The 42,522-nt window shown below is 40.5% G+C and carries 33 protein-coding genes; 21 read left to right on the forward strand and 12 right to left on the reverse strand.

Annotated elements, in window-relative coordinates; genetic code table 11:
• The first annotated feature begins 159 nt into the window (after positions 1-159).
• From folK to PL9631_RS03850, 4 genes are all read left to right on the forward strand, one after another.
• Positions 160-642 carry a 2-amino-4-hydroxy-6-hydroxymethyldihydropteridine diphosphokinase gene (gene folK, locus PL9631_RS03835; RefSeq protein ID WP_083617187.1) on the forward strand — a complete coding sequence of 161 codons (483 nt, stop codon included), beginning with the start codon at positions 160-162 and terminating at the stop codon, positions 640-642.
• Between the two features lie 30 nt (positions 643-672).
• A complete protein-coding gene (locus tag PL9631_RS03840; protein ID WP_083617192.1) occupies positions 673-1,227 on the forward strand; it encodes an NUDIX hydrolase in 555 nt (184 codons plus the stop codon).
• A gap of 79 nt (positions 1,228-1,306) precedes the next feature.
• The gene (locus PL9631_RS03845) at positions 1,307-2,737 is read left to right on the forward strand and encodes an FAD-binding domain-containing protein (RefSeq protein WP_083617195.1); all 1,431 of its coding nucleotides are present in this window, start codon (positions 1,307-1,309) and stop codon (positions 2,735-2,737) included.
• A 159-nt stretch (positions 2,738-2,896) separates the two neighbouring features.
• Complete coding sequence (locus PL9631_RS03850) at positions 2,897-3,118, forward strand: hypothetical protein (protein ID WP_083617198.1); 222 nt, start codon at positions 2,897-2,899, stop codon at positions 3,116-3,118.
• Here PL9631_RS03850 and nadB read toward each other — a convergent pair.
• From nadB to hetZ, 5 genes are all read right to left on the reverse strand, one after another.
• Positions 3,115-4,827, reverse strand: a complete 1,713-nt coding sequence (nadB, locus tag PL9631_RS03855) for an L-aspartate oxidase (protein WP_083617201.1) — start codon at positions 4,825-4,827, stop codon at positions 3,115-3,117. The genes PL9631_RS03850 and nadB overlap by 4 nt on opposite strands.
• A gap of 154 nt (positions 4,828-4,981) precedes the next feature.
• The gene (psbU, locus tag PL9631_RS03860) at positions 4,982-5,437 is read right to left on the reverse strand and encodes a photosystem II complex extrinsic protein PsbU (protein WP_407947572.1); all 456 of its coding nucleotides are present in this window, start codon (positions 5,435-5,437) and stop codon (positions 4,982-4,984) included.
• Positions 5,438-6,023: 586 nt separating this feature from the next.
• Positions 6,024-8,369 carry a transglutaminase TgpA family protein gene (locus PL9631_RS03865; RefSeq protein WP_083617288.1) on the reverse strand — a complete coding sequence of 782 codons (2,346 nt, stop codon included), beginning with the start codon at positions 8,367-8,369 and terminating at the stop codon, positions 6,024-6,026.
• Positions 8,370-8,428: 59 nt separating this feature from the next.
• Positions 8,429-9,475 (reverse strand): hypothetical protein, encoded by a 1,047-nt coding sequence (locus PL9631_RS03870; protein WP_083617206.1) that lies wholly within the window; start codon positions 9,473-9,475, stop codon positions 8,429-8,431.
• Positions 9,468-10,628 (reverse strand): heterocyst differentiation protein HetZ, encoded by a 1,161-nt coding sequence (gene hetZ, locus PL9631_RS03875; protein WP_083617209.1) that lies wholly within the window; start codon positions 10,626-10,628, stop codon positions 9,468-9,470. The genes PL9631_RS03870 and hetZ overlap by 8 nt, the downstream gene beginning before the upstream one ends.
• Before the next feature lie 170 nt (positions 10,629-10,798).
• Here hetZ and PL9631_RS03880 point away from each other — a divergent pair, with 170 nt between their 5' ends.
• Positions 10,799-11,287 carry a hypothetical protein gene (locus tag PL9631_RS03880; RefSeq protein WP_083617212.1) on the forward strand — a complete coding sequence of 163 codons (489 nt, stop codon included), beginning with the start codon at positions 10,799-10,801 and terminating at the stop codon, positions 11,285-11,287.
• 144 nt (positions 11,288-11,431) lie between these two features.
• Here PL9631_RS03880 and PL9631_RS03885 read toward each other — a convergent pair whose 3' ends face one another.
• Positions 11,432-13,357, reverse strand: a complete 1,926-nt coding sequence (locus PL9631_RS03885; RefSeq protein WP_083617214.1) for a PP2C family protein-serine/threonine phosphatase — start codon at positions 13,355-13,357, stop codon at positions 11,432-11,434.
• Positions 13,358-13,507: 150 nt separating this feature from the next.
• Between PL9631_RS03885 and PL9631_RS03890 the strand changes: the two genes are divergently transcribed.
• The gene (locus PL9631_RS03890) at positions 13,508-14,185 is read left to right on the forward strand and encodes an SDR family oxidoreductase (RefSeq protein WP_083617218.1); all 678 of its coding nucleotides are present in this window, start codon (positions 13,508-13,510) and stop codon (positions 14,183-14,185) included.
• A 20-nt stretch (positions 14,186-14,205) separates the two neighbouring features.
• Here PL9631_RS03890 and PL9631_RS03895 read toward each other — a convergent pair whose 3' ends face one another.
• Positions 14,206-14,628: a hypothetical protein gene (locus tag PL9631_RS03895; RefSeq protein ID WP_083617220.1), complete on the reverse strand. Its 423-nt coding sequence runs from the start codon at positions 14,626-14,628 to the stop codon at positions 14,206-14,208.
• Positions 14,629-14,688: 60 nt separating this feature from the next.
• Between PL9631_RS03895 and petN the strand changes: the two genes are divergently transcribed.
• From petN to PL9631_RS03910, 3 genes are all read left to right on the forward strand, one after another.
• A complete protein-coding gene (gene petN, locus PL9631_RS03900; protein WP_071782645.1) occupies positions 14,689-14,778 on the forward strand; it encodes a cytochrome b6-f complex subunit PetN in 90 nt (29 codons plus the stop codon).
• Positions 14,779-15,007: 229 nt separating this feature from the next.
• Positions 15,008-18,781: a hypothetical protein gene (locus PL9631_RS03905; protein WP_083617223.1), complete on the forward strand. Its 3,774-nt coding sequence runs from the start codon at positions 15,008-15,010 to the stop codon at positions 18,779-18,781.
• Between the two features lie 167 nt (positions 18,782-18,948).
• Positions 18,949-21,195 (forward strand): glycosyltransferase family 2 protein, encoded by a 2,247-nt coding sequence (locus PL9631_RS03910; RefSeq protein WP_083617226.1) that lies wholly within the window; start codon positions 18,949-18,951, stop codon positions 21,193-21,195.
• Between the two features lie 26 nt (positions 21,196-21,221).
• Here the strand turns inward: PL9631_RS03910 and PL9631_RS03915 are convergent, their stop codons facing one another.
• Positions 21,222-22,529 (reverse strand): hypothetical protein, encoded by a 1,308-nt coding sequence (locus PL9631_RS03915; protein ID WP_083617229.1) that lies wholly within the window; start codon positions 22,527-22,529, stop codon positions 21,222-21,224.
• A gap of 96 nt (positions 22,530-22,625) precedes the next feature.
• Here PL9631_RS03915 and PL9631_RS03920 point away from each other — a divergent pair, with 96 nt between their 5' ends.
• On the forward strand, positions 22,626-23,384 hold the full coding sequence (locus tag PL9631_RS03920) for an ABC transporter ATP-binding protein (protein WP_083617231.1): 759 nt from the start codon (positions 22,626-22,628) through the stop codon (positions 23,382-23,384).
• Positions 23,385-23,577: 193 nt separating this feature from the next.
• On the opposite strand, the gene PL9631_RS03925 is transcribed toward PL9631_RS03920, so the two are convergent.
• Both PL9631_RS03925 and PL9631_RS03930 read right to left on the reverse strand, forming a co-directional pair.
• Positions 23,578-24,585, reverse strand: coding sequence for an SGNH/GDSL hydrolase family protein (locus PL9631_RS03925; RefSeq protein ID WP_083617291.1), 1,008 nt, complete (start codon positions 24,583-24,585; stop codon positions 23,578-23,580).
• A 165-nt stretch (positions 24,586-24,750) separates the two neighbouring features.
• Positions 24,751-26,340 carry a phenylacetate--CoA ligase family protein gene (locus PL9631_RS03930; protein WP_231516635.1) on the reverse strand — a complete coding sequence of 530 codons (1,590 nt, stop codon included), beginning with the start codon at positions 26,338-26,340 and terminating at the stop codon, positions 24,751-24,753.
• A 23-nt stretch (positions 26,341-26,363) separates the two neighbouring features.
• On the opposite strand from PL9631_RS03930, the gene PL9631_RS03935 reads away from it, so the two are divergent.
• Both PL9631_RS03935 and PL9631_RS03940 read left to right on the forward strand, forming a co-directional pair.
• Entirely contained in the window at positions 26,364-28,172 is a 1,809-nt protein-coding gene (locus PL9631_RS03935) for a serine/threonine-protein kinase (RefSeq protein WP_083617236.1), read from the forward strand.
• 129 nt (positions 28,173-28,301) lie between these two features.
• A complete protein-coding gene (locus tag PL9631_RS03940) occupies positions 28,302-30,092 on the forward strand; it encodes a transporter substrate-binding protein (RefSeq protein WP_083617239.1) in 1,791 nt (596 codons plus the stop codon).
• Between the two features lie 159 nt (positions 30,093-30,251).
• Here the strand turns inward: PL9631_RS03940 and PL9631_RS03945 are convergent, their stop codons facing one another.
• Positions 30,252-30,983 (reverse strand): glutamine amidotransferase-related protein, encoded by a 732-nt coding sequence (locus PL9631_RS03945; RefSeq protein ID WP_083617243.1) that lies wholly within the window; start codon positions 30,981-30,983, stop codon positions 30,252-30,254.
• Positions 30,984-31,154: 171 nt separating this feature from the next.
• Positions 31,155-32,705 carry a gamma-glutamyltransferase gene (gene ggt / locus PL9631_RS03950; protein ID WP_083617246.1) on the reverse strand — a complete coding sequence of 517 codons (1,551 nt, stop codon included), beginning with the start codon at positions 32,703-32,705 and terminating at the stop codon, positions 31,155-31,157.
• Positions 32,706-32,974: 269 nt separating this feature from the next.
• Here ggt and PL9631_RS03955 point away from each other — a divergent pair, with 269 nt between their 5' ends.
• The 9 genes from PL9631_RS03955 to cobD all read left to right on the forward strand — a co-directional run bounded on the left by PL9631_RS03955 (position 32,975) and on the right by cobD (position 42,472).
• On the forward strand, positions 32,975-33,466 hold the full coding sequence (locus tag PL9631_RS03955; RefSeq protein ID WP_156090447.1) for a DUF4168 domain-containing protein: 492 nt from the start codon (positions 32,975-32,977) through the stop codon (positions 33,464-33,466).
• Positions 33,467-33,510: 44 nt separating this feature from the next.
• Positions 33,511-33,993, forward strand: a complete 483-nt coding sequence (locus tag PL9631_RS03960; RefSeq protein ID WP_083617249.1) for a DUF4168 domain-containing protein — start codon at positions 33,511-33,513, stop codon at positions 33,991-33,993.
• A gap of 239 nt (positions 33,994-34,232) precedes the next feature.
• Complete coding sequence (locus PL9631_RS03965; RefSeq protein WP_083617252.1) at positions 34,233-34,703, forward strand: KGK domain-containing protein; 471 nt, start codon at positions 34,233-34,235, stop codon at positions 34,701-34,703.
• A 232-nt stretch (positions 34,704-34,935) separates the two neighbouring features.
• Positions 34,936-35,760: a cobyrinic acid a,c-diamide synthase gene (locus PL9631_RS03970; protein WP_083617255.1), complete on the forward strand. Its 825-nt coding sequence runs from the start codon at positions 34,936-34,938 to the stop codon at positions 35,758-35,760.
• A 181-nt stretch (positions 35,761-35,941) separates the two neighbouring features.
• Positions 35,942-37,093, forward strand: a complete 1,152-nt coding sequence (gene gshA, locus PL9631_RS03975) for a glutamate--cysteine ligase (RefSeq protein ID WP_083617258.1) — start codon at positions 35,942-35,944, stop codon at positions 37,091-37,093.
• Between the two features lie 135 nt (positions 37,094-37,228).
• On the forward strand, positions 37,229-37,690 hold the full coding sequence (locus tag PL9631_RS03980) for a tRNA (cytidine(34)-2'-O)-methyltransferase (RefSeq protein ID WP_083617261.1): 462 nt from the start codon (positions 37,229-37,231) through the stop codon (positions 37,688-37,690).
• 545 nt (positions 37,691-38,235) lie between these two features.
• Entirely contained in the window at positions 38,236-40,386 is a 2,151-nt protein-coding gene (locus PL9631_RS03985) for a peptidoglycan DD-metalloendopeptidase family protein (RefSeq protein WP_083617264.1), read from the forward strand.
• A 673-nt stretch (positions 40,387-41,059) separates the two neighbouring features.
• Positions 41,060-41,365, forward strand: coding sequence for an HU family DNA-binding protein (locus PL9631_RS03990; protein ID WP_083617267.1), 306 nt, complete (start codon positions 41,060-41,062; stop codon positions 41,363-41,365).
• A gap of 9 nt (positions 41,366-41,374) precedes the next feature.
• Entirely contained in the window at positions 41,375-42,472 is a 1,098-nt protein-coding gene (gene cobD, locus PL9631_RS03995; protein ID WP_083617269.1) for a threonine-phosphate decarboxylase CobD, read from the forward strand.
• Positions 42,473-42,522 lie beyond the last annotated feature (50 nt).

Here is a 42,522-nt window from a genome sequence, read left to right on the forward strand (position 1 = left end):
TCATTAAGATTTAAGTGATTAACAAAGATCTAAAAGAACCCGCCCGTACCAGTTGTCAGTCTATTACCCATTACCCTGTTACTGAGCGAAGTCGAAGTATTACCCATTACCCATTACCCATTACCCATTACCCATCCCTGATTTCCTATATCTAAAACCATGAAATCTAGGCTCGTTGCGATCGCATTGGGAAGTAATTTAGGAGACTCTAAAACAACAGTTAAAACCGCATTAGATCTCCTAAATCAGCATCCCCAGATCCAGGTTAAATCCTGTTCGAGTTGGTATCAAACTCCTCCTATTGGCCCTCCCCAGCCGGATTATATTAATGGTTGTGCTATTCTGGAAGTTCAACTACAACCGCAGCATCTATTAGAAATACTATTAGCGGTTGAAAGTCAGCTAGGACGAGTCAGACGAGAACCTTGGGGGCCAAGAACCCTTGACCTGGATTTGCTTTTGTTTGATAATTTAGTCTGGGAAACTCCGACGTTAAAAATTCCCCATCCCCGGATGAGAGAACGAGCGTTTGTATTAGTTCCTCTAGCAGAAATCGCCCCGAATTGGGTTGATCCTGTGACCCAAAAAACCATGATTCAACTTTTGAAAACTGTTGATTGTTCAGAGATTCAAAAACTTTAATTTTTTTAGCCCTAGTTGCTCTTTAATATTATGACAAAACCCGGATCAGAACCCCCAACTATTTTACAAAATCGTCTGTTTTATCAAGGACGAAAATTTAGTTTTGATGTCAATACTTTACGTCTTCCTAATGGGGTAGAAGGAGACTGGGAATGTATTCGTCACCCAGGGGGGGCGTTAGTAATTCCCGTGACTTCAGAAGGAAAATTAGTCTTAGTTAAACAATATCGGTTTGCAGTCTCAGGACGAACTTTAGAGTTTCCCGCCGGAACAATTGAACCCAATGAAGATCCCGCCGAAACTGTTAAGCGAGAAATCGAAGAAGAAACCGGATATCGCGCCCATCGCTGGCAAAAATTAGGACAATTTATATTAGCACCCGGTTATTGTGATGAAATTATTTATGCGTTTTTAGCCCAAGATTTAGAAAAATTAGAAACACCCCCCGCCCAGGATGATGACGAAGATATTGAGACGGTTTTAATGACCCAAAAAGAACTAGAACAAGCCATTTTAGATGGTGAACCCGTAGATGCTAAAACGATTTCTAGTTTTTTATTAGCTAAACCTTTTTTAAATATTTAATCTGAAATATTATATTATTAATTTGGGTTAAAATATGATAAAATAAATACAGTTTATATACATAATAAAATCCAATCCTATGTCTGAAGATTTAATTTTATTTTGGCATCGACGGGATCTCAGAATTGACGATAATTTAGGATTGATCAATGCTTGTCAATCGAGTTCTAAAGTGATCGGTTTATTTTGCTTAGATCCTAATATTTTAAACCGAGATGATATCGCGCCTGTGCGAGTTCACTATATGATCGGTTGTTTGGAATATCTCCAAGCACAATATAAAAAACTAGGCAGTCAATTATTAATATTAGAGGGAAGACCTGAAGAATTAATTCCTAAATTAGCCAGGGAATTAAATGCTAAAGCGGTTTACTTTAATTTAGATATTGAACCCTTTGCTAGAGAACGCGATCACACGGTTTCAGCAGCATTAAATTCCATAGGAATTATTACAAAAACAACTTGGGATCAGTTATTCCATCCCCCTGAGCAAATTTTTACCCAATCTCAAGAACCCTATAAAGTTTATACTCCCTTTTGGCGGAATTTTAGTCTGAAACCCAAAGCCAAACCCAAACCTCCCCTCTCTCCCACCTTCATCGGTTTAACCGAAACAGAACAGGAATTAGCCCAAAAAATCGGTGTTATTCCCCTACCTTCGGCGCAAAAATTAGGCTTTATTTGGGAAAACTCCTTAATTTTAGAACCTGGGGAAATAGCCGCCCAAGAACGCCTAGAGGAATTTTGCGATCGCGCTTTATATGAATACGACGAACAACGAAACTTTCCGGCAATTGATGGCACATCTCAACTGAGTGCAGCCTTAAAATTTGGGGTGATTAGTATTAGAAAAATCTGGGAAAAAACCCTCGAAGCCATGGCAACTTGTCGCAGTGATGAAGCCCGAAACCAGATTCAATCTTGGCAACAGGAACTTGCCTGGCGGGAATTTTATCAACACGCTTTATATCATTTTCCCGAATTAGAATTAGGCCCCTATCGGGAACCTTTTAAAACCTTTCCTTGGCATAATAATAAACGACATTTTCAAGATTGGTGTGCAGGAAAAACCGGTTATCCGATTGTTGATGCGGCTATGCGACAATTAAATGAAAGCGGCTGGATGCACAACCGATGTCGGATGATTGTGGCTAATTTTTTAACCAAAGATTTAATTATTAATTGGCAATGGGGAGAAAAATATTTTATGCAAACCCTCATGGATGGGGACTTAGCCGCTAATAATGGGGGATGGCAATGGAGTGCTTCTAGTGGAATGGATACCAAACCATTAAGGATTTTTAACCCCGCCAGTCAAGCCCAAAAATTCGATTCAGAAGCCGAATATATTCGTCAATGGTTGCCCGAATTAAGGAGTTTAGATCCAGAATTATTAGTCACAGGAAAGATATCAACTCGTGATCGCCAATCCTGCGGTTATCCCGAACCCATTGTCGATCACAATCAACAGCAACGTCTATTTAAACAACTTTATCAAGCCCAAAAATAACAGTCGCGCCTGGTAATTAGGAAATGTGCCAACAATTTTTCCTGATAACTCAGTGTAATTACGGAATATAATTGATATACTTGAACTACAAAGGCAGTTTTGTTATCGTTGGCTGCCCTGGTTGAAGAACTTGAGGTTTAATTAGGGGGTAAAACGATTATGGTTTCAAGCCTAAGATTAAAAAAAACAATTGCACTGATTAGCTGTTTGCCCTTGAGTGGGGCTTTAATTTTCGCCTTTGGGATGAAATTAGGGGAAACTACCCAGGTCAGTTTCACGCAGTTGTATCAACATCTGAACACTTCGCAGTTAATCTGTCAATACGTTCCTCCTGATACGGGAAAACCCCCGGAAGGTGACGGTTCAGGTTCTCGAACCTAATCCAGTACGGGCGGAGATTTCCAGATTCGGTTTTCTTGAATTAAGGTATGAACTTGCCAGTTTGGGTCTGACTGTGGGTAGTCTTGTCGAAAATGACCCCCACGACTCTCAAAACGAAACGCTGCACTCTTCAAAATCAACTCCCCAATACTCAGTAAGTTATGGGTTTCTCCCCACTGTTTCAAGTCGCTGTGGGCGATTTTTTGTATTTCCAGTTCAGCCGAAGAATTCGGATGTAGAGTCGATAGAAATTGGCTGATAGGTAGGGCTAAAAATTCTTCAGACCATGCTCTTACCTGCATTAATCCCTCCTGCAAATAATCGGACTGGCGACAAATCCCGGCACTACGCCACAGGATATCTGGCAAGTTAGATCTAATTGTTTTAATGGTAGCATATTGTTCTTCCCATTGGGCGGTGGGTGACACCAACTGGGATACGGGCTCAGCCCCCCCGCCACCCGATTCCGTTTCCGCAAAACCGAGATCTTCAATCGATGCCATTTGAGCGCCGAATACTAAACATTCTAACAGAGAATTACTAGCTAAACGGTTTGCCCCGTGAACTCCCGTACTTGCGGTTTCACCTACGGCATAAAGTCCCGGGATGGACGTTTGACTTTGGGTATTGGTGACAATACCTCCCATCCAATAATGGGCGGCGGGAGTCACAGGAATGGGTTCATGGAGAATATCAACCCCCCATTGTTGGCAAACCTGAATAATATTCGGAAACCGATACTGGATTTTCTCGGACGGAATTGACCGTAAATCTAACCAAACCCGGTCAGCATTGGCTCCTGGCACTTGACGTAATTTTTGTAAATGGCTAAAAATCGCCCGACTCACAATATCTCTGGGGGCTAATTCTCCCCGCTCGTCATAATCAAATACAAATCTGTGTCCCTGGGAGTCAATCAGGTGGGCTCCTTCCCCTCGCACCGCCTCACTAATCAAAAATCGAGGAGCCCCGGGTTGGGTTAGGGCCGTGGGGTGAAATTGGAAAAACTCTAAATCTCGGAGTAATGCTCCCGCTCTCCAAGCCATCGCCACCCCGTCCCCCGTACTCACACCGGGGTTGGTGGTATGAGCAAAGACTTGACCTCCTCCCCCCGTTGCTAAGACAACAGCCTTGGCCTTCACCCAATAAATATGGCTATTATGAATTAAGCTAACTCCCTGACACCGTTGACCCGAGGCATCCATCCATAAATCCAGGGCAAAGGCGGGGGAAATAATTTTAATATTCGGTCTTTCTAAAACTCTTTCTGTTAAGGTCGTAATCACTGCCCGTCCGGTTGTATCGGCGGCGTGTAGGACGCGGTGACGGGAGTGGGCGGCTTCTAGGGTCAGGGCTAACTGACTTTGATGGCGGTCAAAAGCCACACCTAAATCGACTAAACGGTGAATACATTCAGGGGCGTGATTAACCAGAAACTCCACCGCCGACCGTTCACATAATCCGGCTCCAGCTTTTAAGGTATCTTCTAAATGCAGACTGGGAGAGTCATCGGTTGAAATTGCTGCGGCAATGCCTCCTTGAGCCCAATCACTAGCGGACAGGGGTAAAACATCTTTGCTGACTACACCAATGCTCAAATGTTCGGGTAAACACAGGGCGGTATATAATCCGGCTGCCCCGGTTCCCACCACCAATACATCAAAGGTGAGGGGAAACTCGGACGGGAGGGAAAGATCAAGTAGGGTCATGGGTCAGTGCCAGGATAGGTTATTGGAAGTCACAGATCTGGACACTCTCCGTGACGAATTGAAGCCGAGTGAACTGACTTTAAAGATTATGTTAACTTTTTGTAAGTCCGTCAACATAATCTCAATATTCTGACACTGATTCCCACAGAATGGCTTAGTCGTAAGCTCCAACATTTAACCGTTGGTCGCCTTCGATAAATACGGATTCTGGAGGCGTTACGGTAAAGTTACCCAAATTCTGTTGCAGAATTTCTTTTTGTTTTTCTGTCAAACCAGAAATTTTTAATACATCTTCGACGGAATCATAGGGAGCATTCTTAATGATCAATGACCCTAAGTTCGGAAACATTCCTTTATATTGACGAAAATCTCGCAGATCGCTATTATTTAAGTCCAATTTATTGCGAACGGTGGCCATTTTCTCGTCAACCCGATTTTTCCGAGGGGCTTCCGTTGCTAAGATCGGGGAAATCACCCCATACTGCATTACATTGACGTTTGCAGCTAAAACATTTTGATGTCCAGTCCATGCGAAGCAACCGACTATCAAAACCAACAAAGCCAACAGGCGACTTAATCGTTTCATCAACGCTTTTCTCCCAACTGACATAAACAGCATTTACAAGAATTTGATATTTTTAGGCGAATCGAGTAGCAGAGTGTATTTTACCATCTTAAGAACTTCTACTTCAGTCCCCTAGTTCAATGGAAAAACGGGCTGCTCCCCTAGCCAAAAACCCCAGATTCGCAAGTCATTTGCAATCACAGTTAAGTTTATGCTGTTGTCAACCTTTTCCGATTTTATGTAAATTTTCTTAAAATTTGTTAACAGTTGGGGGGCGAAATTAAAATTCAGCCGTCCATCTCTACAAAATAGCTAATTATAAGTTTAAGTTATCTTTAACTGGCTATAGTTTTAAATTTTAAAATTAAAATTATTTTTTTCGGCTAATTTTGTCAAGAGGTTATTGAATGCCATTCGCAACTATTGACGAAATTCCGGGGTTTGGTGCTATAATACAAAAAAAATAATCTGGGGAAGTTTTGCTTATTGAAAAAATAGGGGTAAAAAACCCCTATGCTTGGTGTAATCATAATACTACAGCCCTGAATTTTACCCAATCTATTGTACAAATTTTTCAGAGGTTAGATTCAGAATATTGGAGTCGAGCTTGACAAAAATACAGTTTTGTGTATTAAGTCCATTTTCGCTGTTTCAAGCGTTTCCAATGGGATGATTTTAAATTGATTAATAATTGTCGCATTTGTTTGAGATTCACCGACTTTCCGCCATAGCGCCAACCGATATAAGCCTGAGAGATTTCATCAATCACTTCAACTTCGGAAATCGAATGATATTGGTGTAACCAGGACACATATTCTAAAGGGGTTTGGGTAGGAGATTTGGGGTATCCTTTACTTGCTAAAACCTGTAAAAGTTGTTGATAGAGACTTTCTTCCGGGGGTAACTTTGCTAACCAGCGACGATAGCGCCAACCTCGCCACAAATCCCAACCTAACCAGCCAAAAAATGCCATAATTGTTGTGAGGATTAATCCGCTAAAAATCCCTAACCATCCTTGGGTAAACAGACTAAAAAACCAACGAATTAATTGGAATAGTCCTAAAATTAAACTGCCTAAAATTGCTTGTAATCCATTAGCAACCGGAGAAGGCAGCCAACCTGCTACCCACTCCCAAAAAGCTTTTAAGGCACTAAAAGTTTGATCTTCTTCCACCGAAGGCGGAATTAAATCCATCCCCGGAATGGGGTTAAAGGCAAACCAGCCATATTCGGGAAAATATACGTCGGTCATGGCAAAAGCATCGGTATTCTTAACGATATATAATCCTGTAAAGGGATTAAATTCTCCGGGGTTAAACCCAGCCACCAGACGCGCCGGAATTCCAATTGAACGTAACATCATAGTTAAAACCGTGGAGAAATGATCGGGGTAGCCTCCGGTAATTTTTTGTCCGGCGGGACTATCTTGATACCCAAATAGAAAGGCTTCTACTAAGTCTTCATTTTTTCTTAAAAACGGCGGTTCTTCTTGTAATTTATAATTAGGGTTTTGTTTGAGATACTGGGCTAAATATAAGGCTTTTTCATAATCGGAATCTAAGGGTTTTTTGTTCTGGGCTACTTGATTCACACTAGCCAAAATTTCTTCGGTTTTTTTTCTGACTCTTTCTTGAATTTGATCGGGAACTTGTAAATAGTATTTTTTAATCCCTTCAGGATAGTTTTTAGAAGTGGCTTGTAACTGCGCCCGATCGCGCAGGGGAACTTGAGAAACCACCGTGTAAGTCATGCCCTCTCGTAATTCTAAAGGCGATCGCAAATTCCCATCAGGATCAATGGCAATTTCCTCCGTCGGGAAATAGACTGCTTTCGGTTTATTCATCGCCGGAATTAAACTGGGAAGCTGTTGAAGTACGGTATAACTTTGAATGACTTCCTGAGTTTTTGCCTGAGTTAATGCTGGAAATAGATTAAATTCATACGACCAACGGGGACGTTTTAAAGTGATAGTTCTATTATTTCGAGAAATTTCCCATCCCTGTCCAGTATATTGATCAAAAGCCACCACTCGCCAAAATCCCCGGGCTTGTGATCGCACTCTTAATACTTCTTGGGGCTTTAAATTTCCCCGTAAATTCTGATTAATTTTGGTATTAAATCCATAATAGAACGTATCATTGAGAGTTCCTGCGCCCGTTTCCTGATTTAATCCCGTGCCACTCCCACCGGGGTTATTCGGATCACTATTTCCCGAAGACACATAACCGGGATTTAAAATTCGTTGTCCATCAAATTGTCCGGGCGGCATATCAACGGGAGAACTGACCGGAAAAGTTCTTAACTGATAGCTGGGAAACCGAGGAAGAACGGTAAAAATAGTTAATCCCAATCCAACAACCACTAAAAAAATAATTCCTAAAGACTTAAAATTTACCCCGCTTCCGGGTTCCTGGGGTGTTTTTTTCGAGTTAAATTGAATATCCCCCAATCCTAAACGAGAGCGATAATCCAAAATTAATGTCGGTAAAGCTAAAGCCAAAAATACTAAAACCACAGGCCCAAAAGCCAGGGTTTGACTGAGAGTACCCGCTACTCCCATTAAAATTAATCCAATTACCATCGAATAGCCTAAATCTTTCCGCCGGGGTAAATCAAAACTGTGTAAAACCTGTAATTCTATTAATAATCTCGCTAACGCTAATCGCGTATCATTCATTTCGCCAAACAGTCGCCCAAAAAATGCAGCGAGGGCAATTAACATCCCAATAGCAATACAAAATTTAACAGGCACATTGCGATGGTAACGACGAAACCAACTCCAAGTTGCTCCGACAATGCTGACCGGAATTGCCCATAAATTCAGAGGCTCCTCAATAGCAACGTCCGTGGCAATAATCCCGGCAATCACTAATAACTGTACCAAGATCCGCAGCCAAAGGGAATCTTCAGGGATTGGCTTTGGCATGGCTTCAATCCGTCGCCATAATTGACTAATCAGAGGGATTGAATTTGTCATCGTTTCGGCTTGCTGGGCTAGGGGGTTCAAAGTTCCACCCTACTCTAACTCAATCTGACCTAAACTTCCAGTCCAACCCTCGGTTGAGGACAAATGGCAAAACAGAGGGGATTTTGATCCTCGCTATCCAATAAAACATGAAGTCGATAAATCTGATTCGGTTCAGGGTTGATCAATTCCAGGGGTAAACATCCGGGGGAATTGCGTTTTCTCGTTACTGATCTGTCATTTCCTAAGAGTTGTAACCGTCCGCCATCAGGAAGTTTACCCCGGATTTTTAATATTGTTCCCGACTCAGTTTCAACATAGTCAACATCAACGGTAAATAGCCCTAAACTTGTTAACCATTCCTGATGAACTGTCGATTGATTCAAGTGACAATTCAGGGTTAAAGTATTCAGAAGTTCCTGAGTGGCTAACAATAACAACACCATTTGTTGTTCCGGGGTGGCGGTTTCATAACGGGGTTGGGACTCCCTTAAATCTAAAGATCCCCGTAAAGACCCTCGAATCACTAAACCCGCTAATTCATTTAAGGGTTGGGACTCGTTGGGAAATAAAGTTTCCACCGCCTGAACTAATTTGGCTCCTTCTCGGAGGCCAGATTGTAGCAGAGTAAACACAGGAGCCAGTAACTGAGCAAAAACCTGATCGGGTAGGGGCATAGACCATCTCAATTGTTGTCGATGAGCCATCCACAAATGAGTAGGGGGAACCTGTTCTTCTCTAAATACGTCGGGGTACTCATTAAGCAAGTCAGTGCCGATCGGTTCCCACGGAAACAGGGGTGGGTTCAGTTGGATTCTGGCTTTGAGTTTTTCTCTTAACACGGACTCAAATCGGTTTTTCACAATTCCTATTTCTCCTATGGGTGAACATTGACTGCGGGCGTGGAAAACCTCATCTTCAGAGTCGAGGGGATCTAATTCATCCCCCTCTAGGTTTTCCCCATGAGAATTCCCATCAAGTTGTATATGGGGGGTTAATCCCGCCTCCGCCTCAACACCTGTAGGGGTGTAATTTTCCCCATACAAGTGTTGTTGTAACAACCAGTCCAAGAATTGGCGTTCAAACGCTTGCTCCTCTTGGTTTGTTTCGTTATTCATCAGTAGATGCCCCTGCTCCGGATACCGAATGATTCCTGATTTCCCAAGCCAATTCTAACAACTTGAACCAACGTTTTTGAATCTGAGCGGTTTTACAATTTAAAACCTTCGCAATTTCAACCTCGGATAATCCCTCCTGTTTTAAACTTAATAAACGCTGCTCATTTGCACCGATTTGATTTAAGAATTCTTGCCATTGATGGGGTAATAATCCTAAATCCCGTTCTAAATCTGCTTCTAACCATTGGTGAACTAATTCCCAACGGTGGCTTAAAGCAAATCGCAGTAAATGGTACTTAAATCGTTGCTGTAAATAATCACGCTGACGAGGGGTTAGTCCGAGAATTTCCTCAATTTCACGGGTTGGTAAATCCTGTAACCGCAAGACAAAATAGTCAGCACAATCTTTTTGTTTGTGTTCTTCTAAATAAGCAATCAGTTCCTCTACGACGGTTTGACGCAAAGAGTCGGACTCGGATTCGTTGGACTCAATGACCATAGCAGCCCGAACTTGTCCGAGGGAAGAATCATGATTACTCGCCTCTGATTCACTCCCTCCGCCCTGGGCAGCTAATTCTAAATCAACAAAACTTTCCTTGGGCTGTTGTTGAGAGAAGGTTTGCGCTCTTAAAATAATCAATTGTTGACTCCGACCTCGGGCTAAAGGAATTCGCCGTTTACCGTAGCGTTCCGTAAATGCCATATATTCCGCTAGTTCTAACAAGGTTCGAGCCCGGTAAGTCGGCGGTAACTGTGCTTCTTTGCGAAAGGCATTCAGGGTTTCTAAATAAAAGGCTTGTAAAAAATCCTTGATTAATTCCAATCGAGCTTGATAACTGGATTGGACTTGAGGAGGAGTGATATATCGATAAACAATCGCGCTCAAGGTACTATGTAATTCCAAAGGCCCTTGTTTTGACCCTAGCTGATAATATTGAATACATTGCTGTAAACGATGTTGTGCTAGTGTCATTGCCCAGGTTTCTACATCCCCGGAATCTTGAATCCGTTTGCTTTCTGTACAAATGCGGTTGGCTTCTTCGGTAATTCGTTCGGCCACATCCCGACAGTTTTGTTCAGAAGCACGGGTGGATTGACTCAGTTCTCTCAATAGCCTTTGGAAAATGGTTTCGGTTTGGCAGATTTCCCCCATGATGTCTAATTACTACAATGACCCTAACACAATGATTCTGTGAGTTAGCTTGGATTTCCGGATCGTTTTTTGTAGGGGCGGGTTCATCGAGATTGAGGTGATTCACAAAGATCTAAAAGAACCAGCCCGTACCAGTGTTAATATTCTTGATCTTTATTTTTTTTAATCCTATGAATTTAGACCCACAAATTCAGTCTTTAATTGATCACGCGCCTCAAGATGGAACAACTCCTCAAATTGTGGAAGCGATCGCTCCTGCGTTAAAATTATTAGCAGCACAATTAGAACATCCTGAATATTATGTTTTGCAAACTTTAGACCAAAGTTGGGTGGTTCAACCGTTTATTAATGTAGATCAACCGCAGATTAAAAAACGGGTGATTTATGCTTTTTCTACCTTAGAAGATGCTTTGAGTTATACGAATCCTGATGCGGATTCTCACGTTTTAGCGATTCCTTTACCCGTGACTCATATTTTATTTCAAATGGTTGTTTTAGAAATGCCGGATAGTTTATGCTTTTTTGAAACGCCGAATAATTTTCAGTCGGCTACGGAAATTAAACGCAGTGAAATCCAAGAGTTAATTCAGGTTTATTTACAGGACTATCAACAACGGCGTCAGTCAAAATCCCGTAAAATTCCGCCGAATATTGCTTAAGAAGGGAACAGGGAACAGGGAATAGGGAATAGGGAATAGGGAATAGGGAATAGGGGTATTTCAATCCCTAATAGATAAACTGTTTAGACCGCCAAAACCCCCTTCTATTTTGAACAGCTATAGGTTATGGGAAATTCAGTCCCATCAGCGCGTCTGAGTGGGTTGACCCGAAGGAATAGATTTAATTTGAGTCTGACGAATTTGCCACCAAATTGCAAAACCTCCGGCAATAAAAATCGCAAATAAAATTAGGATAAAAACTACCTCTTTCCACTTGTAACTTGATTTAGATGGAGGTTTAACCTCGGACTCAGGTATGGATTCATCATATAACAAAACCTTAGAGGCTGCCGTGGGTTCGGATTCCAAAGATTCAGTTTTTGTGGCTAGAGGTGTGGTTTCTACTAATACTAACTTTTGTGGAGATACCCCACAATAGGTGAGTACAACCGAGATATTATCATGACCATTCTTATCATTAGCAATTTCAATCCATCCCTGTACCGCCGATTCTAAAGATTGTTCTCCATTTAATACCGAAGCCGAAAAATCTTGCCAACACTGTTCCACCCGTTGATTATCACTTAATCCGTCGGAACATAATAATAATAATCCATCTTCCTCAATAATAAATCGTTGTACCGTTGGCCGTAAAAACTCCGCTTCTCGGGTTCCCAAAGCCTGGGTTAAAGCTCCCGAACCCGACCGTTGAGCAGCATCCCAATATAAACTTCGACCATGACCAACCTCCCGATTTGCCACATCATCATCGACAGTTAATTGTTGACAGGAATTCTGAGTAATCCAATAGGCGCGACTATCTCCCACATTCACTAGATATAATTCATGGCAATTGGTTAACTCAATACCTTCGGGGGTTTTCACCTTTTGAGGTAACTGTAAAGCCATGACTAAGGTTGTTCCCATTCGTTGCCTAAATTCTCGGCCTTGCTCATTATTTTGGGCGGCAATCACGTTATTAACAACTCGGGTAATTTCTTGCAGTTGTTCGATAATTAATTCCGGTGGGGCTAACTCCTCTTGCTGGGAAATTTCCGCCATCAAACTATAAATCAAAGGCTTTAAAGACTGTACCGCCAATTGACTGGCTACCTCGCCGCCCTCATGACCGCCCACCCCATCACAAACAATGCTTAAATGGGGAATTAATTGATCATTCGGATAAAGTTCAAAATTCCGCACATCGTGAAGACGGGGATAACAACTATCCTCATTATCGGAACGTTTGATTCCCACATCGGTTAATCCGGTTACGGCTAAATGTAAGGGGAGTTGGGCCGCCTGTTCCATTAATAATTGATTGAGTTGACTCAATACCTCCTTTAACGAGTCTTCGGTGACACGCATTAATTGGTGAATGGTTTGTAAACGATACTGTAGGCTGGGATGGGCCGTTTCTATCAAGGCTACCCAAGATTCTGCTAAATCGCGTTGGGTTGGTTGTAACGCGCCGTGATGCAGTTCTCGTAACCGCACCCGCCAACCGTCCACCCGCAGGTTCTCTTTGACAAATAAACTATAGGCCGCCCCCTGTTCGGTTAAAGGTGTCCACAGTTGCAGCATTTGCCATAACCAATAGACCTGACGCACGGCGGAGGTTTTGGGCCAGACTTCTACCAAGGTCGGGAATAGTTGACCGCGACTATCGACGGGAATGTTATCTAATAATAGGGTTTCGGTTGCTTCGGGAGAAATACCCAAGGGATAGACCCCAAACACCCCAGGAATATGCAAATGATGGGGAGAGAGATACAAATAGGATAATATCGATTCCGAGAGGGTATCGGGCAAAATGGGTGGGGCACCGGGTTTAGTATCTAACCAAACTTGGGGGAAGGTTACATAATAGCGATTTCCCACTAACTGACCGGGTTGAATTTGTCCCGCGCCCGAACCCGTCGCCCACAAATATCGATAGGTGAGGGGGGTTTGGCAAGTCTGACAAATGTGATGCCCCAAGGAGTTACGGGGTTGGGGACAGGCGGGGTTGGTACAATGAATTGGCGGCGGCGCCGAGGTGCTGATTTGGAATAATTTTTCTAAGGACACGGCTAGAACTGTTAATAGGGGAGTTAATTTTAGAAAGGTTATAATATAAAACGATTGTAGCTTTTATTGATTTATCAGAGATTTTCGATGAACCTAAGCATCTAGTACATTAAGACACCGAACCTACCAATTAGTGAAACCTTAACATCAATGAACACAGAATCTTATATTTTTGTTGCGGGTGCAAGTCGTGGTGTGGGCGCAGAGGTGGTTAAATTCCTGCGAAACCAGCAAATCAATGTCAAAGTCCTATTAAGAACACCGGATAGTCGTCCAGAATTGGAAGCCCTGGGGGTGCGGGTGGTGATGGGGGATGCTTTGGATATGGGGGCCGTTGAACAGGCGATATTAGGCCCAGAAACGATTTCGGCGGTGATTAGTACCATTGGCGGTTTACCCAAGGATGGAGAGCGGGCGGACTATTTAGGCAATAAAAATTTAACTGATGCGGCCGTGAAAGCGGGCGTCGGGAAGTTTATTTTAGTATCTTCGATTGGGAGTGGGGAGAGTGTGGTGGCCTTACCCCCCCAGGCGTTTGAAACCTTAAAATCGGTTTTGGTGGAAAAGGAAAAAGCCGAACAGCATTTAATTGATAGTGGACTGAATTATACGATTATTCGTCCGGGGGGGTTGAAGTCTGAACCTGCCACTGGCAACGGGGTATTAACGGAAAATTATCGGGTAGCCGGAACGATTCATCGGGCGGATGTGGCTCAATTGGTCTGTGATTGTTTATGTTTGGAGGCTGCTAATTATAAGATTCTCTCAGCCGTTGACCGAAATATGACCTATGGACAGCCGGATTTTGAAGTTTTGAATTTGAGTTAATCTCCTTTGTCTATTGCCTTCTATTTAAAGGGTTTAACCCATCCTTTTTGTAAGGCTATATCTAAAATAAATCCGGCTATTGCAAATAACAATAAACTTTCTCCCCCTAAAAGTATTATCTGTTCTAGGGGGGTTGGGGCATTGAGTAAAACTTCAATTTCTGCGAGGGCGCGCACCAGTCCAAAGGCAAAAATCCCCCCTAATTTTAATTGAGGATTATCGTCCCCGCGAATAATATAACGATAGGTGACTCCAAACAAAAACCCACTAACTCCTGCTAGGGGAGTTGAAAATAGAACATTAACAGATGTGTCCCCCAGCCAGAGGTTAACCCAACTCAGGATAAAATGGCTCAGTCCTACACAAAAACCGGCTATAATCCCTGCCTTGAGAGATTCTAAGCGTTCAGATGCCGTAAAATTTGAGCCCGATTGAGAGTTCATGCGATCGCTCCTGGTATGATCTACGGTAGAGTCATTCTGCAACGTTTTTTATATATCACTATGGATATTGTGTCATTGGGCTGGGTTTCGCTGTTAGTGTTATTTACGTTTTCAATTTCCATGGTTGTTTGGGCGCGTAACGGATTCTAATATTAATTCTGTTAAACCCAACAAACACCTTAGAGACGTGCCCCGGCCCGTCTCTATTTTAATTATGGGGGCAAATCCCTATCTTGCTATAATTTTTTGATACAATCCCTGCCATTTGTAATATAGTGCTAGGGAACAGGGAATACTGATAGACAGCCAGATTTTTGATTAATACCAACAAGAGGGAACGCCCCCGCCGCTTTCTGAAAAACCTATAACCGGTTTGCCCATGTCTGTTTCAAAACCTTTAGTTCGTATTTTAATTCAGGCGGATAGTACCAATCCAAGGTTATTAGAAGGGTTAGAAGTTTGGTTGAATTTGGGTTTATTATCCGATGCACAAGTTCGTCAAATTGGTGAACTATATTTGAGTGACCCACTGCCTAAAAAGACGGTTACTGCTGGAAACAATCAACGGGTTTTGACCGAAAAAACAACTCCAAAGCCTGTTGTTTCCCCATCCCCTCAACCTGCTTTTCAATTTCCTACTTTTGCCACCCATTTAGTTGAATCCTTGAAAGCTGAGTTGAGTGTGCGTTGGCTATTGTTTTTAGGATTATTTTTAGTTATTGTTTCCTCTGGAGTTTTAGCCGCAAGTCAGTGGGAAAAATTTCCCGCCACTGGACAATATTTGATTTTATTAGCCTATACCTTTGGGTTTTGGGGCGCGAGTTTATGGGGTTCTCAGCAGTCCCGTTTGCCCGTCACCTCGGAAGCCTTAAGATTAGTCACTTTATTATTAATTCCTCTGAATTTCTGGGCTATGGATGGGTTAAAGTTATGGTCAAATTCCTTGGGGTTATTGACCATTGCCATTGCTGCCCTAGCCCTAACTGCTTTAAGTGTACTTTTATATCGAAACCAAGGAGAATTCCAAAGCCGTTCTTTCTTCAATCATTTAGGATTAAGTTATTTAAACTGGGGATGGCAAATTCCGGGTTTTCCCATAATTGCGGTTTATTTGGGAATTATTATTACAGGATTTTTAACCATTGCTAACCCTCCGCCGACTCCCTCTACTCCTAGCCCAAAGATTGATTTTAAAATTGTTGTTATTTATCTTTTAACTGTACTTTTGGGTCGGGCAATTTTTGTGGTTAATGTTGATATTACTCAACTGGGATTAGCTTTGGGCATTTTTGCCGGATTTCTCTATATTTCTTCCTCATTAATTTTACATCGTTCTAGCTATTTTATTTTATTCTTCGGTTGGTTAGTCACTGTTTTTACCCAACCTTGGCAGGGGTTTTTAGTCAGTGGAATTGGGGTTGTAATTTTCCGTCACCATTTATTAAAATATTGGCGAGAGCGAGATTTGGCGGCAATATTTGGTTTCGGGTTATCAATGGTGGCTTTAGTCGGTCGTTTAATTCCCCCAGAATTAAGGAAAAGTGCCATTGGTGTAGGGGTAGAAATAACCAGTTCTCAGGATTCACCTTGGGCGTTACTGAGTTTAACCTGGTTTCCCTATTTAATTTTTATGGTGGTTGTAACCGATTGGATTTATCGCCGTCCGCAACAAAAGGTAGCGCATTTTGGAGATTTTCTGAGTTTAATATTTGGTGCGTTTTTAACCTGTTTATCTCTATCAAATCCGGCATTGCGATCGCTAAATCTGTTAGCCTCAACTATTACTTTAGCAATTGTTATCAGTCGTCGTCAACCCCTAAAACCTATTGTCGTTTTGGGAACTCATCTTTTAGGATTAGTCACCTTTGCTAATCTGGTTTACTGGCAATTTCCCAACTTAGCCGCAGACGATTGGGCAATTATTTTATTAGTCTTAATGGTCGGTGAATTTCTATTATTTACGGTCAATAGTCCCGTGGGAAATATTATCCGTAGAGATGCCTTAGACCTAGGAATATTATTGTCTGGAATTAGTTATATTTTATTTTTTACTAACTTTAATCTTTTTACCCCCCAGACCATAACCATTGCTTGGTTAATCACACCCCTAGGATTAACCTATGTAGCGACACAAACTACAGAATCTCAACAAAAAAAAGCTGCTATCTTTAGTATTATCGCCTGTGGTTTAGTTAATATTTTAACCCTAACTCACCCTCAAATCCGGTTAGTGAGTTTAGGTTTAACAACAATATTCATGGTTGTTAATACGGGAATTATTAAAAACCTATTATCATCGGTTTTTACCGTTGGTTTGGGATTAGGCTTTTTGTTTCTATCTGTCCAAAATTTTATTACCACAGAAGGGTGGTTAATACTTTTAGGTTTAACTATTACAGGATTATGGGGATTACGTTTTCTGTTATTCCGTTATGATGTAACTCAATCCAATATTGTTAGAATTTATCAACAATCCTTTGATGCTTGGGCTAGGACGTTGTTAGGATTTGAACTATCAATAATAACCCTTAATTCATTTGGGGTTTTATTGAATGAAATTCCCAGAAATGTTAGCCTAATTTCTACCCTAATTATTTTAATTACAGCCGTAAGTTTTCGAGGATTAGATTGGGGAAACCCTCGGAAAATAGCTGGGTCTGGATTCTCTCCTTGGATACTATATAGTTTGGCTTTGCTTGTAGAATTACTAATTATTGAAATTCTGATTTATGTTAACCAATCTTTTGTGAGTTTCGCGGTTGCTAATATTATTTTAGGACTAACAACTCAACTATTTGGGGATTGGTGGCAACGGCATTATCAAATTGAAAAGTTGCCTAATCCTTGGCAAATTATTCCAATTATTTATGGTATTTTAGCCATTATTTTCCGAGTTCAAACCTTCGATAACTGGACGGGATTAATCTCTTTAGGATTTGCCTTGATGTTAATTGGGATTGGCAGAAGAAATATTACAACTAAACCTCTAGTTTATTTAGGATTAGTCGGGGTTTCTGTTTCTACCTACGAAATATTATTCTATCAAATTAATGCCCAAACTTTAACAGAACAATTGATTGCTTTTGCCACATTAGGAACCAGTTTAATGTATGGCTACCGAATTCTTAGTCCTTGGTTAATAGATTATTTACGGATTCCTGAACCTGAAATTAAAATTATTGCCCATTTGCATTGGTTTATCAGTAGTATATTATTAGGTTTAGTGGCTTTAAGTCCCATTAATCCCCAGCTTTTATTAACGATTGGAACCAGTGTACTATTAATTCGTTATGCTCTATTCCAAGGTCGCCATAATTCCGATTTAGACACCGCAGAAACTTGGATTTATGTTAGTTTAATCCAAGCAACAGGTTTAGTTATTTATCTACAGCACTTAATCGATTTAAGCGACTTTTTGATTCCCTGGTCAGGGTCATTAGTCTCGATTCTCTCCTATTTCTTTTATATTCTTCCTTGGAATGTTTGGGGATGGCCCGTTAGACCTTGGAAAAGAGCAGCTATTATTCTCCCTGTAATTACCCTTATCGGTTCCCATTCTATTCTGCAACCCGAACAAGAGTTAACCTGGTATTTTTCATTGATTTTTGGAACTTTATTCTATATTATTTTAGCAAAATTAACTCAAAATATTCGCCTAACCTACCTCAGTTTAATCTTAATTAGTTTTACCTTTTATGATTGGCTAGGCTCAACAGATGATATATTTATTTTTACCCTCCCCATATCTTGCTCATTGCTCTATTTTTCCCAGGTTGAACCGAGTTTAAAATTAGAAAAAAATCGAGATTTACGTCATGGATTAAGGGTTTTGGGAACGGCTGTTTTATCTGGAACTTCCATGACGACCTCTGAAGGAAACGGAATTGTGCCTGGAATTTTAAATTTAATCATAATTTTTGCTGGATTAGGACTAAGAATTAGAGCTTTTCTCTATATTGGAACCGCAGTATTTTTAATTAATATTGTAAATCAACTTATTATTTTAAATTCGATTTATTCCTTTATTAAGTGGATAATTGTGTTTATTTTAGGAGTGGTTTTAATCTGGATTGCAGCTAATTTTGAAACCCGTCGAGAACAGTTAATCACCCTTTGGAATAACTGGATGGCAGAATTAACAACCTGGGAATAAGTTAGACCTTATTTCCTACTAGAAACCAAAAATCAGTCCCAGGAGAGATAGCAGAACCCGGTCATTTCCCCAACAATGTTAAATAATGTAAAGAAGTCCTTCTGCTAGTTAGGGATGACCCCTGACTCAATCGGGAGCAGGTGGGTTTTAACGGGAGTTTCCACATTATGACGTCAAATTTAAGTCGTCAACGCCTGAAACGCTGGGTTTTATTGGGATATCCTCTCCCACAAACCGCCACTTTAGTATTTTTGGGACTCATCACATTGATGAGTATTATTATTATTGCTGCGTTGACGGGCGAACCCAATATCACAGAATTTTTTAATACTCTATCTCAATGGCAAGATAATCCTCCTTGGTGGTCGGAAGTTCCTGAAATTTCTACTCAATATTTATTCCTCCCTACCCTCGTGTTTGCGATGATAGCAGGAATAATTATTAAACTCTCTCCCCAACCTAAAACGGGGACAAGAACTCTAATTGTTGGGATTAATTTAGCGATTATTATTAGATATGTATTATGGCGTAGTGTTTCTACTTTAAATTTAACTCATCCCGTCGCTGCAATATTAAGTTTAAGTTTATTTTTAGTAGAATTGATGATTTTTTCAGCTACCAGTTTACAACTCTATTTGTCCCTGAAAATCAAAGATAGGGTGAGGGAATCCCATCAAATGTCCCAGGGAATTTTAGAGAAAACCTTTACTCCTAGCGTGGATATTCTGATTCCCAGTTATGATGAACCAGAATTTATTATCAAACGCACAATTATCGGTTGTCAGGCGTTAGATTATCCCCATAAAACTATTTATCTGCTGGATGATACCCGCCGCCCTGAAATTAAAAAATTAGCCCAAACTTTAGGATGTGAGTATATTACGCGGGTTGATAATCTTCATGCAAAAGGTGGAAATTTGAATCATGGGTTAACTAAAACTAAAGGAGAATTAATTGTGGTTTTTGATGCGGATTTTATTCCAACTAAAAACTTTTTAACTCGCACTTTAGGTTTTTTCCAAGACCCTGAAATTGCTGTAGTTCAAACACCCCAAAGTTATTATAATTTTGACCCCATTGCTCGAAATTTAGGCTTAGAAAACTATTTGCTTCCCGATGAAGAACAATTTTATCGTCAATTAGAATTAATTAAAGATTCTGTTGGCAGTTTGGTTTGTGCCGGAACTTCTTTTGTGATGCGTCGCAGTGCATTAGAACAAATTGGAGGGTTTGTTACTGAATCTATTTGTGAAGATTATTTTACCGGAATTCGTTTATCTGCCTATGGGTATCGTCTAGTTTATTTGAATGAAAAACTCAGTGCGGGTTTAGCCGCAGAAAATATTAATGCTCATTTAACCCAACGAGAAAGATGGGGACAGGGAACATTACAAGCCTTTTTTATTGAGTCTAACCCCTTAACAATTCCCGGGTTAGATTTATTACAACGGTTATCTCATTTGGAAGGATTAGTTAATTGGTTTATGTTTGGGTTGAGAATTTATCTATTGACAATGCCATTAATTTATGCTTTCTTTAATATCCTTCCGATTCAAGCTTCTTTGCAGGAATGGTTATATTTTTTTGCTCCCATATACTTATTTCAATTAATCGTTTTTTCCTGGTTAAATTATCGAAGTCGTTCATTTATTTTTAATGAAATCTGCTCACTTCAACATTGCTTTCATTTATGTTTGATGGTATTTATGACTTTGTTAAGTCCTTTTAAAAAAGGTTTTAATGTTACCCAAAAAGGCATTCAACAAAATCAATTTGTTTTGCATAAACCCTTAGCTTTTCCCCTAATTGTGTTATGGATATTAACGGCTTCAGCCGTGGTTAAACTCCTAATAGGTGGGACACCAGAATTAGAAAATATTAACCCAGAAAGTGGCATTAATTTAGGCATAATTTGGGGTGTTTACAATTTAGTTATTATCACTCTATCAATTTTAATAACTATTGACGCGCCCAAAGCCGATAATTATGATTGGTTTGAATTGCGTCGAGTCGTAAAACTTGAGATTCAAAATCAAACCGTCTGGGGAATTACCACCAAACTATCAGAAGCTGGGGCAGAAATTAATATTATGACTGAATATCCTCTGCTTTTTAAACCCCATGAAAAACTTCAATTAAATTGTATTGAGGAAAATTTAAGCCTTCAAGGATTTATCAAAACCTCTGAATTTCAAGGAGAAAAATTAACAATTCAGGTAGAATTTGAAGCGGTGAGTTTATCTCAATACCGTCAATTAGTGGAATTGTTGTTTTGTCGCCCAGGTCAATGGAAAAATCACAAATCTCCCGGGGAATTGCGATCACTTTTTTTGGTTTTAAAAACCTTATTTAAACCTCGATTTTTATTTGATAAAAAACCTAAAATCCAAGGAATGAAAGTCGGACAATTTTAGATTTGGTACTCGGGGTATGATTAAGGTTAATTATCTTGATTATTCTCCTCTAAGCGTTTTTGCCATTCCGTATCGGTTTTATCCGAATTGTTGATTTCTTGTTCTAATAAATCCGTTTCAGTTGTATAAGCTAAATTATCGGAATTAATCACAGTTTTTTTGGCAAATTGACGAGCATAATTGAGTTTGTTACTTAAAATTGAACCTCCCTCAGCTAAAATATTAGCTCTTTCTTTTCGGATAGTATTGCGCCCATTAATATTTTTATTTTTCCATTGAACCCAATAATATCGAATCAAGGGAATTGTTAAAAATCCTACGCCATAAATTAATAACACTGGATAGATAACATTCATAAACCCTAAAAATCCAGTTAAATATCCAGCAATTTCCGGGGTTTTTAATAAACTTCCTAACATTAAAGCTCCAATCACATTCGCCCCCCCTAAACCAATTGCCCCCATAATTTGGCCGGAACTTGCCAAACTGAATCGCCAATTTTTTTCTTTTAAATAAGTAGGGACGGATTGAGATGGGGATGATGTAGCCGTGGTTTGTAATTCGGGAAAATGATAGATTAACTGTCCCTCTGGACTGACCTCTGGTCTGCCATCAAATCGAGTTAAAATCGGTAACATATAACCTTCATAGTCCTGGGCGACTGAACTCCCAATTTCATCTAAATAAGGCGTAATTTGTTCGGCGATAATCGCGCCTTCTTGGTTTTGAATCAGCTTTCCTATGGTTTGCCATCGGCGTTCTTCTAAATTATAATTGGGGTTGCCATCTCCAAAAATAAACGAAAAAACAGATTCTAAAAAATTCATCTGTTTCTTTTTACTACTCTTGGCTTTCTGCTGTTGATAATTACTGTGATTATCAGGATAAAACCACCGAAAATCAGGCATTAACCAACCTATCCAAAACCAACTCCCACCCCGATTTCCTCCTGAACTATTATTATTTTGACTGCTATTAATCACGACTAAAATAGTAATAATAGCCACGGCAATCATTAGAATCGAGGCAATCAAAATAATTCCAAAGGAAATTCTAATCAGATAAAATAAAACTTTCCAAATTTTATTCCATCCGTCTTTTAACTTTAATTGCCAATATTTATTCCGCAAAATTGCCCGAAAATTCCCGGGAAAGGCAAAAGCAATCTCTCCCGACTCAGCCACTTGCAAATGACCTCCGGCTTCCGAGGCTAGGACTAAAAGCTCCCGTTGGGCAATATTAATATCAATTCCCGCTTGAGTCGCCACATCCCCACTGGTCACCCGATGTCCCAGTTTTTCAACCGCATTGATAATACTAGGATTTAGAACCATAGGTTTCTCCGATTGGGTCTTCAAAAAATAAGTAGTAAACCCGATTATAATAAATTGTATAGCAAGTAATGCGTCACATCCTATCCTATTAAAGCGATGAAAACATCAATTTATACCCCAACAGAAAATCAAGATTATCAGCCCAATCCTGTGATTATTCATTTGGAAAATGTGGCTAAAGTTTATGGGATGGGTGATATTCAAGTTCAGGCTTTAAAAGGAGTAACCTTAACCGTAGAACAAGGAGAATACTGTTCGATTATGGGGGCGTCAGGTTCGGGAAAATCAACGGCGATGAATATTATCGGATGTTTGGATCGTCCGTCCGCAGGGGCTTATTATTTGGATGGGGTGAATGTGGCGCAAATGTCGGAAAATAATTTAGCCCGAATTCGTAATATTAAATTAGGGTTTGTGTTTCAACAATTCCATCTTTTACCCCAATTAAGTGCTTTAGAAAATGTAGTTTTACCCATGATGTATGCCGGGATTCCTTCGGCTGAACGTAAAGAAAGGGCAAAACAAGCATTAATTCGAGTCGGGTTAGAAAATCGATTAAATAATAAACCGAATCAACTTTCTGGAGGTCAACAACAACGGGTGGCGATCGCTCGTGCTATTGTTAATCGTCCCGTATTATTATTAGCAGATGAACCTACCGGAGCATTAGATTCTCAAACGACTCAAGAAGTGATGGATATTTTTACGGAATTAAATGCGGGGGGAATGACCGTCGTAATGGTGACTCATGAAGCCGATGTTGCCCGCCAAACTCGTCGGATTGTTTGGTTTAAAGATGGTGAAGTTATTCATTCCCATCTCACCCCAAATGATTTACACAGTGCTATTTTTTAAGATGAAATTCTATTTTTGTTGTTGGGCGTTGTTGGGCGTTGTTGGGCTTTAGCCCATCTTCTCAAGGTCTAAAACCTCACAACAGGGGACTTTTTTTAGCTGAGACTCTATTAAGAATGGGCTAAAGCCCAACAACTAAGAGGCGGCTAAAGCCCAACAACAGCCCAACAACGGGAAGTTTTTTCAGCTTCGTTTATGCTAGTTTCTTATTTTTCTTTAACAAAAGTAATCCTAAACCTATTCCTGTTAAAGCAAATATTGTACTAGGTTCGGGAGTAGACTTAAATTCCTTTTCAATAGTTGCATAAGCAGCATCTGCTATTAATTTATGACCCTTGGTTGTTGGGTGGAAATCATCCCAGAATAAATATTCATCGGGGTTAGTACAAGCGACTAATAAACAGCCATCGCTTACATTGGCTAATCCATAGTCACCCGGGTTTTTAAGGGCATCCTCAAACAAATTATTGGCATCAAAAAGGGCAATTTTAGAATTGAATAAGGATTGATTTAAGTCTGTAATTTTTTGGTTTAGTAAAGTGTTATGAGCTTGAACTGTTTCTTGTAAATTGCCTGGATTACTACTTCCTAAAGGAGTTTTGCTTAAATCGGGTAAATTGCCAATTAAGAAATTTCTAGCACCGATCTTATGTAATTCTTCGATAGCCCAGGATAAATTATTAACAACTCCCGCAGTATCTTTACTACCTGCATAGGTATAATCATTGGCGCCCGCCCAAAGCACATACAAAGAATTCGGGTCAGCCGTTTGACCTGCTTTTAATAAAGGTTGAGTCAAGGCATTTACTTGAGTCTTGACACCCGGTAGTCCAGCAAGTCCCGGGTCAAAGAGATAAGCAATATTTTCTGTCCCCGAAGTTGCACCCGCAAAGGCATAATTAACACCTTTAGCCGAGGGTATGCCATTCGTGTCCATGTAGGGAATAGGATTGAGTCCTAAATCATCGGCTAAATAGTCTGTCCAAACGGGGCCATTAGAAAAGCGTCCTTGGTCATAGGGGGCTGGAGGAAATAAACCACCAGAAGCTTTAAAGACATTCCCAGGATCACTCAGACTATCTCCGAAAATGTTAATACTGCTAAATTTTGCGGCTTGTGCTGCATTTATTCCTGTAATTGTAAATGCAATTGTTCCAATGGAAGCCGCTAGGAAACGACCCGTAGTATAAATATTGAGCATAGGAAGTTACACCTTGATGGCTGAAATTGACTCCATGGCCTAATTTAGCATTTTATTCTGTGGGTCGTCCGTAGAATTACGGGGATATTGTAAAGTTTGGGGAGAGTTTTTGTAAAACTTCCGTAAATATACAGGGAGTTAATAGTTAACTTTAGGGTGATGCTTCTAATTTTTTCGGGTATAGCGATGTTTTACTCCCAGGGGAAAATATTCGGCATCTCCGGTTAATTTGAGGGTGATTTTAGGGGTTTGATATTCCGGGGGAACATAATTAGCAAATTCACTATTCAGACGTTTTAATTGGAATAAAATAGAAGTGGCGATCGCCTCTTTTTTATCCGCCGTTTTTTGAATCCCCGGTGCTAATTCTACCACCACCGATAACCAGCGATTTTGATCCGAATCTTCCAAAATAGACATCACAAATTTACCCGTCACCCAATCTTTAATTAAGGGTTGTTCTAAACCTACGGTAACATTTTCAGGATAAATATTAGCTCCGAAATAGGAAAGAATAAATTGCGATCGCCCAAACACAAAAACAAAAGGTAATTGATAAATTCCGCGATCGCCTATTTTTTGTAATTCTAAAATCGGATCAAAATCCCATTGTTTCAAAAAGTCTAACATTTGCTCAAATCCAATAATTCCTCCTTGATCAGCAATATGATATCTAATTAAGGGAATCCCATTATCACCCGAAAATAATAGGGTTCCCATGATAGAATCATCGGTTTTTTGTACTTCAAAAAATCGACTTTGGGGGTCATATTGAACCAAAGTAGGAAGTCGAGATTCTCCAAATAATTGTTTAGCAATATCGGGATTTTTAGCTAAAAACCGCCGGATACAAATACTTAAAGGCGTTTCATTCCCTAAAACTCCCGCATCTGCCGTACCATATAGACTAGCTGAATCATAATTGGGTTGAGTTGATCCCAGCCTTTCCCCGACTAAACTCCGCCATTCCTCACTAAAAACCTCTCCCGCAAATACTAATTTAACTTGATATTTTGCCCATTCTATGCCTTGATTAATTCCCGTATCAATGACATCTTTAATAAACGGAGGATAGCCTAATAAAACCACCTGATCAAACTGTTCTCCCAATTCTCGAATTACGCGAAAAATTTCCGGTTTTTGATTCCCTGGGGTAATGACTGTAAGTGGATAACCTTTGGTGGCTAAATGACGACAACAGGCCGTTGTATACATTCCTCCAACCCAAGTTCCCAAGGTAAAACAAATTACTGCTAAAGTTCGACGTTGATCCGCTTGAAAGCTATCATAAAAAATCTGTTCAAAGCGAGTGGCAATTTGCAATTCATCACTAATAAAACGGGGCCAAAATGTCGGATTTCCAGTGGAACCGGAAGAAACCGCAATCAAATCACAGGTTTCTAATTGACCGTGACGACACAATTGGGATAAGGAATATTGACGTAAATAATTGTCTTTAGTCATTAAGGGCAAAGTTTGGAAATCTTCCCCGGTTTGAATCTGATCAATAGACCGATGATGGGAGGCTAAAAACTGTTGATAGGCAGGAACTTTTGTGACAACATCTTGAAATAGTTGTAAAACAGAAGTAACCCCTCTATCTTTAGAGGGTTGAACTAAATCTGATAGGGGTGTGAATAAAAAGCCGTTTAAGGCGGAAATTGCCCGTTGGCGTTGTTCGTCTCGCAGTTGGCCCATGCTACAGTCCTCATAAATTGCTACTCTCAATTTAGACAGATCGGAACCATTCAGCATTTATTTTTTCACCCTAACACCCCATGAGTCAATTAATTTATCCGGGTCTTGTTTTGAGAAACCATTACGCCATCGTCCGTGAGTTAGGACATGGGGGTTTTGGACGGACTTATTTAGCCCAAGACCAACATCGGTTTGATGAACTTTGCGTTTTAAAAGAATTTTCTCCCCAGGTGCAGGGCAGTTTTGCTTTAAAAAAATCCCAGGAATTATTTGAGAGAGAAGCGGAGATTCTCTATAAATTAAAACATCCCCAAATCCCTCGATTTCGTGAATTATTTCGAGAAACAATTGATAATAAAGGTTATTTATTTTTTGTACAGGATTATGTTGAGGGGTTCAACTATCGGAGTTTACTGAATCAACACACTTTTACAGAAGCCGAAGTCATACAATTATTATTTCAAATTTTACCTATATTAGACTATATTCATAGTTATGGCGTGATTCATCGAGATATTTCTCCTGATAATATGATTCAACGTCAAGCTGATGGTTTACCGATGTTAATTGATTTCGGCGGCGTTAAATTAATTCAAGCCAAAGTAGAATCGGAATTAGCAGTACAAGGGGGTCAAAATCCCTCACCTACGAGATTAGGAAAAGTGGGGTATGCTCCCGATGAACAAATGCGTTTGGGTATGGTTTATCCCAATAGTGATTTGTATGCTTTAGCGGCAACTATGTTAGTTTTATTAACCCGAAAGGAACCCCAACAATTAATTGATCCACAAACTTTAAGTTGGAATTGGAGAAAATACACCCAATTAAATCCTAAATTTGGGGAAATATTAGATAAAATGTTAGCCTATCGTCACAGCGATCGCTTTTCATCGGTTCAGGATGTTCTAGTCGCTCTTTCCGCCATAAATCCACCCCCAAAAACCTCTATAAATCCCACTCAACCCATCCTAAATCAGAGCTTATTCCCCCAACCTTTTTCCCCTCAAGCCGCAAAATCTTCTCAGATCAAAATGCCTTTATTGGTATTTATTGCTATTTTAACTTTGGGGATTTTTGGATGGTTGGGAGGACGTTATGGGTTAAATCATTATGCAAATCAAGATTTAAACCAACTCTCAAAAACGGAGGAAAAACGACAAAAAGCATTACAAGAACAACGGCGTTTATTAAATATTGATTTCAACTTTTTTGTGAATTTAGTTAACGAAGAATTTTATACTCGCTATCCCGAACAACGGGGAAGAACCTTAACAGATACACCCTCCGATGCAATTTGGCGAGAAAAATGGGATCAAATTGCAGATCAGTTTTTACAACATTTAGCGAAACTTAGTGATCAATCTCGGATAAAATTAGGAACCTATAGTAATGATCTATATCGCTTAAAAGCACAAGCGAATCAGTTAAATTTAAGCAGTAAATCCTTATCTGATTTAGCAGACGCTAAATTTTTTAATTTATTTCCAGAACAATCGAGAAATTCTGATTTATTAGGATTACCAATAGGACAAGTTTGGCAAGCTGTTACCGATGATATAGTTAAAAATTTAGAAGCGGGAACGGCTTGGGAACGGGTAGAGTTTGCTTCTAAAAAAACTCGAAAAACCTTAAAAGATCGGTTAAAACCTGGAGAGGGAAAAATCTATATTGCTCGCTTTAATAAAAATCAAGATTTACGGGTGCGTCTCAAATCCCCAGAATCCTCAACTTTACTTTCCATTTATACACAAAAAGCTCAATCCTTGCTGGGAGATTCTGCTAAAAACCGTTGGTCAGGTCGTTTACCCGATTCTGGTGATTATCAAGTCGTTGTGGTGTCTAAATATTCCCGACCGTTTGACTATGAGTTAACCCTAGAAACTCGTTAAGAAGTTTATCATTGTTGATAAGTATTCAAACGAACCGAAAAGTTATCGGCTATCTGTGATAATTGAATATTTCTAATTGTCTAGGTTCAGGTTCTCATCCATGCCAGACTCTCAAGGATATTAAATTTTATGGAAAAAATAAAAGTTGGGATTTTATATTCATTAAGCGGAACTATGGCGATGAGCGCGACGCCATTGTTAGAAGCAACCTTGATGGCGATCGCAGAAATTAATGCTCAAGGCGGGATTTTAGGGTATGAAATTGAACCGGTGATTGAAGACGGTGCTTCCAATATTTCTGTCTTTGAAGACAAAGCCAGAAAATTATTAGAAATTGATCAAGTGGCTACGGTATTTGGCTGTTGGACATCGATGGCCCGTAAAGCTGTTAAACCGATATTTGAACAGTTTAATATTTTACTCTGGTATCCCCTTCAATACGAAGGTTTAGAATCTTCTCCTAATATTTTTTATAGCGGCTCCTGTTTGAATCAACAAATTCAACCAGTGATTAGTTGGTCACTCGAAAACTTAGGCAAACGATTTTATTTATTGGGTTCGGATTATGTATTTCCCCGCACGGCTAATAAATTAGTCAAATCCCTTCTTAAACACGAGGGAGGAACGGTCGTGGGAGAACATTATTTTCCCTGTGGAGATAAAAACTTTACTGATATTATTCACGAAATCCAAGATCTAAAGCCAGATATTATTTTTAATACATTAAATGGAGATAGCAATTTTTATTTTTATAACAGCTATTATCATGCGGGAATTAAACCATCGGATCTGCCGATTATGGCCATGAGTATTTCCGAGTCGGAAGTTCAGAGTATCGGTAAAGCCAGTATCGGTCACTATGCTGGCTGGAGTTATTTTCAAAGTTTAAATACTCCCAATAATCAAGAATTTGTTAATAACTTTAAAGCCTTATATGGTCAAGAAAGAGTCACTTCTGATCCCATTGAAGCCGCTTATTTTCAAGTTTATCTCTGGAAACAATCCGTAGAAAATGCAAAAAGTTTTGAAACCGATGCAGTCCGACAAGCTGCTTATCATCAAATCTTTCATGCCCCAGGGGGATTAGTTAAAATTGAACCAAATCATCATTTATGTAAACACTGTTATATTGGTCGCGTCACCGAAGTTAAACAGTTTGAGATTATTTGGAAAAGTCCTAATTTAATTAAACCTTTACCCTGGTTAGGAGTAGAAGAATTAAAAAATTTTCCTCAAGCTGATTTAGTTATTGATATGTTAGCCGAGTTATCCCAAGGGATTCAATACAGTTGTTTATTAGAGCAAAATAGCCTCAGTTTACAAATAACTATGGCAAAATTACAACTTGAAATTGAAGAACGCCAACGGATTGAAATTGCCTTACAAGAGGTCAATAAAGAATTAAAATATATGGCAATTACCGATAGTTTAACTAAACTCTCTAATCGATATTGGTTTAATGAATGTTTGAAATCTCTATGGCATCAAAATCTACAGAATAAAACCCCCTTAGCATTAATTTTATGTGATATTGATTATTTTAAAAATTATAATGATACCTACGGTCATCAAATGGGGGATTACTGTTTGCAACAGGTTGCTCAAGCGATTAAAAAAGCCGTCAGAAATACTTGTGATATTGTCGCTCGTTATGGCGGAGAAGAATTTGCGGTAATCCTACCCCGCACCGCCTTATTTGATGCCTCACAAGTGGCTACTCGGATTAATCTGGAAGTCCAACAACTTGAGATTCCTCATTTAAACTCTTTAGTTGAGAAGTATGTGACACTCAGTTTAGGAGTTGCTAGTCAAATTCCCCGATTGAATTCTTCTCCTGAATTGTTAATTTCTGAAGCTGATAAAGCCCTTTATCAAGCGAAACATAATGGTAAAAATCAATGGTGTTTACACTATGTTTAAGATGAAGGGAACAGGGAATAGGTAATGGGTAATGGGTAATGGGTAATGGGTAATAGGGAATATTTACTAGCCATAAAATCTTGTGATAATAACCGAAAAATAAATCACTTTCGAGCTATTTGTATAACTGATTTAGACTTGCTATATTCCCTATTTTATTTAGGCAGAGCGTCTTTCTAGCTGTAAGCGTTGTTCCGATTGAATTGAATTAATCCAAAGCGGAATAAATGTTTTCAACCATTTTTCTCCTTGAATTCCATACAAACGGTGTCTTCTTAATTGTTCTATAATAGATTGGCTTCCGGGTAAAGTTAATTGTTCCATGTCGCGCTCAATCCACCGTTGCATTAATGCCCCAGTTATTTCAGGATGAAACTGAAAACCATAGGCGGTTTTTCCATAGCAAAATGCTTGGTTTGCAAAGGTTTTTCCCGTGGCTAATAATACGGCTCCAGAGGGTAATTCAAAGCCTTCTCGATGCCAGTGGTAAACATATTCCAGAGAATTAAAATAATCCTGTCCTTCTATCGTTGGAGTAATGGGAAAATAGCCAATTTCTCGAATTTCCTGGGGATGAACAGATACTTTTGCTCCTAAAACTTTGGCTAAAAGTTGCGCCCCTAAACAAATGCCTAAATAGGGTTTTTTAGACTCCAAAACTAGAGGAATCCAGTTTAGTTCGGTGCGAATATGGGGTAAACTATTCTCATCATTGGCGCTCATTGACCCCCCAAAAACAATCACCCCATCATGTTTGTCTAAATGTCCCGGTAAACTGTCCCCATGACTAGGAAGGCGAATATCGAGTTTATAACCATAGGATGTTAGAATTTGTCCCACCCGTCCCGTCTCGGAAGTAGGTTGGTGAATAATAACGAGAATATGTTTCATGCGTCTGATGATTCCAATAAACTATTCAAACAAACCACAAGTTAGTCTATTATTAAACAATAAAACACTATGGGTATTCTAGTATAGTTTTCCCAGATAATTGTTGTATTTTTTAATACATTTTAGTAAAGAAATATTAATTAATTCCTGCAAAAACTGAGAAAACCTTGATTAACTCTTTAAACTGACACCACTCCGACGTTCATCTCCAGCCCCAAATAACTCTCCATCTGCGGTTCTAACTAAAGTATGAACACCGCCAAAAAACATATTTTTTTCCGGCCATAATCTGATTATATCCTGTTCAGATAAATCAAGACTATTAATAATTTCAGTATCAAAACCGGGTTCTATATCCAAGCGATGATTTTCCCAATGAAACCGAGGGTTACTAACCGCATCTTCCACGGAAAAATTAAAATCAATTAAATTTAATAGGACTTGTAAAATAGCTGTCCTAATCCGATTTGAACCTCCAGAACCCATGACAAATTCTGGTTTACCCTGATTTAATACTAAAGTTGGAGACATCATTGAGGAGATTCTGACATTTTCCGGCCAGAGATGAAATCCCAGGGGGTTTAGGTCTTCTTCTCCTAACATATTATTAACCATAATTCCCGTTCCCGGAATCATATATCCCGAACCTTCTCCATTAGAAGTTGTAACACTCGCGGCATTTCCTTCTTGATCTAAAACACTAATATGGGTGGTACTTCCCCATTTATTCACCGCATGAATTAACGGTTGTTGATAACTAGAGGCAGAAGATAAAAAAGTATCTGTAATATTATCTTGATATAAATTACCATCTAACCGATCTGTCCTGGCAATATTAGTTAATTGCATGACGGTTTTTACAAGCTCTAAATATTGGCGACTCCCAAACTCAATTCCACTCAAATCAACGGCTGATAACAACTCTAAGGCAAAAGCAATTAAGGTTCCGCCCGCACTCGGTGGTGGATTAGTTAATATGGTTTTTCCTCGATAGTTAATTGTTAAAGGTTCCCGTTCAATTACCCTATAATTATTCAGATCTTCTAAAGTTAAATGTCCGCCACTATTTTGACAATCTCTCACCAAATTTTGAGCGATTTCTCCTTGATAAAATTCTGCCCTTCCTCCCGAGATTAAAGCCTCTAAAGTCTGGGCAAAGTTATTCATAATTAAGCGATCGCCCGTCTTTAAAATATCACCTTCAGGAGCATAAATTTCCCGTCCTTCCGCCGTTGTTAATAGAATAGGTTGTAACAAATTAGAGAAGGTATAAGCCTGAAAAGAATTAACTTCTACCCCCTGTTTTGCTAAACCGATCGCGGGTTCCGCCACTACAGAAAAAGGCAAACGTCCCAGGGTTTCATGAACCCGAATTACCCCTGCCCAAACCCCCGGAACTGCCATCGAACCTAAACCAATATGAAATTCCTGAATTATCCTACCAAAATTAACCCCAACTGGATAAAAATTTAACTCCGATATCGGACATTTATATCGGGGAGTTTGAGTAAAAAAATCAAATAAAATATTCTGATTTGTATGGGTATGAGCCAATAAAAATCCCCCACCAGCGAGGGAAGTTAAACCCGGTTCGGTAACACAAGCCGTCAAAATACAAGCCACCGCCGCATCAAAAGCATTACCACCCGCCTCAAACATTGCCAAACCTGCGGCAACGGTTTCTGGATGTCCTGCGGCTATTACCCCGTTTGTTTTCTTCATACTTTTTTAAATTTTCGAGGTCAACGTTTCAGGATACAATAGATTTTCCATCTAAAAAGTTTCACTTCCTGCGATTAAGCCTTTTCAGTATCAAGTTTTTCTCTGCGTACAAGTCAAACCCTCAGTTTTTTTGAAGTCAAACTTGTGACTGGACATAGAATTCTTAGCTAAAGCGTTTTTAAATTTTGGATGAGGAACTTCTTACCCATAAAATAATTCAAGATAACTAAGCACTTTCACCAGCTACTGTGGCGTCAAAACCTTTGAATATGATGGATTCTTTGCGTACCTTACGATTCATGCCTCAACACCCCCTTACCCGTGCTCTGCTACTGGGACTATTTTCTTCGGGCGCGGTTTTGTTGGGAGTTGTCCCAGATGGGTTAGTATCAACGGCTTCTGGTTTCAATACCGTTGTTCTGGCCCAACAGTCCCCAGAATTTAGTGAAGCTGAAATTCGGAATTATGCCCGTGCTGTCCTAGGAATTGAACCCAGACGCCAGACCGCCTATAACGAAATTCAAGCGATATTTGGAGCCGGGAAGTCTCTCCCGAATGTGGTTTGCAGTGAAACCCAAGCTATTAATAGCCTTGATAAAGGTGTTCGAGATATTGCGGTGAATTACTGCACCCAAGCAAAATCTATCATTGAAACTAACGAGTTAACCATTACTCGTTTCAATCAAATTACCCAAAGTCAACAGGCTGACCCCGCGTTACAAAAACGGATTCAAGGGGAACTCCAGCGCCTACAAAACTGATCTGAGATTTTCTCAAATTTAACTCTATATATGATGAACCTGCTATGAAAACTACATTACTATTTCGTCAAATTCTATCGAAATCCTTAACCGTTGCGATTCTATCCGGTTGTGGTGGTTTTATTGGATGGAGTCAAACACCCTCCCAAGCTTTTCCGTCCTTAAGTTGGGGTTCGCCCGCCCAGGCTCAAGATAGTTTTAACTATAGTGAAGAAACGATTAAAAATTATGCCCGGGCAGCCTTGGCCCTAGAATCCCGACGTCATGAAGTAGCCAATGAAATTAAAAAAATTGTTGGAGATGTTCCCCGAATTATTTGTGACCAACCCACCAGTTTTAATGCCTTACCCGGAAATGCGCCTCAATTAGCAGTGAGTTACTGTGACCAAGCAAAACGAATTATTGAATCAAAGGGATTAACAATTTCTCAGTTCAATGATATGACCCGTCATCAACAAAATGATCCGCGTTTTAGACAACGAATTCAAGCGGAAATTTTAAAATTATTACAATCAGGCGCAAACTAACCGTTGTTGCGCTTGGGCGCATCAAGAGGGGCTAGAGCAACGATAACGAAACCTTTTATGTTGTTGCGCTTCAGCGCACTAAGAGGGGGCTAAAGCCCAACAACGAAACCTTTTATGTTGTTGCGCTTCAGCGCATCCAGAAGGGCTAGAGCAACGACAACGATTTTTTTAAGATTAATTATAGATACCTAATCACATTAAAATATAGGATATCTATAATAATTTCAAGGATTAAATCAATGACGGAATCGTTTATTAAGTTAGAACAGGATAACGATATTGTAATGTTGGGTAAGGATACATTTACGGTATCAAGGTTGAAAGAGTTGATGACTGAGAATATGAGGACTAGACTTTTTTACAGCCAAAAACTCTACAGTAACTCTGATGTCACTGCGATTGTGTCCGAAATCTTATGCAAAGATTTAACAATAACAGATAAATCAATACAACTGAAATTAAATCAATTTAGATTAGTATTTCCTCCTAACGGAATAGATGGTCAGTTACTCCAATTAAAGTCTGGAAAGTGGATTTCAGGTAAAATCAGATTTCAAGTTGATGTAAATAAGCAAGGAAATACCGTGAATACTGAATTACAATTTGCTGCTGATGAAATAATATCTAACGAAGAAGAACAGAACAACATTAATTATGATAACAGTTTAGATAAAATTAGAGCAGAATTAAACGAAATGAAAGCTATTTAATGATCGGGTTTGGATATTCTGACACTATTTAAAGTTAAGGTTAGGTTTGAAGACCAAACCCCTAGGGTAAATATTAAACGTTTTCAAGATTATAGACAGGTTTTGGGCTAGGATACCCCCACCGTATAAACTCTTGAGTATGTCAATGAAATTCAGTCACAGACAAACAAAAACCTCTCAAATCCTTTAAAATCAGGTAAAATTTATTCAGTGTGCCGAAGGGGATGAGATCATGAATATTGAATTCAACGATGAAGCAGAAATAGATGTTTTTGGGTTGATGAAACATAACGTGATGTTTGATAAACTCCCCCCAGAAGTGCAACAGTGGGCAGAAAGTTTACCTTGGAATGAACGTCGTTATGTTCTCTCTTTATGTTATATTTTATGTGCATCTTCCCCGGAAAAACAAGCGGAATTTTTAGATGAATATACCGCCGATGGTTTAATGGCGAAGATGTTAGAAGATATTGATACCCTGCAAAGAGTCAAACAATATCTCAGTGGTTTTCAAATAAAAGCCCCCTTAAATGAATTGGTTTTGCGAGAGTATATTAGACAATTCTATATTCATTCTGCCCAGGATGCTCGATGCCAACCCAGTCAATATTTAGAATCTGCTTTAAAATTAGCATTAAGCCCAAAAGACAAAGATAATGTTTTTAATTATATTATCGGATTTGAAATGATCAAACTCCTATTTCAAATGAGTTGGGTACAACATGAACGACTCTCTCGCCTACAAACTAATCAAGATTATTTTATTAAAAATTATCTCAAACCGATTCAACACGCCCATAAAGTTAATGGAATTATTGTTCCTAAAGATGAGCGGGTATTTTTCGCCAAACGGGATTTTTATGTACAGAAACCCGAAATAAAATCAAGGAAATTAATTGAGTTAGTTATGGCAACCTTTACCACTAGCCAAGTGATTGCTTGTGGATTCTCCCTCACCCGTCATAGTCGAGCCTTCGATTTTGATTATGACTATATTTTTAACTCTAATGAACCCGATAGCATTTTTCCTTGGGGTTCAGAATCCATGATAGGATAGAGAATAGGAATTATTTTCTAATAACCCAGATCCAATTATTAGCAAACAGTTGATCAACTCTTTTCTAATAACTCTGACACTGATAACTTGTACGGGCAGGTTGGTGTGAGATATTTGTTAATCACCTAAATCTCGATGAACCCGCCCCTACAACTGATAACAGATTACTGATAACTGTACTATGCTTTTATCCAAAGGTTTTGAAGTGGAAATGTATACCGGAACTCCCCAAGGTGACGTGGTGGGACTGTCCGATAAAATTGTAGCGGATTTAGAGGGATTTGTCCGCGAACCCGATAGTCGCAATGTTGAGTACACCACCGCCCCCCTGTGTAATTATGATCGGTTGTTGTGTGCCTTAGTTCGACCGCGGCGGGAACTCCGAAAATATTTACAAAAGTTGGGCGACTATACCATTATCCCCGGAAGCACCCTACCCCTCGGCGGTACGGAGAATTTTTATCGCTCCGATCCCCAGAATCCCTATCATGATTATATTGAACAAACCTATGGTACGGATGTAGTCACGGCTAGTATTCATATTAATGTGGGTATCCCTGACCTCGAACAGTTAATGCGGGCTATTCGTTTAGTGCGGGTGGAAGCTCCTTTATATTTAGCGATGAGTGCTTCTTCTCCGTTTTTGGGCGGCAAAGTGACCGGATATCATTCCACCCGTTGGCATTTATTCCCCAAAACCCCGGCTTTTGTCCCCTTGTTTGAAAGCCATCGCCATTTTATCGACTGGACAGAAACCCAACTCCAACAAAAAACCATGCAGAATGTTCGTCACCTGTGGTCATCGGTACGACCCAATGGCGATCGCCGTCCCTATAATTTAAACCGTCTGGAACTGAGAATTTGTGATTTGATGGTCAACCCCATCGCCCTGTTAGCGATCACAGCGTTATTAGAAGCTCGGATCTGGCAAATGTTAGAGAATCCTGACCTTGATCCGTTGCAACAGAGTCAATTACCAGAAAATAGCCGGGCTCAGGATTTAGTCGAAATCGCTGATCAGAATGAGATTCTAGTGGCTCACCAGAGTTTAGACGCCCAACTGCGGCATTGGAAAGACGGTAGCACGATTTCCGCTAGAGATTGGATTGAACAAATTTATGCCGAAGTTTGGCCAACTGCCAAAAAACACGGGTTTAGTTGCTTTCTGTCTCCGGTGAAAAAGCTGCTGCGAGAGGGGTCTACCGCCCAACAGTGGTTACGGCTATCGGAACAGGGCCATGATCCTCGCTTTATTATTCAACAGGCGATTCAGGAGATGGCAACCCAGGAACAAGAGTTTGAAGATCAAATTTGTCAACCCCTGATAGCCTGAAAAAAGGCCCATTTTTAGATGAGAATATCTTATCGATAAATTTCTTTACAAAGTATAAAGAAAAACTATAGATTTATTACTCATCAACCGGGTTGATCCGACCCAAAAGCCCTTGTTTCCTGGTCTAATTACCTCATGCCCCACGTTGTCTTAGTTCAGCCACAAATCCCTCCCAATACCGGAAATATCGCCCGTACCTGTGCAGCAACCTGTACTGAATTACATTTAGTCGGGCCACTGGGTTTTGAAATTAGCGATCGCTACCTCAAACGAGCCGGATTAGATTATTGGCCCTACGTTAAACTCACCCAGCACTCAGATTTCTCCAGCTTTCAAACCCATCAACAACAATGCGGCGGCCGTTTGCTGGGGTTTAGTACAAAAGGGGCTTCTAACTATATCCAGTTCCAGTTTCAAGATTCCGACTGGCTACTTTTTGGCAGTGAAACCACCGGACTTTCTGCCGATGTGTTGGAGACTTGCACCGCAACGGTTTATATTCCGATGAATCAGCCCGGGGTGAGAAGTTTAAATCTTTCCGTGAGTGTTGCGGTCAGTTTATTTGAGGCACGCCGCCAACTCGGTTATTTGGGGTAAAGTCCATCCCTCAAAGGCTGATATTGTGTTAATCCCAGAATCCACCCTAATCTGATAACTTTTTTTTATAAATGACCGGATTCAATTCTCCCCCGACAGTGATAGATTTTATTCATCTAAACGGGGGCTTTTTTTCCGTTAAAAAAACAGCTAGAATCCTTGACTAGCCTTAGCTAAAGGGTCTTATCTGTTAAATTTAATCCCGGTTGCTCCTTGATCCCCAGAAATTCACATCCCCAGATCCGGTGTTGTATTTCTGGTAGGAACTGGTGTAAATTCTCATCTGAACTCTATTATTAGGGTTCACTCACGTTTAAAGATCCTCGACCCTCAAGGTTTATTGTTTATCTATCCTTAATTTTCAGGGTTCGCATTTTGATCTAAGTTTGGCTTTGGTTGCCGAAATTGAAAAATCAAGGTAATCTGACGTAATCAAGATTATCACCAGTGATTTAATTCAATAATTAATGTGATTAATTTCACTGATATTAGGTTCTTGAGCGGTTCGAGGACAGTCAGCACGCTTCTCCATAGGAGGTCGTTCTTTGAAAGGAACAGTTCCAAATCATGATCAACCTGTTGCTATGCCTAATTTAGATTCCAATTTAGATCAGACTGCAACAGGCCAGACCAAACAACAGGTCGCATACTCTGGCAGTCACAAGGTTTATACCTCTGTTGCATTTCTCGGTTTAGCCATGGCTTCTGGCATCCTTATGCCCAAAGCCAATGATCACGCCATGGCTACAGAGTTATCCAATTCTGAGTCAAGTCCCACGATGCAATCCCCTGGGCCGATGGCTGCATCTTCTCCGGTCGCAGGAAATTCAACCTCCGGCGCACAAGCATCCAAATCGGATTGGCAGCCGTCTCTGTTGCGAAGCCTTTCTAGTCTGAATACAGATCAGAAGGCGACGAATAACCAGAGTCAGTCTAGGGATTTAGGGTTAAAAAAACTGGATAAGACTAGCGTAGAAGCCCTGGGTATACCAGAGTCTCGGCCGAGTGTTACCTCGGAATCGTTACCTGAATCATCTGCGCTGACCGAATCTCAGTCGGAATTCAATCATCAGATTCCTTCTGCTTCTGGGGTTGAAACCTCGGCAACTCAGGATACTGTATATCCATCGATGGAGGTTTCGGGATCTCCAACTGCCCCTGATCAGCAAGGGGAGCAAACCAATAGGGCCGCTACCTCGCCTGATCCTAATTCTTTAGATACTCTCTCCCAAGAGATTTCTGGAGCGTTTGTGATTCCGAATGATGCCAGCGCCCAAACGGTCTCGGAAGTTTATCAGGTCGGTTCGGGTGATACCTTAGCTCGAATTGCTAAACTGCATAATGTTTCCGTAGATGCCATTATCAGAGCGAATCAGCTAACTGATCCTAATATTCTGAGTGTCAATCAGAATCTAAAAATCCCTAAGCAACTGGCGAGTAGTTTCCCTAGTAATCCGTCCTCTGTAACGCCAAATCCATGGCAAGACCTTCAGGTTCGTCCAGATGCTGACCCCTCTCCACAACAAGCCTCTGCCCCAACAGACTTGGGCCTTTTAGGGGGGAGATTGCCTCAAGCCGTGCTTCCGGCAGTCCTTCCCTCAGAACTCAGAAGTAGTAATACAGTCGTTGCTAATCTTCCAGAGGGAGATATGACTGATCTGAGTTCGATTCCCACCAATAGCACTTTAAATCAACTCTCGCTGAATCAACTGGCGAACCGGGCGATGGATACGGTCGAGTATTCTACTCCTGTAGCAACCGCAGCCGTGGCGATTCCCGTTGATGCCAAGTTTTCTTCCTTATCTGAACAGGTGGCAGTTCAAGCGGTTTCTGTTCGCAAATCAGAAGCCGTCAACAAATTGTATACTGATCGCCTCAGATCCGAAGTCGAACGCTTACGGGAAGAATATAAGGTTCAGAGCGACTATCAGGTGCTTAACGTATCTGTGGAACCAGCCGAACAGCCCAAGGTTGAAGCCTTGGCGACCCACGGAAAGAATCGGCAAAAACGGATTAATCCTGAGTTCAATCCCCAAGCCTATTCCTCGGAAAAGGTGGCCCCATCCGAACAGAACTTGGCTGCGGAACAGTTAGCTCAGTTGTCTCCCCATGGCATGACGTCTCCGGTTGCTCAACGGCAACCCGCATCCAGACGTTCTGTGGTAGCCACTGCCCCCGTCGGTTCTAAGCCTTACGATCCTTTAAGCAACGCGGCTTTGGGTCAGATGGTTTCGCCGCAGTTACCCCCTCTCTCTGGGCCAGATGTTTATTTGCCCAGTGGGTCTATGCGCTTTAATGGCTATATTTGGCCATCATCGGGTATTCTAACCTCCGGTTACGGTTGGCGCTGGGGACGAATGCACCGGGGAATTGATATTGCGGGGCCCATCGGAACTCCGATTGTGGCGGCTGCCCCTGGGGTGGTTTCCTATGCCGGATGGAATGATGGAGGCTATGGCAACTTAGTCGAAATTGAACATCCCGACGGCAGTTTAACGGTTTACGCCCATAACGATCGCATCCTGGTCAGCGAAGGCCAAAAAGTGGCTCAAGGTGATCAAATTTCCGAAATGGGAACCACCGGTCGCAGTACAGGGCCCCATTTGCACTTTGAAATTCATCCCAATGACCAAGGTGCAATTAACCCGATGGCCGTCCTACCTCCAGAAAGTTCTGCGGTGTCGCAAAATTATTAGGATGTTGGGCTTGAGGTATTGCAGTATTACTGGGTAGAAGGTCAGATCTTAAACAAGATCTGATTACGCCCTTTGTCTCTCATCTGCCTCCTTTGCTCCGGCTGTTTCATGTTTGAGAATTGTAGCCTGCTTTTTATAGCAGTCGCGTGCATCACTTTAGGCGCGACTGCTATAGTATTAATTATAGGAAATATATCTCCTATTCCCTACGGAGTAAGACTTATATCCCTATCCGGTTTCTCAACTAAATAGAGATACTATTAATCTCCTATTTTACTGGTTATCTCCTGAATTTTTTAGGGTACTTATTAAAGTTTTTCAATCAATTGCTCATCCATTATCACTGCTAATAATATTGACCGGATTGGATATCTTTTTCCTTGAGAGCCTCGGAAATTCTTGACTTTTTTCGGATATTCTATTAGAATATTTATCATTGTTTTTTGACAAAAAAATTGCGATTGATTAATGATTTTATCAAGTAGCGATCACTCTTTCTGACCCGACTTTAAAACAGCCGTGGGCTGGGGGGATAAAACCTAGTTTCGACTCAAATTTCTAGCTTACCGATCGCTTTAAGTTGAAACAGATCAGTCACTTCGCTCTTACCAGTCAACAGCCAACAGCTATACTATTGATTGCTTCATGCGAATTATAAGGAGTAAAAACTCAAATGAACAAAGGTGAATTAGTGGACGCCGTCGCAGAACGGGCCAGTGTGACCAAAAAACAAGCTGATGCGGTGTTAACGGCAGCATTAGAAACCATTATGGAAGCAGTTTCTAATGACGACAAAGTAACACTGGTTGGCTTTGGTTCCTTTGAGTCCCGCGAACGGAAAGCCCGTGAGGGTCGTAACCCGAAAACTGGCGAAAAAATGGAAATTCCGGCCACCAAAGTCCCTGCTTTTTCATCCGGCAAACTATTCAAGGAAAAAGTTGCCCAGACTAAAGCCGAACCCGACAGTGATGAGGACTAATTTCTAGGCGTGGAAGCAACCCATTCACCCCGTCATGGCGGAAACTTGATTTGGGCTGCGACCGTGGCCGACTGCTCTCCCTCGGATATTCTGGATTTTTCCGCCAGTATTAATCCTTGGGGGCCGCCCTTGTCGGCTTTGGATGCAATTCAAAGCCATCTGAGGGATTTAAAAGCCTATCCCAACCCCGACTATGGGGAATTGAGGGAAGCGATCGCAACTCAGATCAACCGCGAAACAGGATCGGACTTGCTTGGGGCGGATTGGATTTTACCCGGAAATGGGGCAGCAGAGTTACTGACCTGGGCAGGACGGGAACTAGCCGCACTAGATGCGACCTATTTACTGACTCCTGCCTTTGGCGACTATGGCCGGGCACTCAAGGCTTTTGAGGGGAATGTGATTGAGTGTCCGCTTTGGATGGCTTCTGTTGAGTTGGATTTTTCTATGCCTCAACCCTTGAATCTTAACTCGGGGTTATTGTTCAATAATCCCCATAACCCCACCGGAAAACTATTTGCTGCTGAGATATTATTAGAATCCTTAAAACAGTTTGCTTTGGTGGTGGTGGATGAGGCATTTATGGATTTTCTCCGTCCCACCAAACAGCAAAGTTTAGTGTCTTGGGTGAAGGACTATGAAAATTTAGTGATTTTGCGATCGCTGACCAAATTCTATAGTTTGCCTGGACTGCGTTTAGGATATGCGATCGCCCATCCCCAACGCTTAGAAAAATGGCAACACTGGCGCGATCCGTGGCCTGTGAATAGTTTGGCGGTGGCGGCCGGAATTGCTGTTTTAAAAGATAAGGAATTTCAACAACAAACCTGGAATTGGTTAGAAAATTCCCGACCTCAATTATATCATAATTTAGCCAATATATCAGGATTAAAACCCTATGCGGGTGTCGCTAATTTTATTTTAGTAAAATCTGATGTTTCGGTTTCTAAATTGCAATTAAATCTATTAAAAAAATATCGCATTCTAATTAGAGATTGTTTAAGTTTTCCCAGTTTAGGCGATCGCTATTTCCGAGTTGCCGTTAGAACAGAAGCCGAAAATCAAAGGTTAATTGAGGGGTTAAAGTGGGTAATGGGTAATGGGTAATGGGTAATGGGTAATGGGTAATGGGTAATGGGTAATGGGTAATGGGTAAT

This window comes from Planktothrix paucivesiculata PCC 9631, assembly GCF_900009265.2.
GTDB lineage: Bacteria > Cyanobacteriota > Cyanobacteriia > Cyanobacteriales > Microcoleaceae > Planktothrix > Planktothrix paucivesiculata.

Coding starts and splice junctions, on each gene's coding strand:
- PL9631_RS03895 (WP_083617220.1), bottom strand. CDS start 14,628: ATGAACTCTCAATCGGGCTCAAATTTTACGGCATCTGAACGCTTAGAA.
- PL9631_RS03930 (WP_231516635.1), bottom strand. CDS start 26,340: ATGCTGAATGGTTCCGATCTGTCTAAATTGAGAGTAGCAATTTATGAG.
- PL9631_RS03890 (WP_083617218.1), top strand. CDS start 13,508: ATGAACACAGAATCTTATATTTTTGTTGCGGGTGCAAGTCGTGGTGTG.
- PL9631_RS03920 (WP_083617231.1), top strand. CDS start 22,626: ATGAAAACATCAATTTATACCCCAACAGAAAATCAAGATTATCAGCCC.
- gshA (WP_083617258.1), top strand. CDS start 35,942: ATGCTTTTATCCAAAGGTTTTGAAGTGGAAATGTATACCGGAACTCCC.
- PL9631_RS03880 (WP_083617212.1), top strand. CDS start 10,799: ATGAATTTAGACCCACAAATTCAGTCTTTAATTGATCACGCGCCTCAA.
- PL9631_RS03980 (WP_083617261.1), top strand. CDS start 37,229: ATGCCCCACGTTGTCTTAGTTCAGCCACAAATCCCTCCCAATACCGGA.
- PL9631_RS03960 (WP_083617249.1), top strand. CDS start 33,511: ATGAAAACTACATTACTATTTCGTCAAATTCTATCGAAATCCTTAACC.
- PL9631_RS03850 (WP_083617198.1), top strand. CDS start 2,897: ATGGTTTCAAGCCTAAGATTAAAAAAAACAATTGCACTGATTAGCTGT.
- folK (WP_083617187.1), top strand. CDS start 160: ATGAAATCTAGGCTCGTTGCGATCGCATTGGGAAGTAATTTAGGAGAC.
- PL9631_RS03940 (WP_083617239.1), top strand. CDS start 28,302: ATGGAAAAAATAAAAGTTGGGATTTTATATTCATTAAGCGGAACTATG.
- PL9631_RS03865 (WP_083617288.1), bottom strand. CDS start 8,369: ATGACAAATTCAATCCCTCTGATTAGTCAATTATGGCGACGGATTGAA.
- PL9631_RS03905 (WP_083617223.1), top strand. CDS start 15,008: ATGTCTGTTTCAAAACCTTTAGTTCGTATTTTAATTCAGGCGGATAGT.
- PL9631_RS03990 (WP_083617267.1), top strand. CDS start 41,060: ATGAACAAAGGTGAATTAGTGGACGCCGTCGCAGAACGGGCCAGTGTG.
- PL9631_RS03935 (WP_083617236.1), top strand. CDS start 26,364: ATGAGTCAATTAATTTATCCGGGTCTTGTTTTGAGAAACCATTACGCC.
- PL9631_RS03945 (WP_083617243.1), bottom strand. CDS start 30,983: ATGAAACATATTCTCGTTATTATTCACCAACCTACTTCCGAGACGGGA.
- psbU (WP_407947572.1), bottom strand. CDS start 5,437: ATGTCAGTTGGGAGAAAAGCGTTGATGAAACGATTAAGTCGCCTGTTG.
- PL9631_RS03845 (WP_083617195.1), top strand. CDS start 1,307: ATGTCTGAAGATTTAATTTTATTTTGGCATCGACGGGATCTCAGAATT.
- hetZ (WP_083617209.1), bottom strand. CDS start 10,628: ATGGGGGAAATCTGCCAAACCGAAACCATTTTCCAAAGGCTATTGAGA.
- PL9631_RS03910 (WP_083617226.1), top strand. CDS start 18,949: ATGACGTCAAATTTAAGTCGTCAACGCCTGAAACGCTGGGTTTTATTG.
- nadB (WP_083617201.1), bottom strand. CDS start 4,827: ATGACCCTACTTGATCTTTCCCTCCCGTCCGAGTTTCCCCTCACCTTT.
- PL9631_RS03970 (WP_083617255.1), top strand. CDS start 34,936: ATGAATATTGAATTCAACGATGAAGCAGAAATAGATGTTTTTGGGTTG.
- ggt (WP_083617246.1), bottom strand. CDS start 32,705: ATGAAGAAAACAAACGGGGTAATAGCCGCAGGACATCCAGAAACCGTT.
- PL9631_RS03965 (WP_083617252.1), top strand. CDS start 34,233: ATGACGGAATCGTTTATTAAGTTAGAACAGGATAACGATATTGTAATG.
- PL9631_RS03840 (WP_083617192.1), top strand. CDS start 673: ATGACAAAACCCGGATCAGAACCCCCAACTATTTTACAAAATCGTCTG.
- PL9631_RS03915 (WP_083617229.1), bottom strand. CDS start 22,529: ATGGTTCTAAATCCTAGTATTATCAATGCGGTTGAAAAACTGGGACAT.
- petN (WP_071782645.1), top strand. CDS start 14,689: ATGGATATTGTGTCATTGGGCTGGGTTTCGCTGTTAGTGTTATTTACG.
- PL9631_RS03870 (WP_083617206.1), bottom strand. CDS start 9,475: ATGAATAACGAAACAAACCAAGAGGAGCAAGCGTTTGAACGCCAATTC.
- PL9631_RS03925 (WP_083617291.1), bottom strand. CDS start 24,585: ATGCTCAATATTTATACTACGGGTCGTTTCCTAGCGGCTTCCATTGGA.
- PL9631_RS03955 (WP_156090447.1), top strand. CDS start 32,975: ATGATGGATTCTTTGCGTACCTTACGATTCATGCCTCAACACCCCCTT.